General features: G+C 60.9%; 56 protein-coding genes, 1 tRNA gene and 4 pseudogenes (2 of these 61 only partly in view). 32 read left to right on the top strand and 29 right to left on the bottom strand.

From position 1 onward, the window contains the following. From TK06_RS13955 to TK06_RS13995, 9 genes and pseudogenes are all read left to right on the top strand, one after another. Positions 1–102: the end of an urea amidolyase associated protein UAAP2 gene (locus tag TK06_RS13955; protein ID WP_063322548.1), read on the top strand. 540 nt of this gene lie to the left of the window's left edge; 102 of the gene's 642 nt are visible here — the last part of the coding sequence; the start codon falls outside the window, past its left edge; its stop codon occupies positions 100–102. A gap of 226 nt (positions 103–328) precedes the next feature. Then, a complete protein-coding gene (gene uca, locus TK06_RS13960) occupies positions 329–4,009 on the top strand; it encodes an urea carboxylase (protein WP_063322549.1) in 3,681 nt (1,226 codons plus the stop codon). 22 nt (positions 4,010–4,031) lie between these two features. Beyond that, entirely contained in the window at positions 4,032–5,810 is a 1,779-nt protein-coding gene (atzF, locus tag TK06_RS13965) for an allophanate hydrolase (RefSeq protein WP_063322550.1), read from the top strand. Between the two features lie 344 nt (positions 5,811–6,154). Continuing rightward, a pseudogene (locus TK06_RS13970) lies at positions 6,155–6,772 on the top strand (GGDEF domain-containing protein); the annotation flags it as partial. Next, positions 6,765–6,983, top strand: coding sequence for a cysteine-rich CWC family protein (locus tag TK06_RS13975; protein ID WP_063322552.1), 219 nt, complete (start codon positions 6,765–6,767; stop codon positions 6,981–6,983). The pseudogene TK06_RS13970 and the gene TK06_RS13975, both read left to right, overlap by 8 nt. 35 nt (positions 6,984–7,018) lie before the next feature. Further along, the gene (locus TK06_RS13980) at positions 7,019–7,711 is read left to right on the top strand and encodes a pseudouridine synthase (RefSeq protein ID WP_063322553.1); all 693 of its coding nucleotides are present in this window, start codon (positions 7,019–7,021) and stop codon (positions 7,709–7,711) included. A gap of 308 nt (positions 7,712–8,019) precedes the next feature. Next, entirely contained in the window at positions 8,020–8,904 is an 885-nt protein-coding gene (locus TK06_RS13985; protein WP_063322554.1) for an alpha/beta fold hydrolase, read from the top strand. 162 nt (positions 8,905–9,066) lie between these two features. Then, positions 9,067–9,140: transfer RNA gene (locus TK06_RS13990), tRNA-Gly, on the top strand. 140 nt (positions 9,141–9,280) lie between these two features. Next, complete coding sequence (locus tag TK06_RS13995) at positions 9,281–9,862, top strand: hypothetical protein (RefSeq protein WP_063322555.1); 582 nt, start codon at positions 9,281–9,283, stop codon at positions 9,860–9,862. Positions 9,863–9,972: 110 nt separating this feature from the next. On the opposite strand, the gene TK06_RS14000 is transcribed toward TK06_RS13995, so the two are convergent. Continuing rightward, positions 9,973–10,158 (bottom strand): hypothetical protein, encoded by a 186-nt coding sequence (locus TK06_RS14000; protein WP_063322556.1) that lies wholly within the window; start codon positions 10,156–10,158, stop codon positions 9,973–9,975. 130 nt (positions 10,159–10,288) lie between these two features. Then, entirely contained in the window at positions 10,289–10,483 is a 195-nt protein-coding gene (locus TK06_RS14005; RefSeq protein WP_063322557.1) for a hypothetical protein, read from the bottom strand. A gap of 420 nt (positions 10,484–10,903) precedes the next feature. On the opposite strand from TK06_RS14005, the gene TK06_RS33035 reads away from it, so the two are divergent. Then, the gene (locus TK06_RS33035) at positions 10,904–11,182 is read left to right on the top strand and encodes a DUF3077 domain-containing protein (protein WP_238992631.1); all 279 of its coding nucleotides are present in this window, start codon (positions 10,904–10,906) and stop codon (positions 11,180–11,182) included. On the opposite strand, the gene TK06_RS14010 is transcribed toward TK06_RS33035, so the two are convergent. After that, entirely contained in the window at positions 11,064–11,546 is a 483-nt protein-coding gene (locus TK06_RS14010; RefSeq protein ID WP_063322558.1) for an Lrp/AsnC family transcriptional regulator, read from the bottom strand. The two genes, TK06_RS33035 and TK06_RS14010, sit on opposite strands and share 119 nt — an antisense overlap. A 145-nt stretch (positions 11,547–11,691) precedes the next feature. Here TK06_RS14010 and TK06_RS14015 point away from each other — a divergent pair, with 145 nt between their 5' ends. The 5 genes and pseudogenes from TK06_RS14015 (at position 11,692) to TK06_RS14025 (ending at position 13,802) form a co-directional block, all read left to right on the top strand. Continuing rightward, on the top strand, positions 11,692–12,321 hold the full coding sequence (locus tag TK06_RS14015; protein WP_063322559.1) for a LysE family translocator: 630 nt from the start codon (positions 11,692–11,694) through the stop codon (positions 12,319–12,321). Positions 12,322–12,414: 93 nt separating this feature from the next. Next, positions 12,415–12,546: pseudogene (locus TK06_RS30885) on the top strand (type II toxin-antitoxin system HigB family toxin); the annotation flags it as partial. After that, on the top strand, positions 12,546–12,905 hold the full coding sequence (locus tag TK06_RS14020; RefSeq protein WP_063325151.1) for a helix-turn-helix domain-containing protein: 360 nt from the start codon (positions 12,546–12,548) through the stop codon (positions 12,903–12,905). The pseudogene TK06_RS30885 and the gene TK06_RS14020, both read left to right, overlap by 1 nt. Positions 12,906–13,174: 269 nt before the next feature. Beyond that, positions 13,175–13,351: pseudogene (locus TK06_RS30890) on the top strand (type II toxin-antitoxin system HicA family toxin); the annotation flags it as partial. A gap of 40 nt (positions 13,352–13,391) precedes the next feature. Further along, entirely contained in the window at positions 13,392–13,802 is a 411-nt protein-coding gene (locus TK06_RS14025; RefSeq protein WP_063322560.1) for a type II toxin-antitoxin system HicB family antitoxin, read from the top strand. 120 nt (positions 13,803–13,922) lie between these two features. Here the strand turns inward: TK06_RS14025 and TK06_RS32745 are convergent, their stop codons facing one another. Next, positions 13,923–14,069 (bottom strand): hypothetical protein, encoded by a 147-nt coding sequence (locus TK06_RS32745; protein ID WP_170842355.1) that lies wholly within the window; start codon positions 14,067–14,069, stop codon positions 13,923–13,925. A 176-nt stretch (positions 14,070–14,245) separates the two neighbouring features. Between TK06_RS32745 and TK06_RS14030 the strand changes: the two genes are divergently transcribed. After that, positions 14,246–14,650 carry a low affinity iron permease family protein gene (locus TK06_RS14030; RefSeq protein WP_060738790.1) on the top strand — a complete coding sequence of 135 codons (405 nt, stop codon included), beginning with the start codon at positions 14,246–14,248 and terminating at the stop codon, positions 14,648–14,650. Positions 14,651–14,746: 96 nt separating this feature from the next. On the opposite strand, the gene TK06_RS14035 is transcribed toward TK06_RS14030, so the two are convergent. Next, complete coding sequence (locus TK06_RS14035) at positions 14,747–15,250, bottom strand: DUF4142 domain-containing protein (RefSeq protein WP_063322561.1); 504 nt, start codon at positions 15,248–15,250, stop codon at positions 14,747–14,749. Positions 15,251–15,575: 325 nt separating this feature from the next. After that, on the bottom strand, positions 15,576–16,925 hold the full coding sequence (locus TK06_RS14040; protein WP_063322562.1) for a sensor domain-containing protein: 1,350 nt from the start codon (positions 16,923–16,925) through the stop codon (positions 15,576–15,578). 247 nt (positions 16,926–17,172) lie between these two features. Between TK06_RS14040 and TK06_RS14045 the strand changes: the two genes are divergently transcribed. Beyond that, positions 17,173–17,412, top strand: coding sequence for a CopG family ribbon-helix-helix protein (locus tag TK06_RS14045; protein ID WP_063322563.1), 240 nt, complete (start codon positions 17,173–17,175; stop codon positions 17,410–17,412). Next, positions 17,402–17,686, top strand: coding sequence for a type II toxin-antitoxin system RelE/ParE family toxin (locus tag TK06_RS14050; protein ID WP_057449709.1), 285 nt, complete (start codon positions 17,402–17,404; stop codon positions 17,684–17,686). The genes TK06_RS14045 and TK06_RS14050 overlap by 11 nt, the downstream gene beginning before the upstream one ends. 29 nt (positions 17,687–17,715) lie before the next feature. On the opposite strand, the gene fos is transcribed toward TK06_RS14050, so the two are convergent. After that, positions 17,716–18,129, bottom strand: coding sequence for a fosfomycin resistance glutathione transferase (gene fos / locus TK06_RS14055; RefSeq protein WP_063322564.1), 414 nt, complete (start codon positions 18,127–18,129; stop codon positions 17,716–17,718). A 257-nt stretch (positions 18,130–18,386) separates the two neighbouring features. Between fos and TK06_RS14060 the strand changes: the two genes are divergently transcribed. Both TK06_RS14060 and TK06_RS14065 read left to right on the top strand, forming a co-directional pair. After that, positions 18,387–19,622, top strand: coding sequence for an aminotransferase class I/II-fold pyridoxal phosphate-dependent enzyme (locus TK06_RS14060; RefSeq protein ID WP_063322565.1), 1,236 nt, complete (start codon positions 18,387–18,389; stop codon positions 19,620–19,622). 13 nt (positions 19,623–19,635) lie between these two features. Continuing rightward, entirely contained in the window at positions 19,636–20,799 is a 1,164-nt protein-coding gene (locus TK06_RS14065; RefSeq protein WP_063322566.1) for an MFS transporter, read from the top strand. Between the two features lie 140 nt (positions 20,800–20,939). Here TK06_RS14065 and yiaY read toward each other — a convergent pair whose 3' ends face one another. Next, a complete protein-coding gene (gene yiaY / locus TK06_RS14070; RefSeq protein WP_063322567.1) occupies positions 20,940–22,088 on the bottom strand; it encodes an L-threonine dehydrogenase in 1,149 nt (382 codons plus the stop codon). Positions 22,089–22,228: 140 nt separating this feature from the next. Here yiaY and TK06_RS14075 point away from each other — a divergent pair, with 140 nt between their 5' ends. Continuing rightward, positions 22,229–23,248 carry a DUF4917 family protein gene (locus tag TK06_RS14075; RefSeq protein WP_063322568.1) on the top strand — a complete coding sequence of 340 codons (1,020 nt, stop codon included), beginning with the start codon at positions 22,229–22,231 and terminating at the stop codon, positions 23,246–23,248. 166 nt (positions 23,249–23,414) lie between these two features. Here TK06_RS14075 and TK06_RS14080 read toward each other — a convergent pair whose 3' ends face one another. The 6 genes and pseudogenes from TK06_RS14080 to TK06_RS14105 form a co-directional block, all read right to left on the bottom strand. Next, positions 23,415–23,759 carry a YegP family protein gene (locus TK06_RS14080; RefSeq protein WP_063322569.1) on the bottom strand — a complete coding sequence of 115 codons (345 nt, stop codon included), beginning with the start codon at positions 23,757–23,759 and terminating at the stop codon, positions 23,415–23,417. 81 nt (positions 23,760–23,840) lie between these two features. Then, positions 23,841–24,422 (bottom strand): DJ-1/PfpI family protein, encoded by a 582-nt coding sequence (locus TK06_RS14085; RefSeq protein ID WP_063322570.1) that lies wholly within the window; start codon positions 24,420–24,422, stop codon positions 23,841–23,843. A 129-nt stretch (positions 24,423–24,551) separates the two neighbouring features. Next, positions 24,552–25,769 (bottom strand): class I SAM-dependent methyltransferase, encoded by a 1,218-nt coding sequence (locus tag TK06_RS14090; protein ID WP_063322571.1) that lies wholly within the window; start codon positions 25,767–25,769, stop codon positions 24,552–24,554. A 294-nt stretch (positions 25,770–26,063) separates the two neighbouring features. Continuing rightward, positions 26,064–26,681: a TPM domain-containing protein gene (locus TK06_RS14095; RefSeq protein WP_063322572.1), complete on the bottom strand. Its 618-nt coding sequence runs from the start codon at positions 26,679–26,681 to the stop codon at positions 26,064–26,066. Between the two features lie 28 nt (positions 26,682–26,709). Continuing rightward, positions 26,710–27,464, bottom strand: a pseudogene (locus tag TK06_RS14100) (TPM domain-containing protein). A gap of 68 nt (positions 27,465–27,532) precedes the next feature. Beyond that, positions 27,533–28,141 (bottom strand): LemA family protein, encoded by a 609-nt coding sequence (locus TK06_RS14105; RefSeq protein ID WP_003198691.1) that lies wholly within the window; start codon positions 28,139–28,141, stop codon positions 27,533–27,535. 252 nt (positions 28,142–28,393) lie between these two features. Here TK06_RS14105 and bglX point away from each other — a divergent pair, with 252 nt between their 5' ends. Then, a complete protein-coding gene (gene bglX, locus TK06_RS14110) occupies positions 28,394–30,685 on the top strand; it encodes a beta-glucosidase BglX (RefSeq protein WP_063322573.1) in 2,292 nt (763 codons plus the stop codon). A 116-nt stretch (positions 30,686–30,801) separates the two neighbouring features. Here the strand turns inward: bglX and TK06_RS14115 are convergent, their stop codons facing one another. From TK06_RS14115 to TK06_RS14135, 5 genes are all read right to left on the bottom strand, one after another. Next, the gene (locus TK06_RS14115) at positions 30,802–31,959 is read right to left on the bottom strand and encodes a phospholipase D-like domain-containing protein (protein WP_063322574.1); all 1,158 of its coding nucleotides are present in this window, start codon (positions 31,957–31,959) and stop codon (positions 30,802–30,804) included. A 1-nt stretch (position 31,960) separates the two neighbouring features. Next, positions 31,961–32,551, bottom strand: coding sequence for a YceI family protein (locus TK06_RS14120; protein WP_063322575.1), 591 nt, complete (start codon positions 32,549–32,551; stop codon positions 31,961–31,963). A gap of 233 nt (positions 32,552–32,784) precedes the next feature. Further along, a complete protein-coding gene (locus TK06_RS14125; protein ID WP_063322576.1) occupies positions 32,785–33,096 on the bottom strand; it encodes a hypothetical protein in 312 nt (103 codons plus the stop codon). Beyond that, positions 33,093–34,184: a serine hydrolase domain-containing protein gene (locus TK06_RS14130; RefSeq protein ID WP_063322577.1), complete on the bottom strand. Its 1,092-nt coding sequence runs from the start codon at positions 34,182–34,184 to the stop codon at positions 33,093–33,095. Before TK06_RS14130 ends, TK06_RS14125 begins: the two co-directional genes overlap by 4 nt. A gap of 96 nt (positions 34,185–34,280) precedes the next feature. Continuing rightward, a complete protein-coding gene (locus TK06_RS14135; RefSeq protein ID WP_063322578.1) occupies positions 34,281–35,153 on the bottom strand; it encodes a hypothetical protein in 873 nt (290 codons plus the stop codon). 144 nt (positions 35,154–35,297) lie between these two features. Between TK06_RS14135 and olsB the strand changes: the two genes are divergently transcribed. Both olsB and TK06_RS14145 read left to right on the top strand, forming a co-directional pair. Beyond that, positions 35,298–36,053, top strand: a complete 756-nt coding sequence (gene olsB / locus TK06_RS14140) for an L-ornithine N(alpha)-acyltransferase (RefSeq protein ID WP_003198679.1) — start codon at positions 35,298–35,300, stop codon at positions 36,051–36,053. Then, on the top strand, positions 36,053–36,847 hold the full coding sequence (locus TK06_RS14145; protein WP_063322579.1) for a lysophospholipid acyltransferase family protein: 795 nt from the start codon (positions 36,053–36,055) through the stop codon (positions 36,845–36,847). The genes olsB and TK06_RS14145 overlap by 1 nt, the downstream gene beginning before the upstream one ends. Positions 36,848–36,899: 52 nt before the next feature. Here the strand turns inward: TK06_RS14145 and TK06_RS14150 are convergent, their stop codons facing one another. Continuing rightward, positions 36,900–37,484: an ACP phosphodiesterase gene (locus TK06_RS14150; protein ID WP_063322580.1), complete on the bottom strand. Its 585-nt coding sequence runs from the start codon at positions 37,482–37,484 to the stop codon at positions 36,900–36,902. 155 nt (positions 37,485–37,639) lie between these two features. Between TK06_RS14150 and TK06_RS14155 the strand changes: the two genes are divergently transcribed. The 4 genes from TK06_RS14155 to TK06_RS14170 all read left to right on the top strand — a co-directional run bounded on the left by TK06_RS14155 (position 37,640) and on the right by TK06_RS14170 (position 41,021). Beyond that, complete coding sequence (locus TK06_RS14155; protein WP_030138446.1) at positions 37,640–37,942, top strand: ArsR/SmtB family transcription factor; 303 nt, start codon at positions 37,640–37,642, stop codon at positions 37,940–37,942. Between the two features lie 17 nt (positions 37,943–37,959). Beyond that, complete coding sequence (locus TK06_RS14160; RefSeq protein ID WP_063322581.1) at positions 37,960–39,126, top strand: MFS transporter; 1,167 nt, start codon at positions 37,960–37,962, stop codon at positions 39,124–39,126. A gap of 35 nt (positions 39,127–39,161) precedes the next feature. Continuing rightward, on the top strand, positions 39,162–40,211 hold the full coding sequence (locus TK06_RS14165) for an alkene reductase (protein WP_063322582.1): 1,050 nt from the start codon (positions 39,162–39,164) through the stop codon (positions 40,209–40,211). Between the two features lie 183 nt (positions 40,212–40,394). Further along, on the top strand, positions 40,395–41,021 hold the full coding sequence (locus tag TK06_RS14170; RefSeq protein WP_063322583.1) for a hypothetical protein: 627 nt from the start codon (positions 40,395–40,397) through the stop codon (positions 41,019–41,021). A gap of 199 nt (positions 41,022–41,220) precedes the next feature. Here TK06_RS14170 and TK06_RS14175 read toward each other — a convergent pair whose 3' ends face one another. Then, positions 41,221–41,853, bottom strand: a complete 633-nt coding sequence (locus tag TK06_RS14175) for a TetR family transcriptional regulator (RefSeq protein WP_063322584.1) — start codon at positions 41,851–41,853, stop codon at positions 41,221–41,223. A gap of 261 nt (positions 41,854–42,114) precedes the next feature. On the opposite strand from TK06_RS14175, the gene TK06_RS14180 reads away from it, so the two are divergent. The 3 genes from TK06_RS14180 to adeC are packed head-to-tail and all read left to right on the top strand — an operon-like array spanning position 42,115 to position 47,894. Then, positions 42,115–43,272: an efflux RND transporter periplasmic adaptor subunit gene (locus TK06_RS14180; RefSeq protein ID WP_063322585.1), complete on the top strand. Its 1,158-nt coding sequence runs from the start codon at positions 42,115–42,117 to the stop codon at positions 43,270–43,272. A gap of 3 nt (positions 43,273–43,275) precedes the next feature. Next, positions 43,276–46,440 (top strand): efflux RND transporter permease subunit EmhB, encoded by a 3,165-nt coding sequence (gene emhB / locus TK06_RS14185; RefSeq protein WP_063322586.1) that lies wholly within the window; start codon positions 43,276–43,278, stop codon positions 46,438–46,440. Continuing rightward, complete coding sequence (adeC, locus tag TK06_RS14190; RefSeq protein ID WP_063322587.1) at positions 46,437–47,894, top strand: AdeC/AdeK/OprM family multidrug efflux complex outer membrane factor; 1,458 nt, start codon at positions 46,437–46,439, stop codon at positions 47,892–47,894. Before emhB ends, adeC begins: the two co-directional genes overlap by 4 nt. Positions 47,895–48,037: 143 nt before the next feature. Here adeC and TK06_RS14195 read toward each other — a convergent pair whose 3' ends face one another. The 3 genes from TK06_RS14195 to TK06_RS14205 all read right to left on the bottom strand — a co-directional run bounded on the left by TK06_RS14195 (position 48,038) and on the right by TK06_RS14205 (position 49,230). Continuing rightward, positions 48,038–48,325 carry a type II toxin-antitoxin system RelE family toxin gene (locus TK06_RS14195; protein WP_063322588.1) on the bottom strand — a complete coding sequence of 96 codons (288 nt, stop codon included), beginning with the start codon at positions 48,323–48,325 and terminating at the stop codon, positions 48,038–48,040. Positions 48,326–48,336: 11 nt separating this feature from the next. Continuing rightward, positions 48,337–48,627, bottom strand: a complete 291-nt coding sequence (locus TK06_RS14200; protein WP_063322589.1) for a type II toxin-antitoxin system Phd/YefM family antitoxin — start codon at positions 48,625–48,627, stop codon at positions 48,337–48,339. A 252-nt stretch (positions 48,628–48,879) separates the two neighbouring features. Continuing rightward, entirely contained in the window at positions 48,880–49,230 is a 351-nt protein-coding gene (locus TK06_RS14205; RefSeq protein WP_025212302.1) for a DUF6124 family protein, read from the bottom strand. A gap of 462 nt (positions 49,231–49,692) precedes the next feature. On the opposite strand from TK06_RS14205, the gene TK06_RS14210 reads away from it, so the two are divergent. Beyond that, positions 49,693–50,946 (top strand): OprD family porin, encoded by a 1,254-nt coding sequence (locus tag TK06_RS14210; protein ID WP_063322590.1) that lies wholly within the window; start codon positions 49,693–49,695, stop codon positions 50,944–50,946. A 206-nt stretch (positions 50,947–51,152) separates the two neighbouring features. On the opposite strand, the gene pcaC is transcribed toward TK06_RS14210, so the two are convergent. From pcaC to pcaG, 5 genes are all read right to left on the bottom strand, one after another. Beyond that, entirely contained in the window at positions 51,153–51,545 is a 393-nt protein-coding gene (gene pcaC / locus TK06_RS14215; RefSeq protein ID WP_063325152.1) for a 4-carboxymuconolactone decarboxylase, read from the bottom strand. Between the two features lie 10 nt (positions 51,546–51,555). Then, on the bottom strand, positions 51,556–52,356 hold the full coding sequence (gene pcaD, locus TK06_RS14220) for a 3-oxoadipate enol-lactonase (RefSeq protein ID WP_063322591.1): 801 nt from the start codon (positions 52,354–52,356) through the stop codon (positions 51,556–51,558). A 12-nt stretch (positions 52,357–52,368) separates the two neighbouring features. After that, positions 52,369–53,733 carry a 3-carboxy-cis,cis-muconate cycloisomerase gene (locus TK06_RS14225; protein WP_063322592.1) on the bottom strand — a complete coding sequence of 455 codons (1,365 nt, stop codon included), beginning with the start codon at positions 53,731–53,733 and terminating at the stop codon, positions 52,369–52,371. Positions 53,734–53,885: 152 nt separating this feature from the next. Further along, the gene (locus TK06_RS14230; protein WP_063322593.1) at positions 53,886–55,184 is read right to left on the bottom strand and encodes an MFS family transporter; all 1,299 of its coding nucleotides are present in this window, start codon (positions 55,182–55,184) and stop codon (positions 53,886–53,888) included. 329 nt (positions 55,185–55,513) lie between these two features. Then, positions 55,514–55,746 carry the 3' portion of a protocatechuate 3,4-dioxygenase subunit alpha gene (gene pcaG, locus TK06_RS14235; RefSeq protein ID WP_063322594.1) on the bottom strand. Its footprint extends 334 nt past the window's final position, so the window shows 233 of its 567 coding nt (coding positions 335–567); the start codon falls outside the window, past its right edge; the stop codon is at positions 55,514–55,516.

The raw sequence follows: 55,746 nt of genomic DNA on the forward strand, positions 1-55,746 counted from the left end.
GCCGAGATGGACGTGATCGTGTTGATCTCCAACTGCCCGCAACTGAACAACCCGTGCAACGCCTACAACCCCACGCCTGCGGAGCTTTTGATATGGAACTGAAACTCACCCGCCTGCGGCGCTGGCTGTTCGCGTTGTGCCAGAGCCGGTCGGGGCAGTGCATCAAATAACGCCCTGATCCCTTGTGGGAGCGAGCAAGCTCGCTCCCACAAGGGGCGCAGTGATGTTTGGAAATTTCGCCACCTGGGACGACCCCGGCGGCCATCGAAAACTGCGGGACGGCCCGCATCCCAATTCAGGCAGACCTGCATGCCTGAGGGGTAATGCCATGTTCGAAAAAATCCTGATTGCCAACCGTGGCGCCATCGCCTGCCGCATCTTGCGGACCCTGCGCGAACTGAAGGTCCAAGGTGTCGCGGTGTATTCCCAAGCCGACGCCGCCAGCTTGCATATCCTCCAGGCCGACGAAGCCCACTGCCTGGGCGAAGGCGCGGCGGCCGGTACTTACCTGGCGGTGGACAAGCTTTTGGCGATTGCCAAAGGCAGTGGCGCGACCGCGATCCATCCCGGCTACGGCTTTCTCTCGGAAAACGCAGCCTTCGCCGAAGCCTGCGAAGCGGCCGGTATTGCCTTCATCGGTCCGACGCCAGAGCAACTGCGTGTGTTTGGCCTCAAGCACACCGCCCGCGATCTAGCTCGGCAACACGGCGTGCCGCTGCTCGAAGGCACCGAACTGCTCGACAGCCTCGACGCCGCACTGTTGGCCGCAACCCGGATCGGTTATCCAGTGATGCTCAAAAGCACCGCCGGCGGCGGCGGAATCGGCATGCGCGTGTGTCGCAGCGCCGCTGAGCTGAGCGAATCCTTCGAAGCTGTGAAGCGCCTGGGCCAGAACAACTTCAGCGATGCCGGAGTGTTCATCGAGAAGTACATCGAACGCGCACGGCATCTGGAGGTACAGGTGTTCGGCGACGGCCAGGGCCAGGTGATCGCCCTGGGCGTGCGCGACTGCTCGGTGCAACGGCGCAACCAGAAAGTCCTCGAGGAAACCCCGGCGCCGAACCTGCCCGAGGGCATGGCCGACGAACTCTGCGCAGCGGCGATCCAACTGGCCCAGGCCGTGAACTACCGCAGCGCCGGCACTGTGGAGTTCGTGTTCGACAGCGACGCGGGGCGCTTCTATTTCCTGGAAGTGAACACCCGCCTGCAAGTGGAGCATGGCGTCACCGAGCAGGTCTGGGGCGTGGACCTGGTGCGCTGGATGGTGCAATTGGCGGCCGGTGATTTACCGCCACTGAACGAGCTGGGCCAAGGTTTGAAAGCCGAGGGCCACGCGATACAGGCGCGCCTGTATGCCGAGGACCCAGGCCGGGATTTCCAGCCAAGCCCAGGGCTGCTGACCGCCGTGAAATTTCCCCAGGCCGACGGCAAAGCACTGCGCATCGACACCTGGGTCGAGGCCGGTTGCCAGATCCCGCCCTACTTCGACCCGATGATCGCCAAGGTCATTCGCTGGGCGCCGACCCGCGAGCAAGCGCGCCTGGGCCTTTATCAAGCACTGGATGAAAGCCTGCTGTACGGCGTCGAGACCAACCGCCAATACCTGCAACAAATTCTCCTCGACACACCGTTTGCCAGCGGCCAGCCCTGGACCCGCTGCCTGGAGGCGTTGGTCTATCGAGCCAACACCGTCGAAGTGCTCAGCCCAGGCACCCAGACCAGCGTCCAGGACTATCCCGGCCGCCTCGGTTATTGGGCCGTGGGTGTACCGCCGTCAGGGCCGATGGACAGCCGTTCGTTGCGCCTGGGCAATCGCCTCTTGGGCAACGAAGAAGGTGCGGCGGCATTGGAAATCACCATGAACGGGCCGCTGCTGCGTTTTAACTGCGCCGCCCGAGTGACGGTGACCGGTGCGGTGATTGCCCTCACGCTCGACGGTGAAGCGGTGCCGATGAATACACCGTTGTCGATTGCTGCCGGCGCCACCCTCGCGATCGGCAATATCTCTGGCGCCGGGGCACGCAGTTACCTGTGCCTGCAAGGCGGCGTGCAAGTGCCGGATTACCTGGGCAGTAAAAGCACCTTCACCCTCGGCCAGTTTGGCGGCCACGGCGGACGAGCGTTGTGTACCGGCGACGTGTTGCACCTGACACCGCTGGATGAGCACACGACACTGCCGCCAACCAGCGCACCGATCCTGGAACTGCCGAGCGTGCGCCAGATCCGCGTGATCTACGGCCCCCACGGCGCGCCCGAATATTTCACCGAGCGCTACATCCAGACCTTCTTCGACACGGCCTGGGAAGTGCACTTCAACTCCAGCCGCACCGGCGTGCGCCTGATCGGGCCGAAACCCGAGTGGGTCCGCGCCGACGGCGGCGAGGCCGGGCTGCACCCTTCCAATATCCATGACAACCCCTACGCCATCGGCGCCGTGGACTTCACCGGCGACATGCCCGTCATCCTCGGCCCCGACGGCCCGAGCCTGGGCGGTTTCGTCTGCCCGGTGACGGTGATCGAAGCGGACCTCTGGCAGTTGGGGCAACTCAAGGCAGGGGACAAGGTGCGATTCGTGCCGGTGGATATATCGACCGCCCGCTCACTGGCGACACACATCCCTTGTGGCGAGGGAGCTTGCTCCCGCTCGAATGCGCAGCACTCGCCAGACAATGGTCCTACCGATAAAGAGTTGGGGCCGCTTCGCGACCCAGCGCGAGCAAGCTCGCTCGCCACAGGTTCTGGGTGCACACAGAAATGGGGGTCGCCTGTGGTATTGGATATCGGCCAGGACGATACCCGCCTGGTGGCAAGGCTATCTGGCGACACCCACCTGCTGCTGGAAATCGGCGCCCCCGAACTGGACCTGGTGCTGCGCTTTCGCGCCCACGCCTTGATGCAAGCGTTGGAACACAAACACCTGCCCGGCGTGATCGACCTGACGCCGGGCATTCGCTCGCTGCAAGTGCACTACCAACCCGAGCAATTACCCCTGGCCGATCTACTGTCCATCGTCGCCGGGGAATGGGACGCCGTGTGCGCCGCGCAAGACCTGCAAGTGCCGTCGCGCATCGTCCATCTGCCATTGTCCTGGGACGATCCGGCTTGCCAACTCGCCATCGAAAAATACATGACCACGGTGCGCAAGGACGCGCCCTGGTGCCCGAGCAACCTGGAGTTCATCCGGCGCATCAACGACCTGCCCAACCTCGATGAGGTGCAACGCACCGTGTTCGATGCCAGCTACCTGGTGATGGGTCTGGGGGACGTCTACCTCGGCGCGCCGGTCGCCACGCCGCTCGACCCGCGCCATCGCCTGGTAACCACCAAATACAACCCGGCCCGCACCTGGACCGCGGAAAACTCGGTAGGCATTGGCGGCGCCTATATGTGCGTGTACGGCATGGAAGGCCCGGGCGGCTATCAGTTCGTCGGGCGCACGTTGCAGATGTGGAATCGTTATCGGGACGTCGCCGCCTTCGACGGCAAGCCGTGGCTGCTGCGGTTTTTCGACCAGATCCGCTTCTACCCGGTCAGCGCCGATGAACTGCTGCGCATCCGTCGGGACTTCCCCCTGGGCCGCTTCGACCTGGCGATCGAGCACAGTCAGCTCAATCTCGCTGAATACCAGCGTTTCCTGGCGCAGGAGGCTGACAGCATCGCTGCGTTCCGTCACCAGCAACAACGCGCCTTCGAGGCCGAGCGCGAGCGTTGGATCGCCAGTGGCCAGGCGCACTTCGACAGTGAAGAGCCGGCCATCGCCCCGAGCGAGGATTCGCCGCTGACTGACGGTCAACTGAGTGTCGACAGCCACATCGCCGGTAACCTCTGGCAGGTCCAGGTGGAGGTTGGCGCTCGGGTCGCCGCTGGCGATGTGCTGGTCATCCTGGAGTCGATGAAGATGGAAATCCCGGTGCTGGCACCCGTGGCCGGCGTGGTACGCGAGGTGCGCGTGCAGCCCGGTTCGGCGGTGCGCGCCGGACAGCGCGTCGTGGTGCTGGAACGTGACTGAACTCAATCAAAGGATTAACCCCATGAACTTCTCTCTTCGCTTGGACGACCTGCGCAATGCCTACCGCAGCGGCGAACTGACGCCTCGGACATTGCTGTTGGAGCTGCGGGAAAAAGCCGCGGCGCTGAACCCGGACTATCACCTGTTCATCCACCTGCTGACGGCCGAGGAACTGGAACCCTACCTGGCCGCGCTGGAAGGCCGCGACCTGGAGAGCCTGCCGCTGTACGGCGTACCTTTTGCCATCAAGGACAACATCGACCTAGCCGGCATTCCCACCACTGCCGCCTGCCCTTCGTTTGCCTACGTACCGCCACGTTCGGCCACCATCGTCGAACAGTTGCTGGCACTGGGCGCGATCCCCCTGGGCAAGACCAACCTCGACCAATTCGCCACCGGGCTCAATGGCACTCGCTCGCCCTACGGCGCCTGCCGCAACAGCGTGCTGCCCGACTACCCGGCAGGCGGTTCGAGCGCCGGCTCATCGCTGGCCGTGGCCCTGGGCGTGGCGAGCTTTGCCTTGGGCACCGACACCGCCGGCTCCGGTCGGGTGCCCGCAGCGTTGAACAACCTGGTGGGATTGAAAGCCACCCTGGGGCTGATCTCCACGGCGGGCGTGGTCCCGGCCTGTCGCACGCTGGACTGCGTCACGACCTTCACGGCGACGGCCAAGGAAGCCAGCCAGCTGTTGGCGCTGACGGCCCATCCAGACCCTAGTGACGACTACAGCCGCCACAACCCGCAGTGGAACGACGGCTCTGCGTTCGGCGTGCCCCGGCGCTTTCGCTTCGGTGTGCCGCGCCAGCAAGACTTGGAGTTTTTCGGCTGTCCTGAAGGTCCGCAACTGTTTCTGGATGCCATCGAGCGACTCGAACGCCTGGGCGGCGAAGCCGTGGAACTGGACCTGTCGCCGTTCCTGGAAGCCGCACGGCTGCTTTATGAAGGCCCGTGGGTGGCCGAACGCTACAGCGTTGCCGGCCCATTGATGGAGCGCGAGCCCGACGCCGTACTGCCCGTCATCCGTGCCGTATTGGCGAAAGCGCCTACGGTGGATGGTGTACAAACCTTCCGTGCCCGCTACCGTTTGCAAACGCTCAAAGCCCAATGCGACCGGGCCATGGAGGCGCTTGATTGCGTACTCACACCGACCATCGGCCGACCGGTGACCCTCGCCGAACTGACCGCCGAACCGGTGCAGCGCAACTCGGAGCTGGGGTACTACACCAATTTCATGAACCTGCTGGACTACGCCGCCGTCGCCGTGCCCAGCGCATTCATGGCCAACGGCTTGCCTTGGGGCGTGACGCTGTTCGGTCGAGCGTTCACCGATCAATACCTCTTGAGCGTGGCCGATGCCTTGCAGCGTCAACAGGACACGGCTTTGCCAGCGCCCGCCAACCCGGCGCGCCACGACCGGGCGCGGCTGGTGGTGTGTGGTGCACACCTGGACGGGTTGGCGCTGAACTGGCAACTCAAGCAACGCGGCGCGCGACTGATCGAGGCCACCCAAAGCTCGCCGGACTACCGTCTCCATGCCTTGGCCGGCGGCCCGCCCCTGCGCCCCGGCATGCTTCGGGTCAGCGAGGGCGGCGTGGCGATCGAGGTGGAAGTCTGGGAGCTGCCGAGCAGCGAACTGGGTTCGTTCCTGACCGGCATCCCCGCACCGTTGGGGCTGGGCAAGGTGCAACTGGCCGATGGGCGCTGGGAAAGCGGATTCATTTGCGAGGCCTATGGTTTGGAGGGCGCGCAGGACATCAGCCATCTGGGGGGATGGCGGGCTTATCTAACTACCCTTGAGTAAACAGTGCCCTGTGGCGAGGGGATTTATCCCCGCTGGGCTGCGAAGCGGCCCCAATGCACTCTGTCTGATACACCGCGCTGTCAGGTATTGGGGCTGCTGCGCAGCCCAACGGGGATAAATCCCCTCGCCACAATCTTGCAAACCTGCAAATTCGACTGTCTTTTCCCACAAGGCCACTAAACTGACGTCATTGGGTCTGCGCCAAGGGAATCGCCATGTCGCTCCGTTCGCCGTTGTATTCCCAGCGCAAGCCGCTCCTGGCCGTGGTGGCGCTGCTGGGTACCGGATTCCTGATCATTGCCTTGCTGGGCTATTACGCAGCCCATGCCTCGGTACGCGATAACATCCTCAAGACACTGTATCTGAACCTGTTGATCGGCATACTCGTGACGCTGGCTGTCCTGGCAATCCTTTATCGGTTGATCAACAGCTACCAACAACGCATCGACGCCCAGGCCACCCTCGACAGCCTGACCGAACTGCCGAACCGCCGTGGCTTCGATCTGCTGGCCGTGCAAGCCCTCCATGAAGCCCAGCGCGAACCCAAACCCTTGACTGCGCTGCTGATGGAACTGGACGATTTCAAGCGGTTGGACACCACCCATGGTCATGTCGCCACCGATCAACTGCTGGCCGGGTTCGCCCGCGACCTGACACAAAACCTGCGGCATTCGGACATCGTGTGTCGCTGGAGCACTGAAGCCTTTGTCGTCCTGCTCAAGGACATCGATGGACAGACCGGTCTGAAAATCGCCGAGAAAATTCGTCAACGCATCGAAACACAACGCTACTTCTGCAGTGGCAAACAGCTGTTGGTGACCGTCAGCATCGGCCTCACCACCCTGCAAGACGAAGATGTCTTGCACACGCTGCTGTTGCGGACCGATCATGCGCTGCAACGCGCCCGGCAGACCGGGTGCAACCGAATCTGCGTGGAAATGCCTCATTCCAGTTATGAATAAACCCGATCTTTGCCCGGCCTGCGGCGGCGTCAACGACTGCACCCTGGCCAATCCGATAACCGTCGACCGGGCCTGCTGGTGTTATGGCGTGAGTATCGATCCGTCCGTGCTGGAGGCCTTACCGGCCGAACTGCGCGATCAATCCTGCCTGTGCCCGCGCTGCGCCCAGGTCCAAGACCAGTTGCAAGCCAAGCCCCGGCCGATCGCGTAAAATGCGCGCCCTCCGTTCTCCTGCCCGAATTGCCCATGCGTGTTGACCGCTTCCTCAGTAATCTGCCGCGCTTCAATCGCCAACAGGTTCGACTGTTGCTGGTGGAGCGTCGGGTGCGGATCGATGGGCAGATCGTCAGCGATCCCCATGCGCAAGTGCGGGAGTTCAGCCGTGTCGAGGTCGGCGACGACGTGCTGCAAGCGGGCCGACCGGCGCGCTACTTCATGCTGCACAAACCACCCGGCTGCGTGAGCGCCACTCGCGATCCGCAACACCCCACCGTCCTCGACTGGTTGGACGAGCCAGACAAGGACGACCTGCACATCGCCGGACGCCTGGACTTCAACACCACCGGCCTGATGCTGATCACCAACGATGGCAGCTGGTCGCGGCGCCTGACCCAGCCGCAGACCAAATTGCCCAAGGTCTACTACGTCGAAACCGAGCAAACCATCACCGCCGAATACGCCACCACCTTCGCCCACGGCTTGTACTTCGCCTTCGAAGACCTCACCACTCAGCCCGCTGAGCTGACGTTGCTGGGGCCGAAATCAGCGCGACTGAGCATCGTCGAAGGGCGCTATCACCAGGTCAAGCGCATGTTCGGCCACTTCGATAACAAGGTGCTGCGCCTGCACCGTGAACGCATGGGGCCACTGCTGCTGGACGCCAACCTCGAGCCCGGTCACTACCGCGCCTTGACACCTGAAGAGATCCGTCTGATTTGAGTCGATGACCGTCGGGCAGAAGTGTCGAACAATTTTCCGATAGGTACTTGCGCAACGGTCGCCCCCCTGCTTGAATCAAACCGTCGGCCGAAATGTGACCGATGAGTCACAACATACTTCCAAGAAACTTTTTGCCGGCTGGAACCCTCAGGTTCCGCCTTGTCCCGCCGGCGAACTGCCCGCCTATAACAACACCCGTCGACCTTTTTTGGATCGACATGGGCCTTATCTTCCAGGCGTATGCCTACCTGTCACATTGCCCGTGCAATCTCATTGCGCGCATACCCGCTTGCCAGGAGTCTTATGACATGAGGCCAGAAATCGCTGTGCTGGATATACAGGGTCAGTATCGGGTTTACACGGAGTTCTATCGCGCAGACGCCGCACAAAAGACCATCATCCTGGTCAACGGCTCAATGGCCACCACCGCGTCGTTTGCACAGACCGCCAAAAACCTCTACCCGCAATTCAATGTTGTGCTGTACGACCAACCCTACGCGGGCAAGTCCAAAGCCCACAACAGGCATGAGACCATGCTGACGAAAGAGGTCGAAGGCCAGATCCTCCTGGAACTGATCGACCACTTCGCCGCCGAGCACGTGCTGTCGTTTTCCTGGGGCGGCGCCGCCACGCTGACCGCCCTGGCCCAGCGCCCACGGCGCATCGAAAAAGCCGTGATCAGCTCGTTCTCACCGGTACTCAATGCGCCGATGCGTGACTACCTGGAGCGCGGCGTGGATTACCTGAGCAGCCTGGACGGCGACCGTGTCGGACACTTGGTCAACAGCACCATCGGCAAACACTTGCCGCCGTTGTTCAAGCGTTTCAACTATCGCCACGTCAGCAGCCTGGCCGAGCACGAATACGGGCAGATGCACTTCCACATCAGCGATGTGCTTCACAGCGACCAGTTGTGCTACGTCAACGCGGCGAAAAAAATCAACGTGCCGGTGCTGTTCCTGAACGGCGAATGGGACGAATACACCGCGGCCGACGACGCCAGGCTTTTTGCCGATCATGTGCAGTACAGCAGCTTCAGCACACTGCAAGCCACCGGGCACTTCCTGGACATGGAACACAAGGCCGCCTGCCGCGACAGCCGCAACGCCCTGTTGGACTTCCTGAAACCGGCCCACCACGAAAGTCGACCACGCTACAACTACGTGCAGGACTACCATGCACTGGCTATCTGAAACCGAGTCCTCGCGAGCAAGCCCCGCCCTACGCTTCTGGCAACGGGGCTTGCCCGCGAACGACCGCTCTGGTTTGAGGCTTGCGTAGACGGGTGACCTCACCGTACGTAAAGAAAAACTTCAAATCCTCGGCCACATCTGGTACAAAGTCAGCCGCTCTGAGCGGGTGTCGTATAATGGCATTACTCCAGCTTCCCAAGCTGATAACGAGGGTTCGATTCCCTTCACCCGCTCCAATCGAATTCTGGTCCTGCGCTGTGTGTTTTTTGGCGAAGGATAAAAAAACCGGCTCTTGGTGGCCGGTTTTTTTTGGTCTGGAATTTTGTGGGATTTGCGCCCTGAGGTTCACACCGAGTACCTATGAAGGAGAGCAAGGATGCACCTGATTGACTCATATCTGCCTACGTATCAGTTCAGTGAATTGCATACCGTGGACATCCCCGTAGACCCTTCCCGTGCCATGGCGGCAATCCTCGACCACCGCCCCGAAGACGACCGTTTCTTTCGGTATGCAATCAAGCTTCGCGAACTCCCCATGCGCCTGCTGGGTCGATCTCCGCATCCAGGCGCTGATCAACGCGCTTCATTCGGCATTGATAATTTCACATTGCTTCAGCGCAACGGCGACGTAGAGGTCGCTTACGGACTCGCCGGCAAGCTGTGGAAAGCTGACTACGGCCAAGTCGTTGTCGCGGATGCCGAAGCGTTCGAGCTATTCAATGAGCCGGGGAATGTGAAGCTGGTCATCAGTTTCAGCTGCCAGTTGCTGCGATCGGGGCTGACGAGGGTCACCACGCAGACACGGGTGCATTGCCTCGACGCGGATGCGTTGCGAAGTTTTACGTCGTATTGGTATTTGATTCGCCCGGTCAGCGGGCTTATCCGTCGGCGCATGCTGAAGGCTATTGCGAGGCGTTGCGCAGCAGGCGCTTTGAAGAGCAGTACGCCAAGAGCATGAATGAGCGCTCATGGCGAAAATTTCACCGCGCCCTCACCAAGAGGGGAACTGGTAGGCGGTAAGGGTGCTGACCAAACCGGACTGGGCTGTGCCGAAAAGTGGACAGAAAATCAAACATGCCTTGCGACAAAAGCGACGACGGCAAACAGGGTCAGGGCGAACGCGGCACCGATGCTGAACGGCAAAAACGTAACGCGGAATGTGGCCGGGGCCGGGCGTCTCATCTCTTCAGCTAACGCCTCTACCTCTTGATGCAATTGCTCGATGCTTGCTTGGTAACTACGAGGTGTAGGCATGTTTCTTTCTCCTCCGAGGTCGCGGGTCGTGCTGAGTCTGAACCATTTCGAGCAATGTGAGCCGTATGCTTGCAAAGCTCAAGTACCAGTAATGTAGGGTGGGTATTGGCGCATTGTGGCGAACCAGCGTTCAAATTTTAATCCCAAAACCCGCAACGGCGACAAGGGCAGTCGCAACCCCTGCCCCTACTGCGTATGGATACCAGAAGGCCTCGTGCTTCAGCTTCGTTTCCTCGGCCGTAAGTTTGCGAGTCTCAGCCAACAGCTTTCGGGTTTCGATCAATAGTTTATCGAGTTCTAAATTATCGCGGTCGTTCTGAAGCATTGATCATCCTTCCAAGGTTTGAGCCGCCGCATTAAGCGTCGTTTTCTGCGAAGCCGGAAAAATCTGTCGGACATCAATGGCTCGTTGCCAACCGTGTAGTCCGTCTGCGGAGCACTATTTCCTATCTGCGCAGTTGTGGATAGCGGGCGGCTCTCGCTTAATTTGTAGGCCGAATCCGAGAATTGCGTAGGGGGTGCGCATACTTTACTTTTCGGCGAGTTTCGCCTTGTTGCGCTTGTCCTTCGAGCCACTCTCCAGACGTCGCTGCAAATCAGCGATCGGGGCTTGGAAACCCGCGAGTCAAGCAACCGCGCTTCACGGGAGCTAGACAATGCGTACCTCGCAGCAAATCAAATCACTTTCAAACCAGCCAAAGCTCAGGCCCCGAACCTACTGTTTCTCGATCGACAGAGGCAGGCCATGAACGAAAACACTGAACTAAAAACCATCGACTACACCCCCTTCAACTATTCCGCTGATCGAGCGCTGTTCCGGGTCAACGGCGGATTCCCCATCCAAGAGGCACTGGAACGGGCGTCGGATCTTTGCTTTTTGTATCTTGGCCGCCCACTTGTGTCGTTCATTGCTCAGTCCCCGGCAGATGCCCCAACGGCAGCGCCCCCGGCGTCTTCACCGTATGAATCGCAAAATTGCTCCGGATATCACTCACACCCGGCAGTTTCAGCAGCCGCCCAGTGAGGAATCGGTCGTAGGCCCGCAGGTCTGGCACCACCACTTGCAATAGAAAATCCGATTCGCCTGATACCAGAAACGCCGAGATCACTTCCGGCAACGCCGTAACGGCCTGGCGAAACGCTTCGGCTTGTTCGTCGTTATGCCGTTCAACCTTGACCCCGACAAAAATCGTCAGCCCAAGGCCCACTTCGTCGCGATCCAGAATGGCTTGATAACCACGAATCACACCGGCGTCTTCGAGCATCCGCACGCGGCGCAGGCAGGGTGACGGGGACAAGCCAATTTCTTCGGCCAGTTGCACATTGCTCAGGCGACCATCGCGTTGCAGCGCGGCGAGGATTTTGCGGTCGAAGGCATCCAGTTTCATGAATTGGCATTTCCCGATTGAATAACACGAGCACATGGCAGGTTATGCCAATTTCCTGAGCTTTAGAAGCTGACTTCGCAACCACCTGCCCTGCCCTTCGGCCCTAGACTGGCACGACCGAATCGTCGATGAAGGGGGATGTGGCATGGCAGAGCTCTGGTTGTTCCTGATGGCCTTGATGGTGGTGTATGTGCTGCCTGGGCCGGACATGATCCTGCTGCTGCAAACCGGTGCCCGCCAGGGCAAGGGCGCGGCGCTGGCGACGGCGGTGGGCCTGGGCGTTGCCCGGGGATGTCATGTCGCGCTGGCTGCATTGGGGCTTTCGGCATTGTTCAAGACCGCGCCCTGGACCTTTGATGCGGTGCGCCTGGCCGGGGCGGCCTATTTGTTATGGATCGGTTTTCAATGCCTGCGGACCACGTTGTTGCCGAGTTTTGAAGGAGCCGGTGTCGAGGCCGGAAAACGGCGTTGGTACCAGGCGATTCGGCGCGGTCTGCTGACCAATCTGCTCAACCCCAAGGCATTGTTGTTTTGCTCGGTGTTATTGCCGCAGTTCATCGATCCGCAGGGCGGGCCGGTGCTGGGACAGTTTGCGACCCTGGGCGTGGTGTTGGTCAGCGTGGGTTTGTTGTTCGATAGCGCCTACGCGCTGGTAGGTGTCGCGCTTGGGCGCTGGCTTCAACGCTCGCCTTCGGCCCAGCGTGTTCAGCAATGGTTGTTTGGGAGTCTTTTGATTGGGTTTGCGGTGCGGCTGACGTTTGTGCAGCAGGCCTAGTGCCTGGATAAGCTGGTCGGACGGACACCTGGAGCGAGGCGAACTGGGCTGAAACCGGGGGCTGCTACGTAGCCCAGCGGGAGCAAGCTCCCTCGCCACGTGGCATTATTCGGCGGTAACAAATACCGAATCATTCTGGCGATCGACTATCAGCGCCAGCTCGGTTTTGTCCGGTTCGTCGGAACCCATGCTCAGTACGACCAAATCAATGCGGAGACCGTATGATGAACATCAAACCCATTCGCAACCAAGATGATCTGAATGCAGCCTTTGCGCGCATCGAGCAACTCTGGGGGGCTGACGTCGGTTCGGCTGAAGGCGATGAGCTGGAAATCCTTGCCTTGCTGATCGAAAAATATGAGGACGAGCACTACCCAATGCCGCCTTCCGATCCAATTGAGGCCATCAAATTCCGGATGGATCAGCAAGGCTTGACCGCGCGCGACTTGGAACCGTTCCTCGGTTCGAGCGGGCGTGTATCTGAAGTGCTGAACCGCAAACGCAAACTGAGTCTGGCGATGATTAAACGCCTTCACGATGGATTGCGAATCCCTTATGAGAGCCTTTTGGCGGACGTTGCCTAACACGTGACGGCATCGACCAACCCCACCAACATCTCAAATAGAATCGGTCCATCGTGACCGGTTTTTGAGGTCCTCGTTTTAGTCACTACCACCCTCATCACATCCCGAAATAACTCACTCCCTCTCCCCCGCAGTCCTTACCAGGCGCGGCTTCTACACTTCGGAACAACCCACTCACCCACCCACCAGTGTCGCTCCTGGTGGTTATAGTGTTGATCATTAAAATTCAGTAGGTATAGTACCCACCAAGCACACCACACGGAGGTGTTGTGAATAGCCGATTCTTGATAAGCCAAATCATTGCAGACGGTTGGTATCTGGTGCGGGTTCGGGGCAGTCATCATCACTTCAAGCACCCGACCAAACCGGGATTGGTCACGGTTCCTCATCCGAAGAAGGACCTGCTCAAGAAAACGGCCATCAGTATTTTGCAACAGGCGCTGCTTCAGCCGGCCCATTGCGCGACGTTCCCGGAGGACGATGAATATGCTTTACCCGATTGCGATTTTCATGGGCGATGACAAGCACGCCTGGGGGGTTGAAGTGCCGGATATCCCAGGGTGTTTTTCCGCAGGCGACGACCTCGACGAGGCCATGGCAATGGCGCGTGAGGCCATTGAGGGACATTTTGAAATTCTGGCTGAAGACGGCTCGCCGATTCCGCCGGCCAACACCGTTACCTTGCACGCCGCCAATCCGAAATATGCCGGCTGCACCTGGGCACTGGTGGACATTGATGTGACCAAGTACCTGGGCAAGGCGCAGAAGCTCAACATCACGTTGCCAGGCTATCTGCTGAATCGCATTGATGAATACGTGCTGCACCATCCTGAAGAGAAGAGCCGCTCCGGCTTCCTGGCTTCGGCAGCGCTGAAGGTGTTGCAACAAGGCCGGTGAGAAGCCACCACCACCTGTGGGAGCGAGCTTGCTCGCGATAGCGCCCTGTCAGCCAACATGGAAGCTGCTGATCTGACGCCATCGCGAGCAAGCTCGCTCCCACAGGACTCAGCCAGACGGCTATTTTTTCTCCGCCCCGGACTCCTGCATCTGCACCGAAGACTTGGTGCCGTCGGTGTTGTCCTTGGTCTCGTTATCCGAGTTGTCGAAACAGCCTTGCAGGGCGAACAAGCAGCAGGCAAGGCAAAAAGTGCGGGCGATATTCATGTTGTACTCCGATGCCGAGGGCTTTGAGCAGTGACCTGCGAGAGCGGCAATGGTTGCGACTGTCGTCGTGCCGGACGATGAACGTCGACGGATGCTGGCGACTGAAATGTAAGTAGAATTTTCACCGCCTCGTTGCTGTCACACCAGACAGGTGCATCCAATAAGGAAACACGGCAATGGCGTTCGCAAAAATCGCTCAAAAACTGGCCCTCTGGGCGGGGAGCCCCAAGACATTCCTGGGGGCCATCGTGTTGTTGGCACTGTGGGCAGCCAGCGGACCTTTCTTCGGTTTCAACGACACCTGGCAATTGATCATCAACACCTCGACCACCATCATCACCTTCCTCATGGTGTTCCTGATCCAGAATACGCAGAACCGCGATACGGACATCCTGCATCTCAAGGTCGACGAATTATTGCGGGCGACCAAGGATGCACAGAACGCAATGCTCGGCCTCGAGTCGCTGGACCTCAAGCAACTGGAAGCGCTGAGAAAGCACTACCAGGACATGGGCAAAGACGAGGCCAAGAGCCTTGACGGCTTGGAACAAAAAAACAAAATCGACCTGAACCAGTGCTGATGCCTGTGCACGCGTGCTGTCAGGCCTTTTTTCGGCGGGCAAAATCAACCGGGACGCTTGCGCCCCGGTCCTGAATGTCAAAGCAGATCCAGCAGATCAACGGCTGGCCTGCAGCGCCCTGGCCATTTCGAGATGGGTCTGCAACTTGGGCAGGGTTTCGTCGGCAAACGCCTTGATCTCCGGCACTTCGGTGGTCTGGGCCTGCTGCTGGATCTGCGCGATGGCCTCCTCGGTGGCCTTGACCTGGGTGGCGGCATACGCAGCCTCGAACGACTCGCCTTCCTTGACCTGCGGCATCAGGGCCTTGGCCTTGTCAGCCACCTCCTCCCGGGGGGCGACAGGCAAGTCGAGCTTCTTGGCGATCTTCGCCAAGTGTTGATTGGCCGTGGTGCGGTCGTTGATCACCATGATGGTGTAGTCCTTGACCTCCCTGGATTCGGCTTTTCCGTGGGCCATGCGACTTGTCTCGATGTCGGCCATGCCTTTGGCGGAAGCATCGTTGATGAATTCGGCAGGCGATTGGGCCCAGGCACTGTTGGCGCCCAGGCCCATCAACACGACAACACTGGTGGTGCGAAAAAAACTGGCCATACGGCTCATGATCGCGCCCTCCTCTGATGAAAGTTCTGGCGGTTTATCCACCGTTGAATCAGAACCAACCATGAATACAGCGAAACGTGCGACCCGGCTTTCGACGGTTTCTATCGACGCTCGTGATGGTGGTTCTCCCACTTCTGCGACCCGCTTCGGACACCTTCGTTCGATCATGAGCAATGTTTGCCAGATAAATACCGCTTGAACCGGGCATGGTCCGGCCCCCCCTATTCGTGGATGCAGGGCGCGCAGCCCCCTTCTTATATTCGAATTGGATACGGGTTGAAGGTTTGAGAAAGGTGCTCGTGCCACGACGAACGGTGGCGCGCTTTCAGATGCCGAACGCCCTGTGATTCTGGCGTTTGGCGGCATACATCGCCTCGTCGGCGTGGCGGAACAGGGCAACATCTTCAGTGCCATGGTCAGGGAAACAGGCCACGCCGATGCTCGGTTCGATGCTTAGGCAGTGCCCGTCCAGGCGCAGTGGCTGGGCCAATGCATGGCGGATTTTTTCCTGCACGCGTTGGGCATCCGCCAAGGCCTGGATGCTGTGCAGCAGCACCACGAACTCGTCCCCACCAATACGTGCCACGGTGTCGGTGTCGCGGATACAGCCCTTGAGACGATTGGCCACCGCTTGTAACAGCATGTCGCCAACCCCGTGGCCATAGGTGTCGTTGATCTGCTTGAAACGGTCCAGGTCGATGTACAGCAAGGCCATGCGCCCGGACGCCGCGCGAGCGGTCGCCAATGCACACTTGAACCGTTCACGGAGTAATTCGCGGTTGGGCACCTGGGTCAATTGATCGTACTGAGCCATGTGCTGCAATCGGGCGTGCAACTGCTTGCGCTCGATGGCGACGGTGATCTGTGCGCAGACGTATTGCAGCAGTTCCTTGTCCTGCTCGGTGTAGCGCACGTTGTCCGGCGCACTCTTGACGATCAGCGCGCCAATCGTACCGCTCTGCGAATTTAGCGGCACGCCCAGCCAACACGGCGCGTCCGGCCGCGCTACAAGGTCATCGAACCCCGGCGGCAAGTCGTTACAACCAGGCGTCAGCAGGATCGGCTGGCCGCTGCGAATCACCTCGGCGCACAAACGCCCAGTGACCGTGCCTGGCAACTCGGGCTGCCCTTCCCGATCATCGACGTGATAGGGGAAGTTCAGCTGCGAACATTGTTCGTCATACAGCGCCACCGAGAAATTCAGCGCCGGCAGCCACTCGCCAATAATCAGGTGGATGCGCTTGAACAGCGCCAACAGGTCTGCCGCGGCATGGGCCGCCTCGGAAATCGCATACAACGCCGCCTGTCGGGACTCGGCCTGCTTGCGTTCGGTGATGTCTCGGGCCACGGCAATGCGCAGTTGGTCCGCCGGCGACCAGCGCGCCGACCACAGGATGTGCACCACCCGCCCATCCTTGCGCACGTAGCGGTTCTCGAAATTGAGCTTGGGCTCGCCATCCATGATCTCCCGCGCCGCCTCAAGGGTCCGCTGGCGGTCGGCGGGATGCACCAGGTCGATCATTAGCTGGCCGATCAGTTCCTGCGGCGTGTAGCCAAAGATCTGTTCGCAGGCAGCGCTGACGAACACGAAACGCCCTTGGCCGTCGACGGCACACACGGCGTCCAGCAGAAGATCGATGTAGCTGGCCAGCGGCGCGGAACTTCGAGTGTCCATGGGGCTGGAGGTCATCCGGATAATGCAGCGGTGAGCGAAGCGGGTGATCGTCAGTTCGTGACGCCGATACAACGAGCGAGACCGATGCGCCCCTGTACCGATGAGGATAGCGCAGGGGATCAGACTGTAGAGGATGAGCCTCGATATCGGGGCGAACATTCACACAAACGATGGAGACCAACGGGACTGGCCACACTTCAAGGACGATGTAGTATGTTGTATTACAAACCACTACATCGAGATCGTCATGTCCATCATGTCATTGCGCTTGCCCGATGACGTCGCCGAAACCCTGGCGGTATTGGCCAAGGCTACCGGGCGCAGCAAATCATTCCTGGCCGTCGATGCGCTACGCGAATACCTAGCCCGTGAAGCCTGGCAGATCAAGGAAATCCAAGAAGCCTTGCATGAGGCAGATGCAGGTGACTTCGCGAGTCCCGAGGATGTCAGCACGATTGCCGAAAAATGGATGAACAATGCAGGTTGAGTGGCTGCGTACTGCCCTCAAGAATCTGGACGACGAAGCCGCTTATATTGCGCTGGACAATCCAAAAGCAGCAGCGCACTTCGTCAAGGCAATTCTCATGAGCGTCGAGCAACTTGCTCAATTCCCTGCGTCCGGTCGTGAAGGCCGCCTGGCTGGCACCCGTGAATGGGTTGTCCCCGACCGCCCATACCTGATTCCCTATCGCGTTCGCCACGGACGTGTGCAAATCCTGCGACTGTTCCATACGCGACGATTGCCGCCCAACGCCTGGTAGGTGCAGCCACTCGCTTCAACGCAGCCCCGTCACTCCGTAAAAAACGCCATACCGGCATACGGTGCCTGCCGACAAGCCTTCAACCGCGACGCCAGGTCGCCCACATGTACTTCAAGCTTGTGCCCGTCCGGGTCGAGAAAGTAGAACGAATCACCCTCGCTGCGGTTGTCGCGCCACGATGACACCTGGGCCGCGTTCAGCCGCGCCACCAGTGCCGGGAAATCCTCGGCAGTGATGCTGAAAGCGTAATGGGTGTAGTCCGCCGCCGGCTGGGGCCGGCGCAATGGGTCGAAAGCCAGGCACAACCACAAACCCGGCAGCGACAAATAGGCCCCGCGGTCCCACTTGGCTTCGAGACGCAACTGTAATAGCTCGCCATAAAAACCCACGCTGCGATCCAGGTCGGTGACGGCAAGGGTCAGATGATTGAGGCCTGAGAGCATCAGCAAACCACCTTCAGAAAAGAGTGATAACCCAGTGGGCGTGGGGCGAACCCAGGGTACTTCCAAGCTCCGACATCGCCGACGGATTCCCCGTCCAAGGCCCTAGGCAAAGTCCTACGCAGAACTCTCCAGTGACACTCAAACACGCCAGAAACAGCCGATTCAAAGCCCTGCACAACAATCTGTAAAGTCTGGAAACACACCGCTATCGAAACACCCCACGGACAGCACCATTCACCAAGGAATGTAATCGCACCATGAACCAGACCGCTCAAGCACCCCATCACTTCACCCACTACCGCAAGGTGATTTCCCTGGCAGACCAGAACTGGCAGGGCACCGAAGCCGGAAAGGTCTCAGGGCTGAATGTCGAGGTCAAGACACCCAATGTGCTGGTCGACCAATACGGTCGTACCTTTCATCATTTCTGTACCACGTCCTACCTGGGCCTGGACTATCACCCCGCATTGCTGGACGGCGCCATGACGGCCCTGTGGGAAACCGGGACCCTGCGGGTCGCCAACTCAAGGAATCGCTGCAAACTGGCGATCCTGGACCAGTACGAAACCCAATTGTCGGAGCTGTTTGGCGCCAGTTGCCTCAGTGCCCTGTCGTGCAGTGCGGCAAGCGCCGGAATCCTGCCGCTGCTGGCCAGCGGTGCATTCACCAACCATTGTTCGCCGGTCATGGTGTTTGACAAACACGCCCATTACTCGATGAACCACAGCAAGGCCGCCTGTGCCGATGAAACCCAGGTCGTCACGTGCCCGCACAACGACATGGACTTCATCGAAGACCTGTGCAAACGCCAGCGCTGCGTGGCGTACGTGGCCGACAGCGCCTACAGCATGGGCGGATTGGCGGACCTGGACAGCCTGATGTATCTCAAGCAACGCTATGGCCTGTTTCTTTATCTGGATGACTCCCACGCGCTGTCTGCGGTCGGGGAGTCCGGCGCAGGCCTGGTCCGTTCGCGCGTCCCGGCCGTGGATGAACGCACCCTGATCGTTGCGTCCTTGGCCAAGTCATTCGGGGCCAGTGGCGGGATGGTCATGTTTGGTAGCGAGCGGCACAAAGCGCTGGTGCAGCGTTACGGTGGGCCGAGCAATTGGTCCCAGAGCCTGAACGCAGCGGCCATCGGCGCCGGTATGGCGTCGATACGCCTGCACCGCAGTCGAGAATTCAGCGCCCTGCAGGAGCGTTTGCAAGCTAATATCCGCTTCTTCGACAGCCTCGTGCGCACTGAACAGCGCGGCAATCCCATGGCAATCCGCATGGTGCCCTGCGGTGAAGCGGCCCTGGCCAACAGCCTGGCCGTCGAACTGGCCGAACTGGGGTATTTCACTTCAGCGGTCTTTTTTCCCGTGGTGCCGCAAGGCAAAGCCGCCATTCGCATCACCCTGCGCGCCGACATGGAGCCGAACGTGATTCGCTCGTTTTGCGAAAAGATCACCGAACTGCTGCTGACCCACGGGCGTGACATCCGCCCTTGAGACAGGACGCTCGATGAAGAACCGTACAACCCTGATCGTCACTTGCACTACCGTTTTCCTGGCCCAACTGGGCATGAGCATCTACTTGCCGGCCCTGCCCGATATCGCCCGGGACCTGGGCGCCGATGCGTCCCGGGTTTCCTGGGGCTTGTCGGTGTACCTGATCGGCATGGCGCTGCCCATGTTGCTGTGGGGCAGCCTGAGCCAACGGCTGGGGCGCAAGCCGGTCTTGCTGGCGGCCTTGGGGTTGTACGGCTTGGGCAACCTGGCCCTGCCGCTGGGCACAACCGTGGAGGCGTTCCTGACGCTCAGGTTGATCCAGGGCATCGGTGCCAGCGGTATCTCGGTGATGGCGCGGGTACTGATTCGGGACAGTTTCAGCGGCGACCTGTTGGCCAAGGCACTGTCATGGATATCGATCGCCTTTGTGATTGCCCTCGGTATCGGCCAGTACCTGGGCTCGCTGATCCAGGCCGTTTTCGGCTGGGAGGCGATTTTCCAAGGCTTGGGCGCCGTCAGCCTGGCCATGGCAGCGGCGGTGTCCCGGGCCAGGTTCCCGGTGCTGGTGCAAACCGGCAACGGGCAATCGGCGTGGGGCATCTACGGGCACATCCTGCGACAACGCGCGTTCCTGCTGCCGGCCTTGGCCGGTGGGCTGGGTTACGGCGTGATCGTCGCCTTCAACACCGCCGCGCCACTGATCCTGCAGGAAAGCTTCCACTGGTCACCCATTGAATACGGCCTGCTGGGCTGGCCGGTCAGTGCGGCGTACTTGCTTGGGGCGTTGGTGGTGAATGCTTTTGTACTGCGTACCGGTCAACGGCGAATGATGGGCTGGGGCATTGCCCTGGTGCTGGGCGGGAGCATGAGCATGCTGGCAGGCAGCCTCACCTTGAGCAGTGTCGCGCTGCTCTTCTGGCTGCCGTATTGCTTCGCGGTGTTTGGCCAGTCGTTGATCTACCCCATCAGCCTGTCCCTGGCCAACGAAGGCTCACCGGTAGCCGGCGCTTACGCCATGGCGTTGAGTGGGTTCCTGCACCAATTGATGGCCTCGGTGATCGGTGCCATGGCCAGCCTGTTGTTGAGCCAACAGGCCTGGCCGCTGGCGGCGTTATGCGCACTGTTGGGGGCGGCGGCGATGCTCTGTGTGAAGTTCGTGCCACCCCGGGTCGCTTAGGCTTTGTACGAAAAGTGCCTGCGCGACGATCATGCTGCGTTGAAAACAGGCTCGGAATGCTCATTGACAACCAGTCAACTCCGCTTCCTCGCCTGTTTTCGCCTTGCCTGATCGCCGCTCGGCGACTTTTCATACAAAGCTTAGAACGCGCTGCGGAAAATCTCTTCGATCTGCCGCTGGTCCGCCGCCCGTGGGTTAGTCAGGCCGCAGGCGTCTTTCAAGGCGTTGGCGGCCAGCACCGGTACGTCGTTGAGGCGTACACCCAGGTCACGCAAACCGGCCGGAATGTCCACGTCAAGGGCCAGTTTGCGGATCGCCGCAATGGCGTCCCGGGCTCCCTCTTCCGGGCTGAAACCGCGTGTATCGGCGCCCATGGCATGGGCCACGTCGGTCAAGCGAACGGCGCATACCGAAGCATTGAAGCTCTGCACATGAGGCAACAGCACCGCGTTGCACACACCATGAGGCAGGTCGTAGAAGCCACCCAACTGGTGCGCCATCGCGTGCACGAAACCCAGCGATGCATTGTTGAACGCCATCCCCGCGAGAAACTGCGCGTAGGCCATGTTCTCCCGCGCGGTCAGGTCATTGCCGTCACGCACGGCCAGGCGCAGGTTGTTGCTGATCAGGGTGATGGCCTTCAGGGCACAGGCATCGGTGATGGGGGTGGCGGCGGTGGAGACATAAGCCTCGATCGCGTGAGTCAGTGCATCCATGCCGGTGGCGGCTGTCAGGCCCTTGGGCATCGCCACCATCAGCGCCGGGTCGTTCACCGACATCAATGGGGTGACATTGCGATCGACAATCGCCATTTTCACGTGGCGTGTCTCGTCGGTGATGATGCAAAAACGGGTCATTTCGCTGGCGGTGCCCGCCGTGGTGTTGATGGCGATCAGCGGCAGCTGGGGCTTGCTCGAACGGTCGACGCCTTCATAGTCACGAATCTGCCCGCCGTTGGTGGCACACAGGGCAATGCCCTTGGCGCAGTCGTGGGGCGAACCGCCACCCAGCGACACGACGAAATCACACTGGCTCTCCTTCAGCAGCCCCAGCCCGAGCTCGACGTTGGCGATGCTTGGGTTGGGCTTGGCGCCGTCGAAAATGACCGAGTCGACGTCCTGTATCGCCAACAATTCGGCCACCTTGGTGGCGACGCCGGCCTTGGCCAGCCCCACGTCGGTGACGATCAGGGCTTTGCGAAAGCCGTAGTTGCGGATAGCGGTCATCGCTTCATCGAGGCAGCCCAGCCCCATGATGTTCACGGCGGGAATGAAAAAAGTGCTGCTCATGGGGTCACGCTCCTGGTTGAGGCCGGATCGGCAGGGCCTACAGAATGACCGACTAGTCATGACGCATCTTGATCTGGCTCAAGACTGGGTCGTGATAAAGTCGCGCCCTGCCTTTGCCACGTTTTGAGATGATCCTTGCGATGACCGATTTCCAGGAATACGACACCCGGCTCGAAGACTGGGAGGCCTTGCGCGCCGACACCGCCTTCAGCGGCCTGTTGGTGGGCAATGGGGCCAGCCGCGCAGTGTGGGATGATTTCGGCTATGACTCGCTGTTCGAAAACGCCCGCACCGTCGAGGAGAAACCCCTGAGCCCGTCGGAGCTGAGCGTGTTCGATGCGATGCAGACGCGCAGTTTCGAGCAGGTCCTCGCTGCGCTTAAAACCACCAGTCGGGTCAACAAGGCCCTGGCTGTCAGCTCCGCCGCGCCGCGCAATCGCTATTACGCGATCAAGGAAGCACTGATCAACACTGTGCATGCGGTGCACATCCCATGGCGCCTGGTGCAACCCTCGACCCTGGCGACGCTCAACCAGGAGCTGAGCCGCTACCGCACGGTGTTCACCACCAACTACGACCTGCTCAACCATTGGGCGATCCAGCAGGCGCCCGAGAACATCAGCGACCTGTTCTTCGGCGATGATCACCATTTCGACCTGAGCCAGGCGACCACCGACAAACCACGCCTGTTGTACCTGCACGGCGGCCTGCACCTGGTGCGCAACCAGGACGGCACGGCGCGCAAGCTCACCTCCACCGAAGGCACCTTGCTGGGCAGTTTCGCCATCAACAACACGATCAAGACCCTCGACGACGTGCCGTTGTTCGTCAACGAAGGCCCAAGCCAGGACAAACTCAAGACCATCCGCAGCAGCGATTACCTGTCGTTCTGCTACGACCAGTTGCTGCAGCACGGCGACAACCTGTGCCTGTTCGGCCATGCCCTGGGCGAGCAGGACAAGCACATCGTGCAAGCCCTGCGCCTGGCCGCACCGAAGACCGTGGCGATTTCGATCTATCCCCGTAGCCAGGCGTTCATCCAGCATCAGAAGCGGCATTACGCCAAGGTGTTCCAGGGGCTGGAGGTGCAATTGCGCTTCTTCGATGCAAAGAGCCACCCGCTGGGCGATCCGAAGCTGTCGGTGCCGGTGGAGGTTTAGCCAGTGCTGGCATGACCTGTAAACCCGACTTCAGTGAATGACCGTGGCGAGGGAGCTTGCTCCCGCTGGACTGCGAAGCAGTCCCATCGTGCAAATGACGGCTGCTTCGCAGCCGAGCGGGAGCAAGCTCCCTCGCCACGGGAAGCTCGCTGCCACAGGGATGAATTCAGAGCGCCGCCACGGTCTTGTCCTTGATCACCGTCGTCGGTCCGTTGGCCTTGACGCTGGCAATGCCTTTGTCCCGGGCCGCGTCCGATGAATAAGCTTCACTGCTGCCAATCACTTCATGGTTGGCCGCCTTGAGGTTGAAGTACGGATGGCCGTCCTTGGTGTTCTTGAGTTCATAGCGCTCGGCCAACGGACTGTTTTTCTGCACCGAAGCAATGCCACCCTCGACACCGCTGCGGGTGGTGTACAGCTCACTGGTCAGAATCGTTTCAGCGTTGGCCGCCTTGAGTACAAACCGAAACTGGCCGCTGCTGCTTTTGCTGATTTCGTACCATCCGGACATGATTTTTCTCCTGGCAATGAAGACATGCTCCGAGAGTAAAGACCCGCCGCGCTTGCCCTGCCAGTCCGCTGTGCAGCATTACTACAATGTGATGGCCGTGCCCAGCAGCGTCAGGAAACCCGCCAGCCAGCTCGGGTGCGCAGGCCAGGCCGGTGCAGTGGCGAGATTGCCCTGGACATGGCCTTGGGTCACGGGAATGTCGATATAGGTCCCGCCCGCCAGTCGGACTTCCGGAGCACACGCCGGATAGGCGCTGCATTCACGCCCTTCGAGAATGCCCGCCGCCGCCAGCAATTGCGCACCGTGGCACACCGCGGCAATCGGCTTGCCCGCCAGATCGAAATCGCGCACCAGTTGCAGGACGGTTTCATTCAGGCGCAGGTATTCCGGCGCTCGTCCCCCCGGCACCAACAGCGCGTCGTAGTCGGCGGCCTGGACGTTGGCGAAGTCATGGTTGAGGGCAAACAAGTGCCCCGGTTTTTCACTGTAGGTCTGGTCGCCTTCGAAATCGTGGATCGCCGTGCGCACCGTCTGCCCGGCGTTTTTGTCCGGGCACACGGCGTGCACGGTGTGGCCAATCATCTGCAGGGCCTGGAACGGCACCATGACTTCATAATCTTCGACGTAATCGCCGACCAGCATGAGGATTTTCTTGGCGGCCATGGGAAGGGCTCCTTTGGGGGGCTGCGTAAGTGGTTAACGCATTAAAGGTAGCCCGCTACGTCGGTAGATGAGGGATAAGCGCTGATTACCTGACGGGATGCACCTCGCTCCCACAGGATGTCAGTGATGTCAGACGAGATAGCCATCCGCCCGCAGCAGCGTTTCGAGGCAATGCTCGGTAACGTGGTAGAAAGCCTCGAGCTCCTGGATCTTGGCCAGCAGCTCGGTGGGGTCCGCCGGTTCGGCGCGTTTGACCGCGAGGATCATCTTGTTCTTGTTGGTGTGCTCAAGGGAGATGAACTCGAAGACCTTGGTCTCGTAGCCGCACGCTTCCAGGAACAGCGCCCGCAAGCTGTCGGTGACCATTTCCGCCTGCTGGCCAAGGTGCAGGCCATATTGCAGCATTGGCTTGAGCAAGGCCGGGCTCTGGATCTGCAGGCGAATCTGCTTGTGGCAGCACGGCGAGCACATGATGATCGAGGCGCCCGAGCGAATGCCCATGTGGATCGCGTAGTCGGTGGCGATGTCGCAGGCATGCAAGGCGATCATCACGTCCACCGCGCTCGGCGCCACGCTGCGCACGTCGCCGTGCTGGAAGCTCAGGCCCGGGTGTTCCAGGCGCGCGGCAGCTTCGTTGCACAGCTTGACCATGTCTTCGCGCAGCTCGACACCGGTCACCACGCCTTCGGCCTGCAAGGTGTTGCGCAGGTAATCGTGGATGGCGAACGTCAGGTAGCCTTTGCCCGAACCGAAATCCGAGACCCGCACCGGTTTGTCCAGGGCCAGCGGCGACGACGTCAGCGCATGGCTGAAGACCTCGATGAACTTGTTGATCTGCTTCCACTTGCGCGACATCGCCGGAATCAGCTCGTGCTTGTGGTTGGTCACGCCCAGGTCGGCCAAAAATGGTCGGTTCAGGTCGAGGAAGCGATTTTTCTCACGGTTGTGCTCGGCAGATGGCACTTCCCGCAGTTGCTGGGGCTTGCTCTTGAACAACGAGCTCTTGCCCTTCTTGCTGTACTCCAGCTGCGCCTCGTCGGTGACCGCCAGCAAATGTGCGTTCTTGAACGATGCCGGCAACAGCCCGGCAATGGTTTCCACCCCTTCGGCTACAGGGAAATTCTTGGTGATATCGCGAGTCTTGTAGCGGTAGACGAAGGACAGGCACGGCTGGTCCTTGACCGTCAGTTGCTTGATGATCAGCCGTTGGAGGTCCGCTTCGTCCCCTACGTACTTGGCCAGCACCAGTTTGATGAACGCATTCTGTTCGAGACTGGTTTTCAGCAACTCGATGAACTGGGCATGGTGATCCGGCGCGTGATGGGCGGGGGTTGCAGTGGCGGACATGAACAAACGGCCTCGGGGCGGGCGAATCGGAGAATGGCGGGTATTTTAGGGGGGATGGGGTGCGAGGGCACGGAGAATTTCCCGGACGGTGCGAATTCGGCTAATGCCCCCTCCGCGATGACCAACGTTGTTGCAAGCAGCGGGGTTCATGTGGCGAGGGAGCTTGCTCCCGCTCGGCTGCGAAGCAGTCGCCTGGAAAAGTTGATGTCCGACAGAGAACCGATGGGGACCGCTTCGCGGTCCAACGGGAGCAAGCTCCCTCGCCACACAAGCGCTCTTGCCATGACCGAAGTTTTAGCCCAGCACCACCAACCTATTCGGCAGTTCATTGCGCTCCTGGGTCACCGGCACGTGCTCCTTGAGCAATTCGCCGCAAGCTTCGATGCAGGTCACGAAACCCTGCAACGTCTGCCCCTGGCGAACCTGCTGGGTGAACGCTGCGACGATGGCATCCCAGCATGTGTTGTCCAGGCGCTTGGAAATGCCTTCATCCACCAGGATTTCCACGTACCGCTCAGCCTCGCAGACAAAGATCAGCATCCCCGTGCTGCCCACTGTGTGATGCAGGTTCTGCTCGAGGAATTGCCGGCGCGCCAGGTTGGAGGCCCGCCAGTGACGCACGGAACGGGGGATCAGATGCGTGGTGATCCTGGGGATGCGAAACATCAGGCACAACACAATGAAACTGACCCATTGCACCAGCAACAGGCTGTGCATCGTCAGCCAGCCGGAAAGGTAATGGACCACGCCGGGCACCACCAGGGCCAGCAGGCTGGCCCATAACAGCGGGATATAGGCGTAGTCGTCGGCGCGGGCGGCCAGCACCGTGACCAGTTCAGCGTCGGTATGCCGCTCGACCCGGGCGATGGCCTCGGCGACCTTGCGTTGTTCGTGTTCAGTCAGTAATGCCATGGTTAGAAATGCCTGCTCATTATTATTGTCACCAGCCGCCCGACGAACCGCCGCCCCGAAACTGCCACCGCCACCACTGAAGCCCCCGCCGCCCCCGCCGCCGAAGCCTCCACCGGATCCGCCCGAACGGCTGGAGCCACCACTTCCGGTCGGCAGGATACCGAGCATCTGGCAGACCAATATCGTCAAAATAAACAGTATCACCAGGAAGATGAACAGCCCGGGATGGCGCTCGACAAAATCGCCCTGCTCCTGCTGCCCGTCCGCACTGTACGCCGGCGCCGGCTCGTCCAGCGGGCTGCCGCCCAGCACCACCAGCATCGCCGCGACGCCGTCGCTGATGCCTTTGTTGAAGTTGCCAGTCTTGAAAGCCGGGGTGATCACCTGGTTGATGATCACCGAACTCTGCGCGTCGGTCAGGCGATCCTCCAGGCCGTAGCCCACCTCGATGCGCAGTTTACGGTCATCCCGGGCGACGATCAGCAGTGCGCCGTTGTTTTTATCCTTCTGCCCGATGCCCCAGTGGCGCCCCAGTTGATAACCGAAGTCTTCGATGCTGCTGCCTTGCAAGTCCGCCAGCGTGACCACCACCACCTGTTCGCCGGTGGCCTGTTCATGGGCCTTGAGCTGCGCTTCCAGTTGCGCGCTCACCGACGGTTCGAGCATCTGGGCGGCGTCCACCACGCGCCCGGTCAATGCCGGAAACTTCAGCTCGGCCTGGGCCGTGATGGCAAACGCCCAGAGCAACAGCACAAAGGCGCAGCTGCGAGCGGCTAGCTTCAAGCCGTAAGCAAAAGCAGTGCGCAGTACCTGTGCTTGCGGCTTGTAGCTTGAAGCGTGTAGCTGCTCCATCAAAACTTCACTTCCGGCGCTTTCTCGGCATTGGGGCTGGTGGCCTCGAAGGTTTCGCGGATCGGCAGGTCGCTGTACATCACGCTGTGCCACAGGCGCCCCGGGAATGTGCGGATTTCGGTGTTGTACTTCTGCACGGCCAGGATGAAGTCGCGGCGGGCCACGGCGATGCGGTTCTCGGTGCCTTCGAGCTGCGATTGCAACGCCAGGAAATTCTGGTTGGCCTTGAGGTCCGGGTAACGCTCGGACACCACCATCAGCCGGCTCAACGCGCCGGTCAACTGGTCCTGGGCCTGCTGGAACTGCTTGAGTTTTTCCGGGTTGTCCAGGGTGCTGGCGTCGACCTGGATCGACGTGGCCTTGGCCCGCGCTTCAATCACCGCAGTCAGGGTTTCCTGCTCGTGCTGGGCGTAGCCCTTGACGGTTTCCACCAGGTTGGGAATCAGGTCGGCGCGGCGCTGGTACTGGTTCTGCACCTGGCCCCAGGCGGCCTTGGCCTGTTCGTCCAGGGTCGGGATGTTATTGATGCCGCAACCGGCCAGCAACGTGGTGAGCAGCATCAGGGCCAGCATCGGCAAGCTGCGAAGGTGGTTCAGTCGTGGATTCATCGGGTGGAGCTCTCCCTTGCATGACATTGGAAAAACACGGCCACCTATCTCACCGGCACCTGGGGCATAATCTGCCGCCGCACTGGATTGAAACGGGTCGATGGGCTAAAAGATGCGCAGTGCGAAACTAAGTTCAGCCCAATGGGTTCGAAAGTGTGCTGCATTTAACTGAACAACAATAGCCGCTCCTTATATTTTGGCCGACCGGCGTGGCCTGATCACCGCCCTTTTAGGCTTGCGAGAAAACTATTCATGAAGAAGCTGTGTTTGCTGGGCCTGTTTGTCAGTCTGGCCAGTCAATCCGTATTAGCCGACAACCTGCCAGCCCCCATAGAGAACAAGGATGCGTTCATCAGCAACCTGATGAAGCAGATGACCCTCGAAGAGAAGATCGGCCAATTGCGTCTGATCAGCATCGGCCCGGAAATGCCTCGGGAGATGATCCGCAAGGAAATCGCGGCCGGCAACATCGGTGGCACGTTCAACTCCATCACTCGCGATGAAAACCGTCCGATGCAGGACGCGGCCATGCGCAGCCGGTTGAAGATCCCGATGTTCTTCGCCTATGACGTGATCCACGGCCACCGCACGATTTTCCCGATCCCCCTGGCCTTGGCCTCGAGCTGGGACATGGACGCCATCTACCGCTCCGGGCGCGTTGCAGCCCAGGAAGCCGCGGCCGACAGCCTGGACATTACCTTCGCGCCGATGGTCGACATTTCCCGCGACCCGCGCTGGGGCCGGACCTCCGAAGGCTTTGGCGAAGACACCTACCTGGTGTCGCGCATCGCCGGGGTGATGGTCAAGGCTTTCCAGGGCAACGGCGCCAACGCGGCCGACAGCATCATGGCCAGCGTCAAGCACTTCGCCCTGTACGGCGCGGTGGAAGGCGGCCGGGACTACAACACCGTGGACATGAGTCCGCTGAAAATGTACCAGGACTACCTGCCACCCTACCGCGCCGCCATCGACGCGGGTGCCGGTGGGGTGATGGTCGCGCTGAACTCCATCAACGGCGTGCCGGCGACCGCCAACACCTGGCTGATGAACGACCTGCTGCGCAAGGAGTGGGGGTTCAAGGGCCTGGCGGTCAGTGACCACGGCGCCATTTTCGAACTGATCAAGCACGGCGTCGCCAAGGACGGTCGCGAAGCGGCAAAACTGGCGATCAAGGCCGGCATCGACATGAGCATGAACGACTCGCTCTATGGCAAGGAACTGCCAGGGTTGCTCAAGGCCGGTGAAATCGAGCAGAGCGACATCGATAACGCCGTACGGGAAGTGCTCGCGGCCAAATACGACATGGGCCTGTTCAAGGATCCGTACCTGCGCATCGGCAAGGCCGAGGATGACCCGGCCGATACCTACGCCGAGAGCCGCATGCACCGCGCCGACGCCCGTGACGTGGCGCGCCGCAGCCTGGTCCTGCTGGAAAACCGCAACCAGACGCTGCCCCTGAAGAAGACCGCGAAGATCGCCCTGGTCGGTCCGCTGGCCAAGGCACCGATCGATATGATGGGCAGTTGGGCCGCTGCCGGGCGTCCTGCGCAATCGGTCACCCTGTTCGATGGCATGACCCGCGCCCTGGGCGCTGACTCGAAGCTGATCTACGCCCGTGGCGCCAACATCACCGGCGACAAGAAGGTGCTCGACTACCTGAACTTCCTCAACTTCGATGCCCCGGAAGTGGTAGACGACCCGCGTCCGGCCCAGGTGCTGATCGACGAAGCGGTAAAAGCCGCCAAGGATGCCGATGTGGTGGTGGCCGCCGTAGGCGAGTCCCGTGGCATGTCCCATGAATCGTCGAGCCGTACCGAGCTGAACATTCCTGCCAGCCAACGCGAGCTGATCAAGGCCCTGAAGGCCACCGGCAAGCCGCTGGTGCTGGTGCTGATGAATGGCCGTCCGCTGTCGTTGCTGGAAGAAAAGCAGCAGGCCGATGCGATCCTGGAAACCTGGTTCAGCGGCACCGAAGGTGGCAACGCCATCGCTGATGTGCTGTTCGGTGACTACAACCCATCGGGCAAACTGCCCATCACCTTCCCACGCTCGGTGGGGCAGATTCCGACCTACTACAACCATTTGAGCATCGGCCGGCCATTCACGCCGGGCAAGCCGGGCAACTACACCTCGCAGTATTTCGATGACACCACCGGCCCGCTCTATCCGTTCGGCTACGGCCTGAGCTACACCGAGTTCAGCCTGTCGGACATGGCCCTGTCGTCGACCACGCTGAACAAGACAGGCAAGCTCGATGCCAGCGTGACATTGGAAAACACCGGCAAGCGTGACGGCGAAACGGTGGTGCAGCTGTACATCCAGGACGTGACCGGCTCGATCATTCGCCCGGTGAAGGAACTGAAGAACTTCCGCAAGGTGATGCTCAAGGCCGGCGAGAAGAAAGTCATCCACTTCACCATCACCGAGGACGACCTGAAATTCTTCAACGCCCAACTCAAGTACGCGGCTGAACCGGGCAAGTTCAACGTACAGATCGGCCTGGATTCCCAGGACGTGAAGCAGCAGAGTTTTGAGTTGCTCTGACCTTCAGAACAGGAGCGAGCTTGCTCGTGATGGCGTCAGATCAGCCGCATCGACATTGGCTGACACTCCGCTATCGCGAGTAAGCTCGCTCCCACAGTTGTATCTGGGGGGTCGGGCTAGCCGCGTCGATCCAAAAGGTTCACCACCACCCGATCCACCAAGCCCCACACCCGCTGCTTGAAGCGCTTCCACAGCGGCCGACGCTGCCAGGCGTCGAGGCTGACTTGCAGGCTCTGGGCGAAGTCCCGCTCGAAACTGGCGGCCACTGCACCGCTGAGCCTGGAGTCCAAGGCTTCGAGGTTGGCTTCCAGGTTGAAGCGCAGGTTCCAGTGATCGAAGTTGCAGGAGCCGATGCTGACCCAGTCGTCCACCAGCACCATCTTCAGGTGCAGAAAACACGGCTGGTATTCAAAAATCTGCACGCCGGCCTTGAGCAGTCGCGGGTAGTAACGGTGCCCGGCGTAGCGCACGGACGGGTGATCGGTGCGTGGGCCGGTCAGCAGCAGGCGCACGTCAATGCCGCGGGCGGCGGCCTTGCGCAAGGAGCGGCGCACGTTCCAGGTCGGCAGGAAATACGGCGTCGCCATCCAGATGCGCTTCTGGCCGCTGTTCAATGCCCGCGACAGCGATTGCAGGATGTCGCGATGCTGGCGGGCGTCGGCATACGCCACCCGCCCCATGCCCTCGCCCACCGGCGGTACGCGCGGCAGGCGCGGCAAGCCGAAGTTGGACGCCGGTTTCCAGGCTCGCCGATGGCGGTTGGCGAGCCACTGGCGGTCGAACAGCAACTGCCAGTCGAGCACCAGCGGGCCGACGATTTCCACCATCACTTCGTGCCACTCACTGCGGTCGTCGAGGGGGTTCCAGAATTCATCGGTCACCCCGGTGCCACCGACCACAGCCAGGCGTTGGTCCACCAACAGCAGCTTGCGGTGATCCCGGTAAAGGTTGCGCACCCAGCGGCGCCAGCTCAGGCGATTGTAGAAACGTAACTCCACCCCAGCCTCGGTCAGACGCTTGCGCAAGGCCAGGGTGAACGCCAGGCTGCCATAGTCATCGAACAGGCACCGCACGCGAACGCCACGCTCGGCGGCCTGCACCAGCGCCTGAACCATCGCCTCGGCGCAAGCGCCCGCTTCCACCAGATAGAGCTCCAGCTCGACCTGTTCCTGGGCTCGAGCGATTTCCACCAGCATGCGCGGGAAGAACTGCGGACCATCGATCAACAGCTCGAAGCGATTGCCTTCACGCCAGGGAAAAACCGCGCCGCTCATGTCAGCGCGCCGTGAAAATCAGCACCGCATTCACCGGCACCGAGAGGCTAATGGCCGACAACCCGGCCAGGTTTCGCAGCTTTTCCAGCCCCGGCGCCAGATCGAAATCCGCCGCGTTGAGCACCACCGGTTCCAGGGTCACCACTTGGAAGCGGCGCTCATCCAAGCGCGTCGCCAGCAGTTCGACGTTGTATTCGTGCTGCTTGCCGTGCAGGTTCACCGTCAGCGGCAGGCGCAATTCCAACTGCGCACCGTTGGCCAGGTCCTGGATCGGTGCCAGGTCGATCTTGGCGGTGACAGTGGCGTCGGCAAATTGCTTGATCTCGAACAGCTCGGCCCGCATGCGCTCATCGCGCAGGGGAATGCCGCTGTTGATGGATTCCAGCTCCACTTCCAGGCGTGCCAAGCCCTCGGGCTGGACCTGACCGTGCAGCACCAGGAATCGCTGGACCTCGGAGACGTTGCCATTTTTACTGCTGATAAACGACAGCCGCGACGACTCGCCGTCCAGGTACCAGTCGGCCTGGGCTGGCAACGCGGCGCCGGCCAGCAGCAAGCTGACGGCAGCGTGAGGGAAAAACCGCTTGAACATACACACTCGCAGGGCACATAAACTTGTGGCGAACCTTAACCGCGCCGAGGGCGCTTGCAAACTGTCTGTTTCAACAACTGTCCTGCTCGCCACATACCTCCGTGGCGAGGGAGCTTGCTCCCGCTGGTCTGCGAAGCAGCCCCAACATCGCGACAGGTTAAAGCTTTGCGAGCGCTGCGCACTCGAGCGGGAGCAAGCTCCCTCGCCACAACAGCGGTCGTTGCAGGCCCATCTCAAGGCTCCAACCGACACCCCATCCGCGCGCCCACCCACCGCGCACTGTGGCTACGTCCCAACCCGCTGACGGTAATGCGTTTCGCTTCAGCGGTTTCGAGAAAGTCGCTGATGGGCACCGCCTGCTTCACATAGCCACGGCAATAGTCCGCCGGTTGCTCCATCACATAGCGGCACGAGCAGTATTCCTTGGCGGTGTAGGCACTGATGATGTCGGGGAAGGCCCGCAATGCCACCCGCTCCAGCCAGACCCAACCGAGCAGGACAATGAGTAGCACCGACAGCAAGGTAAGCAAGATCTTGCGCTTCATGGCTGCCCTCTCCCGACAAACGCCGCCATGGCGCGCTTGAGCAGTTCGTTATGGCGATAGCTGCCGTCGCGGTCGTCGCCGTAGCGCACGATCACCAGTTTGGCGCTGGGGATGACGTACAGCGCCTGGCCCCAATGACCCAGCGCGGCAAAGGTATCCGGCGGCGCATCGGGCCAAGGATGGATGGCCGGATCGGTGGCGCGGTTGAGCCACCAATGCCCGCCGGGTACGGCTTCGTCCTGGCCGGCCTGGAAGTGGGCGAAAGGTTCGCGATTGAAGGCGACCCATTCTTTGGGAATCAGTTGCCGTTCGCCCCAGCGACCGTCCCGTTGCATCAGCAACCCGACACGCGCCAGGTCCCGCGCCGTGAGGTAGGCATAGGACGAACCGACGAACGTGCCGCTGGCGTCGGTTTCCCAGGTGGCATGGCGGATGCCCAGGGGCTCGAACAAGGCCGTCCAAGGGTAGTCGGGGTAGCGCGCCGGGCCGACGATGGTTTTCAAGGCCGCCGCCAGCACGTTGCTGTCACCGCTGGAATAACGGAACGCCCGCCCCGGCGGGCTGGCGCTTTCATGCTGCGCAGTGAACGCCGCCATGTCACGACGCCCCCGGGTATACAGCATGGCCACCACCGAGGAGTTGAGCGGCGCGTATTCATAGTCTTCCTGCCAATCCAGGCCCGAGGCCCAGTGGAAAAGATCGGCCAGGGTCAGGCCCGGGTGCCGGCTCAGTGGCGGGTAGTACTTGGCTGCCGGATCATCCAGGGCAAAGCGCTTTTCCCTGTAGGCCACGCCAAACACCGTCGCCATCAGGCTCTTGCTGATGGACCAGGTCAGGTGCGCCGTCTTGGCAGTGGTCGGTCCGGCGTAGCGTTCGTAGACCAGCCGACCGTCCTGGATCACCAGCAGCGCATCGGTGCGGACGCCTTCGCGGCTCGCATCGTCCCGGGGTGGGAAGGCGTATTGTTCCAAGGCTTCGATGGCCGACCCGCTCGGGGTCGGATCACTTGGCCATTGCTCACCGGGCCAGTCTTCGGCGTGGGCGCTCAGGGTGAGCAGCAGCGGGATCAGGAACCAGCCTTTGGACATGCTTTGGGCTCGCAGGGTTGAACCTTCAGAGCCTATGCAGACTTGATGACAATTTGAGTTTGTGTGCTCCCACCGGGCGGGTGGTCGTTTGGAGGGCTAGCCCAACGCCTTGGCCAACCGCTTGGCCCGCGCCCCTGCCGCAATCTCCATCACGCCTTTATCCCGCGTCCACATCTCGCGCCACGCCGCAGGCCCGGCGGCCAGGGCAGCGTTGAGTTCGCCATCGAGCCCTTGGAACTGCGCGAACAACCCGCCCAGCAGCACATGCCCGGCCACACTGGAAGGGTTATGCCGACTCACCTCCGCGCAGCCGGCGAGCAACGCCAGCAGGCGCAATTGCAACGCCTGGGGCCAGGCACATTCCTGCCCGACGCCATACAACCAGGCGGTCATCGCACTGAGCACATAAAGGTCTTCCAGGGTGCGGAACGGTTTGACGTAGGCGTCCCAGCCATCACCGGCCAGCAACTCGCACAGCGCGCCGTCGAGCAGCACGCGGCCATGGCTGATGTCCGGCATCAGGGCAATGGCGGGCAGCTTTTCCAGGGTTACGCCGGGCTCGCCCGCATAGGCCACGGCCAGATTCAGCCGTGGCGTTTCACCGGGCGCTTCGCAGCGAGCGGCAATCAACAGCCACTCGGCGGCGTCGCCGGCGGTGACGAAATCCTTGCGTCCACTCAGGCGCAAGTCGTCGAGACGGGTGTGCATGTCCGCCGGGCGCAGGCTGCGCTGTTCGGTGGCACACAAGGCGCCGAGGCTCTGGGGCGCACTGGGCCAAAGCACCCGCAGCGCCGCCTGATACCCCACCAGGAACGCCAGCCCCGGTGTCGCCATCAACCGCGCCCCGGTTACGGCCAGCTCGAACGGCGTCACCGGTCCCAGGCGTTGCAACAACGCTGAATAACCTTCGGCCAGGTCCGGATGGGCGGGCAGGCGCTCGCCACGTTCGATCAGGGTTTGCCAGGGCATAAGAGGCTCCTCGAGGGCTGTCATATAAGCATCACCAAAGCTTCATGGCGATGACACCAGGGCTACATAGCCTGACTTTGCACAACATGGCTGCATAAAGAAAGTCGATTGGCTGCAACTGAACAGCCCGCACGGAGATTCGCTATGACCCAGATCGCCCGCATCAGCGACACCGGCAATGAACGCCGCCTGCAAGCCGAACGCCTGATCGGCGCCCAAGCCTTGCAAGAAGCACAGGCCCTGCGTTTCAACGTCTTCAGCGGCGAATTCAACGCCAAGCTCAAGGGCGCGGAAATGGGTCTGGACATGGATGACTATGATGTTCACTGCGCCCACATCGGCGTACGCGACCTGAACACCGGCCGCCTCGTGGCCACCACGCGCCTGCTCGACCACCAGGCAGCCAGCAGCCTGGGCCGATTCTACAGCGAAGAAGAATTCAGCCTTCACGGCCTGGTCCATCTCAAGGGCCCGATCCTGGAAATCGGCCGTACCTGCGTCGACCCGGCCTACCGCAACGGTGGCACCATCGCGGTGCTCTGGGGCGAACTGGCCGAAGTCCTGAACGAAGGCGGCTACAGCTACCTGATGGGCTGCGCGAGCATTCCGATGCAGGACGGCGGTATCCAGGCCCAGGCGATCATGCAGCGCCTGCGCGAACGCTACCTGTGCACCGAACACCTGCAAGCCGTGCCGAAAAAACCGCTGCCGACCCTGGACGTGCCCTCCAACGTCATCGCTGAAATGCCGCCACTGCTCAAGGCCTACATGCGCCTGGGCGCGAAGATTTGTGGCGAACCGTGCTGGGACGAGGATTTCCAGGTGGCCGACGTGTTCATCCTGCTCAAGCGCGACGAGCTGTGCCCGCGCTACGCTCGCCACTTCAAGGCAGCGGTCTGATGAGCCGGCTGCGGGTGTACGCGCGAATCGCGCGAGTATTGCTGGTAGTGGCGCTGGGCCTGAGCATGGCCAGCGTGTTCGGCCTGTTCGAACGTGCAGGAATCGCCAACTCGATGGTCCGTCGCCAGCGCTGGTCGCGGTTCTTCATGGCACGGTTGAGCCGCGCCCTGCCCTTTTCAGTCACCGTCCACGGTCAACTGCCGCAACAGCCGATGCTGTGGGTCAGCAACCACGTGTCCTGGACCGACATCCCGTTGCTGGGCATGCTCACGCCGCTGTCGTTCCTGTCCAAGGCCGAAGTGCGCACCTGGCCGGTGGCCGGATGGCTGGCAGCCAAGGCCGGCAGCCTGTTTATCCGACGCGGTTCGGGTGACAGCCAGTTGATCCGCAAGCAAATGAGCCGTCACCTGGAACAGGCCCATCCGCTGCTGATGTTCCCGGAAGGCACCACCACCGATGGCCGCTCCTTGCGCACGTTCCACGGGCGCTTGCTGTCCGCCGCCATTGACGCCGATGTGGCGTTGCAACCGGTGGCGATCCGTTACCTGCGCAACGGTGAACCGGATTCACTGGCGCCGTTCATTGGCGATGATGATCTGCTGTCGCACTTGATGCGTTTGTTTGCCAATGATAGGGGTGAGGTGGAAATCCATCTGCTGGAACCGATTGCCTGCCACGGCCAGGAACGCGCAGCGCTGGCATTCCAGGCGCAGCAGGCGGTACACAAGGCGCTGTTCGGGGCGCTTCCAGAGAAACAGCAAGCGCCGATGCGACCTGCTGCGATTGCGGCCTGATCCGGATCTCTGCGCAGCCCCCCTGTGGGAGCGAGCAAGCTCGCTCCCACAATTAGATCTGCGGCGTGGTTTGATTCAGCGCAAAATCCTGCAACTGCGGATAGAACAGCCGGAAATCTTCGCTCAGCGGCTCATAGAGCTCCATCAACTCCCTCATCGCCCCGGCCAGTTCCTCGGGCCGGGACAGGCGTCGGGAAATGCCGCGCAGCACCTGCCCCAACACTTCGAATTCCCGATAAGACCCCAGCCAGTCATCCGCCGCCATGTACGGCGCGATCTGTGCCAGGCGCCCCGGCAGCTGCGGTTCGGTGCCGAGTACCTGGTACACCCGGGCAGTGAAATCCACCAGCGGCCCTTCGCCGTACAACGCCCAGTCCCGGGCCAGGCAGTGGTCGAAAAACACGTCCAGCACGATCCCGGCATAGCGCCGTCGCACCGTGGAAAAACGCGACAGGGCAATGTCCACCAGGGGATGGCGATCGGTGTACATGTCGATGCGCCGATGCAGGGCAATCGCCGCTTCGATCCGTGGGTCGTAGAGCCCTTGCAGCGGGCCTTTGACGAAGTCGCCGTAGAGGCTGCCGAGCAGTTGTTCCCGGCCAGGGCCGCCGAGGTGAAGGTGCGCGAGATAGTTCATGGCCCGCAGCTTAGCACCGCTGAGTCCATATCGTTATAACCCGATATAGCGATTTGTTCGGCATTCAGATCAAATCCATATTTGTATATCGCGAAATAACGATTTAAGGTTCGCTCCATCGCGATATAGCGTTTTACTCATCACGAGCTGCCACCATGCCCCTTGACCTCGACGAAATAATAAAAGCCCTGGCACACCCAGTACGGCGAGACATCCTCAACTGGCTCAAAGACCCCAAGGTCCAGTTCCCCGAGCAGTTGCACAACCACGAATTCGGCATTTGCGCCGGACAGATCGACCAGCGTTGCGGCCTGTCGCAATCCACGGTGTCTGCGCACTTGGCGGTGTTGCAACGGGCGGGGCTGATCACCAGCCAGAAAGTCGGCCAATGGCACTTCTTCAAGCGCAACGAGGAAGTGATCCAGCAGTTCCTCAAGCAAATGAGCCAAGAGCTCTGACCCGACAAGGACCCATCATGCCCCTCTCACTCCTGATCCTGGCCCTGAGCGCCTTCGCCATCGGCACCACCGAGTTCGTCATCATGGGCCTGTTGCCCGATGTGGCGGCCGACCTGGGCGTGTCGATTCCTGGCGCCGGCTGGCTGGTGACCGGCTACGCCCTGGGCGTGGCCATCGGTGCGCCGTTCATGGCCCTGGCCACCGCCCGGTTGCCGCGCAAGGCCGCCCTGGTGGTGTTGATGGGAATTTTCATCATCGGCAACCTGCTCTGCGCCATCGCCAGCGACTACAACGTGCTGATGTTTGCCCGGGTCGTCACGGCCCTGTGCCACGGCGCGTTCTTCGGTATCGGTTCGGTGGTGGCCGCCGGTCTGGTGGCACCCAACAAGCGTGCTTCGGCCGTGGCCCTGATGTTCACCGGCCTGACCCTGGCCAACGTGCTCGGCGTACCGCTGGGCACCGCATTGGGCCAGGAAGCCGGCTGGCGTTCGACCTTCTGGGCAGTGACTGTCATTGGCGTAATTGCGCTGATCGGCCTGATCCGCTTTCTGCCGGCCAAGCGCGATGAAGAAAAACTCGACATGCGCTCGGAACTGGTCGCGCTCAAGGGCGCAGGCCTATGGCTGTCCCTGAGCATGACGGCGCTGTTCTCCGCCTCGGTGTTTACCCTGTTCACCTATGTCGCCCCGCTGTTGGGTGAAGTGACCGGCGTATCGCCCCGCGGCGTGACCTGGACCCTGGTGCTGATCGGCCTGGGCCTGACCCTGGGCAACATCATCGGCGGCAAGCTGGCAGACAAGAGCCTGGCGAACACGCTGATGGGCGTCTTCCTCACCATGGCCGTGGTGTCCACCGTATTGAGCTGGACCAGCGTGGCGCTGATCCCCAGCGAAATCACCCTGTTCCTCTGGGCCACCGCCTGCTTCGCCGCCGTACCGGCCCTGCAGGTCAACGTGGTGACCTTTGGCAAGGCTGCGCCGAACCTGGTTTCCACGTTGAACATCGGCGCCTTCAACATCGGCAACGCCTTGGGCGCCTGGGTCGGCGGCAGCGTCATCGACCACGGCCTGGGCCTGACCTCCGTGCCCCTGGCCGCCGGCGCGCTGGCCGTGCTGGCGCTGCTGGTCACCCTCATCACCTTCCGCCAGGGCGGCAATGCCGAGCTGGCTCCAGCCACTCACTGACTTCTAACCCCTTCCACTTTCGAGGTTTGTATTTCATGGCGACTATTTTCGACCCCATCAAACTCGGCGACATCGAGTTGAAAAACCGCATCATCATGGCCCCGCTCACCCGCTGCCGCGCCGACGCGGGCCGCGTGCCCAACGCGCTGATGGCCGAGTACTACGTGCAACGCGCCTCCGCCGGCCTGATCCTCAGCGAAGCGACCTCGGTCACGCCGATGGGCGTGGGCTACCCGGACACCCCGGGCATCTGGTCCAACGACCAGGTGCGCGGCTGGTCCAACGTCACCAAGGCGATCCACGGCGCCGGCGGCAAGATCTTCCTGCAACTGTGGCACGTGGGCCGGATCTCGCACCCGTCGTACCTGAACGGCGAAACCCCGGTGGCACCGAGCGCTATCCAGCCCAAAGGCCACGTGAGCCTGGTGCGTCCGCTGGCCGACTACCCAACGCCGCGCGCGCTGGAAACCGCTGAAATCGCCGACATCGTCGATGCCTACCGCGTAGGTGCCGAGAATGCCAAGGCCGCCGGCTTCGACGGTGTGGAAATCCACGGTGCCAACGGCTACCTGCTCGACCAGTTCCTGCAAAGCAGCACCAACCAGCGCACCGACCAATACGGCGGTTCCCTGGAAAATCGTGCCCGCCTGCTGCTGGAAGTGACCGACGCGGCCATCGAAGTCTGGGGCGCCGGCCGGGTGGGTGTGCACCTGGCACCACGCGCCGATTCCCATGACATGGGCGACGAAAATCGCCTGGAAACCTTCAGCTACGTGGCCCGGGAACTGGGCAAGCGTGGCATCGCCTTTATCTGCTCCCGTGAGAAGGAAGGCGACGACAGCATCGGCCCGCAACTCAAGCAAGCTTTCGGCGGCCCGTACATCGCCAATGAACGCTTCACCAAGGACAGCGCCAATGCCTGGCTGGCCGAGGGCAAGGCCGATGCCGTTGCCTTCGGAGTGCCGTTCATTGCCAACCCGGACCTGCCGGCGCGCTTGAAAGCCGATGCCCCACTGAACGAGCCTCATCCCGAAACGTTTTATGGAAAAGGTCCGGTGGGATACATCGATTACCCCGTACTTTGATCGTGTAACTGAAATAACAGAGCCCTGCCTCGAAAGAGCAGGGCTTTTTTATGTATTTAAATATTCGGTCAACTATCTAAACTTCCTAAAGCCCAGGACAATGTTCATATTAAGTCTGACGACAATGCCAAACAGCGCCGTCGATCAAACTTTAATACGCCTCATTTGAAAAGGAATTCAAGCATGACGAAGACCCTTGGGTACAGCCACCAGGACAACAATGGGTTTTACGAAAAAACACTCGCGCAGTTCAACTACGCACCGCTGGATGTTTTGTACAAATACATTGAGTCGCTGAACACGCAAGAACACTCGGAGATCCTCGACGCCCTGATGAAACAAGCAAGGCTGAACGATGGTGCCAACCAGCAGGTTCAAGCCTGGCAGCAGGAGCGCATTCGCCCAAACCGCACTCGCCTCATTGTAAAAGTCATCAACCATACCGAGCGGGCGTTTCCCGTGGGTGAAAACGATATCAACCTGGACGACGATGAACGAGATTTCTTGAGCATTCGTCCTTGGGACATCCTGGCCTTCAAGCTCGACTTCATATATTCCAGACAACTGGGCAGCCGCAGCAAGGACATGTACAAGAACGTCATGATGTTTGGCGACGACGACGCTGCCTTCCTCTTCAACTTCGGGTTGCGAGTCAATACGACATTCGGTGTGATTTCATCGACATTGACGCCTGTCCGGACAAACAGGGTGATCTCTGTCGGCGCGACACCCATCAAGTGCTCGACCCGAATCACTCACTCGGCAAATGAAGAACCCTACGGTTTCACCGTGGAGATCACGCTGACTTGAAGATGCGGCCCCGGCAGGTTCGTCTGGCGGGGTATCCAGCGGGCCTTTCGAATGGACTTTTTATGGTCTTTCACAAGTACGAAACAAATCACCTACAAAATTTGCCACCGATTGCCTATCAACCACGGTTGTGTCGGTTTATAAAAGCACCTTTGGATCTCAGGTATTGACATAAACTGACAAAATTACTCATTTTGTTTCATTTGCGCAGGCTGGGGCTCAGGCGCAGCATATCCAGCCCGATGTCTACCCAGCGCTCAGCCTCAGCCGCCAGCGCGAAGCTGTCGGGCGCCAGTAGCCATTGGTAGAGGATGCCGTCGATGTAGCCGTGGATGGCAATCGCCGCCCTTTCGGGATCCAGGTCATCCGGCAACTGACCGCGCTTCATCGCATTGCTCAACGACAGCACGATACGCACGTTGCAGTCGAGACTGACCTGGCGCCGCTGCTGGCGTAAATCGCACATTTCATCGGTGAATTCGCACTTATGGAACAGAATTTCATTAATGCGTCGGGTCTTCGGGTCCAGGGCAACTTGCTGAAACAATTGCACCAGCAGCTTGCGAGTACAGCCCAGCGGGTCAAGTTCCTCTTCATTCTCACTGGCGCGGGCCAGGTCATCGAGCGGCTCATGCAAGGTGTCGAGCATGGCCTGGAGCAGGTCCGCCTTGTTGCTGAAATGCCAATAGATGGCGCCACGCGTCACACCGGCCAGGGTTGCGATATCGGCCAGCGTCGTGCGAGCCACGCCCCGCTCGAAGAAGGCTTTTTCGGCCGCTTCGAGAATCTGGCTGCGAGTCTCCAGGGCTTCCTCTTTGGTACGACGGACCATGGCAGTAAACACCTCAATCAGGATGCATCAACAATGCGTAAGGATCAGCTAGATGTGAGGCGGCGTTTCTCGATGCGCGTCCCCGACCTCCGAATGCCTTTGTCAGGCTTTTGTAAATACGGATGGTACGCAATTTGGCTGTTTACAAACAACCATGTACGTAAGTATATTTCTTAGCATCCTACTAATTGCTTATCTTGCTCTTTTTCCACCTTCCACCTTTCGAGTGCGCCAGTTGCGCGCCTGGACCCGAGGATTTCCATGCAATTCAAGCCAGCTGTTACTGCCCTGGTCACTGCCATCGCCCTGGCATCGCTGCTCAGCGGATGCAAAAAGGAAGAGGCTGCACCTGCTCCTCCGCCTCCTCAGGTCGGCGTTGTAACCCTCAAGACCCAGCCCTTCACCCTGACGTCGGAGCTTCCGGGGCGCACCAGCGCGTTCCGCGTCGCGGAAGTACGGCCACAGGTCAACGGCATCATTCTCAAGCGCCTGTTCAAGGAAGGTGCTGACGTCAAGGCCGGCCAGCAGCTCTACCAGATCGATCCGGCCGTGTACGAAGCGACCCTGAAAAGCGCCGAGGCCAACCTGCGGTCCACCAAGTCGATCGCCGATCGCTACAAGCAATTGGTGGACGAACAGGCCGTCAGCCGGCAGGAATACGACACCGCCGTGGCCAACCGCCTGGAGTCGGAAGCCAATCTGCAAACTGCCCAGATCAATGTGCGCTACACCAAAGTCTACGCGCCCATCTCTGGCCGCATCGGCCGTTCCTCGGTCACCGAAGGCGCGCTGGTGAGCAATGGTCAGACCGACGCCCTGGCAACCATCCAGCAACTGGACCCGATCTACGTCGACGTGACGCAGAGTTCGGTCGAGTTGCTGCAACTGCGCCGAGAGCTGGAAAGCGGCCGTCTGCAAAAGGCCGGCGATAACGCCGCCATGGTCAAGCTGACCCTGGAAGATGGCAGCCTGTACCCACACGAGGGCAAGCTGGAATTTTCCGAAGTGTCGGTTGACCAGACCACCGGTTCGGTGACCTTGCGCGCCGTGTTCCCCAACCCTGACCACACCCTGCTGCCGGGCATGTTCGTCCACGCCCAATTGCAGGCCGGTGTGAACAGCGCAGCCATCCTGGCACCACAGCAAGGCGTGACCCGTGACCTCAAGGGTACGCCGACCGCTTTGGTCGTTGGTGCAGACAACAAGGTCGAACTGCGTCAACTCAAGGCCAGCCGCACCGTCGGCAGCCAATGGCTGATCGAAGACGGGCTCAAGGCCGGCGATCGCGTGATCACCGAAGGGTTGCAGTTCGTACGCCCTGGCGTGGAAGTCAAAGCCACCGAAGCCACTAACATCGATACCAAGAACCCGGCCCCCGCACAGGCAGCTGATAAAGCCGCCGGCGGCAAAGGGGAGTAAACCATGTCGAAATTCTTTATCGACCGTCCGATTTTCGCCTGGGTGATCGCCCTGGTGATCATGCTGGTCGGGGCTCTATCGATCCTCAAGTTGCCGATCAACCAGTACCCGAGCATTGCGCCGCCGGCCATTGCGATCCAGGTGACCTACCCGGGCGCATCCGCGCAAACCGTGCAGGACACCGTGGTGCAGGTGATCGAGCAGCAGCTCAACGGCATCGACAACCTTCGTTATGTATCGTCGGAAAGTAACTCCGACGGCAGCATGACCATCACTGCCACTTTCGAGCAAGGCACCAACTCCGATACCGCGCAGGTCCAGGTCCAGAACAAACTGAACCTGGCCACCCCGCTGCTGCCGCAAGAAGTGCAGCAACAGGGCATCCGCGTGACCAAGTCAGTGAGAAACTTCCTGATGGTCATCGGCGTGGTGTCGCGCGACGGCAGCATGACCCGGGAAGACCTGTCCAACTACATCGTGTCCAACATGCAGGACCCGATCTCGCGTACCGCTGGTGTCGGTGACTTCCAGGTCTTCGGCGCCCAATACGCGATGCGGATCTGGCTCGACCCGGCCAAGCTGAACAATTTCAACCTGACCCCGGTGGATGTGAGCACGGCGATTACCGCGCAGAACGTCCAGATCGCCTCCGGCCAGCTCGGCGGCCTGCCGGCCATGCCCGGCCAGCAACTGAACGCCACTATTATCGGCAAGACCCGCTTGCAGACCGCCGAGCAGTTCAAGGCAATCCTGCTCAAGGTCAACCCGGACGGCTCGCAAGTGCGTGTCGGCGACGTGGCCGATGTTGCCTTGGGCGGTGAGAACTACAGCATCAACGCCCAGTTCAATGGCGCCCCGGCTTCCGGCCTGGCAGTGCGGCTGGCGACTGGCGCCAACGCCCTCGACACGGCCAAGGCCCTGCGCAAGACCGTCGACGACCTCAAGCCGTTCTTCCCGCAAGGCCTGGAAGTGGTGTTCCCCTACGACACCACGCCAGTGGTGAGCGAATCGATCAAGGGTGTGGTTGAAACCCTGGTCGAGGCGATCGTCTTGGTGTTCCTGGTAATGTTCCTGTTCCTGCAGAACTTCCGCGCCACCATCATCACCACGATGACCGTGCCGGTGGTACTGCTCGGTACCTTCGGGATCCTCGCGGCATTCGGTTTCAGCATCAACACCCTGACCATGTTCGGCATGGTGCTGGCCATCGGCTTGCTGGTGGACGACGCCATCGTCGTGGTGGAAAACGTCGAACGGGTGATGAGCGAAGAAGGCCTGTCGCCCAAGGAAGCCACCAAGAAATCCATGGGGCAGATCCAGGGCGCCCTGGTGGGTATCGCCCTGGTACTCTCGGCGGTACTGCTGCCGATGGCGTTCTTCGGCGGCTCCACCGGTGTGATCTACAAGCAGTTCTCCATCACCATCGTCTCGGCCATGGCCCTGTCGGTACTGGTGGCACTGATTTTCACCCCGGCCCTGTGCGCCACCATGCTCAAGCCAATCCCCAAAGGTGAGCACGGCACGCCGAAACGCGGCTTCTTCGGCTGGTTCAACCGTACCTTCGACCGAGGCGTCAGAAGCTACGAACGGGGCGTGGGCAACATGCTCAAGCACAAGGCCCCGTACCTGCTGGCCTACATCATCATCGTGGTAGGCATGGTCTGGCTGTTCACCCGCATCCCGACGGCGTTCCTGCCGGAAGAAGACCAAGGCGTGCTGTTTGCCCAGGTACAGACACCGGCCGGTTCCAGCGCCGAACGTACCCAGGTGGTAGTGGACAAGATGCGTGAGTTCCTGCTGCGTCCGAGCAAGGATGGCGGCGAAGGTGATGGCGTAGCCTCGGTGTTCACCGTGACCGGCTTCAACTTCGCCGGTCGTGGCCAGAGCTCCGGCCTGGCATTCATCATGCTCAAGCCCTGGGAAGAGCGTAACGCTGATAACACCGTGTTCAAGATCGCGGGCCGCGCCCAGCAACACTTCTTCACTTTCCGCGACGCAATGGTGTTCGCCTTCGCACCGCCAGCGGTGATGGAACTGGGTAACGCCACCGGTTTCGACGTATTCCTGCAGGATCGCGCCGGTATCGGCCATGAAAAACTGATGGAAGCCCGCAACCAGTTCCTGGGCATGGCCTCCCAGAGCAAGATATTGGCCCAGGTACGTCCGAACGGCCTGAACGACGAACCGCAATACCAGTTGGAAATCGATGACGAGAAGGCCAGTGCGCTGGGCATCACGCTCTCGGAGATCAACAACACCCTGTCGATTGCACTGGGCAGTAATTATGTGAACGACTTCATCGACCGTGGCCGGGTGAAGCGGGTGTATGTCCAGGGCCAGCCGAACTCGCGCATGAGCCCCGAGGACCTGAAGAAGTGGTACGTGCGTAACAGCGCCGGGACCATGGTGCCGTTCTCTGCGTTCGCCAAGGGCGAGTGGGTCTACGGCTCGCCGAAACTGGCGCGTTACAACGGCGTGGAAGCGATGGAGATCCTCGGTACCCCGGCACCGGGTTATTCCACCGGTGAAGCCATGGCCGAAGTCGAAACCATCGCCAAGAAGCTGCCGGCCGGTGTTGGTATTTCCTGGACGGGCCTGTCCTATGAGGAACGCCTGTCGGGTTCCCAGGCACCAGCGTTGTACGCCTTGTCGCTGCTGATGGTGTTCTTGTGCCTGGCAGCGTTGTATGAAAGTTGGTCGATTCCGATCGCGGTCATGCTCGTGGTCCCACTGGGCATCATCGGTGCCCTGATGGCGACCAGCCTGCGCGGCCTGTCCAACGACGTGTACTTCCAGGTGGGCTTGTTGACAACCATTGGCTTGGCGGCGAAAAACGCCATCCTGATCGTCGAGTTTGCCAAGGAACTTCACGAGCAGGGCCGCACGCTGATGGAAGCCGCCATCGAAGCCTGTAGGATGCGTCTGAGACCGATCATCATGACGTCCCTGGCGTTCATCCTCGGCGTGGTCCCACTGGCGATTTCCACTGGTGCAGGTTCGGGCAGCCAGCACGCCATCGGTACCGGTGTGATCGGCGGTATGTTGACCGCCACCATCCTGGCGATCTTCTGGGTGCCATTGTTCTTCGTGACCGTGTCGTCGATAGGCCGTCGAAAAAATACCGACGAGCACGACACTCCTGAAACTTCCAAAGAGGCTGGCCAATGAGCAAGTCGCTACTCTCCCTGACCATCGCCGCCGTCGTGCTCAGCGGTTGCTCGCTGATCCCCGACTATCAGCGGCCCGAAGCACCGGTCGCGGCGCAATACCCGCAAGGGCCGGCCTACGAGGCGGCCAATGCGCCCGGCCAGGCCGCCGCCGAGCAAGGCTGGAAACAGTTTTTCCATGACCCGGCGTTGCAACAGCTGATCCAGGTCGCCTTGGAAAACAACCGCGACCTGCGTGTCGCGGCGCTGAACATCGATGCCTATGCCGCCCAATACCGTATCCAGCGCGCGGACCTGTTCCCGGCCGTCTCGGCCACCGGTTCCGGCAGCCGCCAGCGGGTACCGGCACGGGCTTCGCAAACCGGTGAAGCGGCGATCAGCAGTTCGTATTCGGCAACCTTGGGCATCAGCGCCTATGAACTGGACCTGTTCGGTCGGGTTCGCAGCCTGAGCGAGCAAGCGCTGCAAAGCTACTTCGCCACCGAAGAAGCCCGTCGCAGCACCCAGATCAGCCTGGTGGCCAACGTCGCCAATGCCTACCTGACCTGGCAAGCCGACAAGGAACTGCTCAAGCTGACCCAGGACACCCTCGGGGCCTACGAACAAAGCTTCAAGCTGACCTCGCGCAGCGCCGAAGTCGGCGTGGCCTCGGCCCTGGACCTGAGCCAGGCGCGCACCGCCGTGGAAAACGCCCGCGTGCAACTGGCCCGTTACACTCGCCAGGTCGCACAGGACGAAAACAGCCTGACCCTGCTGCTGGGCACTGGCCTGCCGGCCAACCTGAACTCGCAACCGCTGAGCGATGATCTGCTCAGCGAAGTGCCGGCCGGGCTGCCGTCGGACCTGCTGCAACGTCGTCCGGATATCCTCCAGGCCGAACGCAACCTGCTGGCTGCCAACGCCAATATCGGCGCCGCGCGGGCTGCGTTCTTCCCGAGCATCAGCCTGACGGCCAACGCCGGCACCCTGAGCCCGGACCTGTCCGGCCTGTTCAAGGGTGGTTCGGGCACCTGGACCTTCGCTCCGCAAATCAACCTGCCGATCTTCAACGCCGGCAGCCTGCGTGCAAGCCTGGACTACGCCAAGATCCAGAAAGACATCAACGTCGCGCAGTACGAGAAGTCGATTCAGACGGCGTTCCAGGAAGTCTCCGACGGCCTGGCCGCGCGCCAGACCTACAACGAACAGTTGCAGGCCCAGACCGACTTCGTCGCCGCCAACCAGGACTACTACCGCCTGGCCGAGCGTCGCTACCGCATCGGCGTCGACAGCAACCTGACCTTCCTCGACGCCCAACGCCAGTTGTTCAGCGCGCAACAGTCGCTGATCACTGACCGTCTTGCGCAACTGACCAGCGAGGTCAATTTGTACAAGGCATTGGGCGGTGGCTGGAATGCCGAGACCGGCAAGAACGAACCGGTGAAAGAAGAAGCGCCGAAGATGAAATTGTTCTGATAGATGTTTGAACGCTGAACATGAAGCCCACCGAAAGGTGGGCTTTTTTGTTTTAGGGATCCACCTCTGGCGAGGGGATTCATCTCAGCTCAAGTGCAAAGCACTCGCACAACTTGTGCCCCCAGGGAAATCCAGAGGGTTGCTTAGAGACGACGCTGCGCTGCGTCGTAAACTTCCTTGTCTCGCCGAGCACCGACTGCCACGATCAACACCTGAATGGCTTTCCCATCGACTCTATAAACGATACGCGTATCGCCCGTTCGAATTCTTCGACATCCGGCCAGGCTGGCTCTGAGCGGCTGACCGGTTTTGTCCGGCTCTCCCCTGACAATCCGCTCTTCAATGACATCAAGGATACGGTTCGCCGCTGCCGCCCCCAACTGATCCAGATCGTCCTGAACCTCCGGATGGTAGATAACCCCCCAAACCATTCCCCCCTCCTTCAGTCGTTTTTGGCGTACCGCGCTCGCATAGCTTCATGACTAATGGCCTTGGCCTCATCGAAATCAAGCAGCCGCTCGCGGGCTGTCGCTTCGACGCGAAGGTTTTCCAGTTCATCAAGCATTTCCTGATAGGCATCGACATTAATAATCACGGCTGCCGGCTCATTGTCCTTGAAAATAACCAGTCTTTCGGTTGCGCGACTCGAGACGTCCTTGAGCTTCGCGCTGAAGTTCCTGACCATTGCGGTAACGGATACCGCCTGATCAGCCCGTTCCAATAGCGCTGCCATAACCAACCTCCTAGCACATCAAGTTACATATATTTATACATATCTTTATGCGTAAAGTGTTGCGCTTCAAGAAGCATAAATCAAGTTGAAAAAACAGCTCCCGACCGGTTGCACCTCTACACTCCCCACACAAAAGCCCCTGCGGCTGCCAGGCACCGTTTTTTTGACTAGTGGCACACAACAACCCTGTGGCGAGGGGATTCATCCCCGTTGGGCTGCGAAGCAGCCCCAATCACAATAAGGCTCAACCTGCTAACGCGGGTCGACGATATCCAGCGCACGATTAGCCAACAGTTCACTCAGCTCGATCATCTGCGCCACGCCGAGCGCGACATGCCGCCGCGAGCCCTCCAACTCGAACGCCAGGTCACTGACCATGGCATTGGCCGAGGCAAGGGTTTCGCTGAGATTGGCCAGGAGACACTCCGTGTCGATGGTATCGATGACGGTGAAGACTTGTGTTGAGGTTTTGGGTTTGGGATCAGGGTGGGTGCCCAGATGGTAATCGAGTGCCCGGTCTGCGGCCTCTTGGAGCTTTTCTGGATCGGGGTCGTTGTAGGGGAAGGTGCTCTCTGATGGCGAAGAAGGATGATGTTTTTTCATAACGGCGCTCCTGCATCAATTGGAGCCCGAGACGTGGGCCCGGGCGCTAGCGCCTAACGAAGTCGACGGGCTTGCAGTCCCGGTCGCTGGATTGGCAGCGACCCAAACAAGCTAGAGATTCCGCTTCCGAGCAGCAACCTTAAAACCTCGTCGGAAAATTCGCCGCGTCTGTCAGGCCGCCATCGCGACCAAGCTCACTCCCACAGGAATCGCATCCGCCGAAGCAATGTTTTGCTGTTCGATAATCGCCCAAAACCCGCAAACGGCGATTGAACCGATCCCGGGCCGCCCTTCACCATCCCTCGCACAAAACCAATAACAACAGGTTCGACGCCATGCCCATCCGCCCCGCCGCACCCGGCTGATCCTCAATAGCCTCACGCCACTGGTTCCACCGTTCCGCCTGCAGCCCAAGGTTGTGGCAACGACCCGCTTCGTCCACAAAAAATAGAGACAACGCCCATGAAGCCCACACAGCACTTGTTCCCCAGCCTCATTGCCGTCGCCCTGACCAGCACCGCCCTGCCCATCCTGGCCGCGGAATCAGGGTTTGTCGAAGATGCCAAGGCCACGCTGAACCTGCGCAACTTCTACTTCAACCGCAACTTCACCAACCCGAACAATGCCCAAGGCAAAGCCGAGGAATGGACCCAGAGTTTCATCCTCGACGCCAAGTCCGGTTTCACCCAGGGCGTGGTCGGTTTCGGCGTGGACATACTGGGGATGTACTCGGTCAAGCTCGACGGCGGCCGTGGCACCGCAGGTACACAACTGCTCCCAGTGCATGACGACGGCCGCCCCGCCGATGACTTCGGTCGCCTGGGCGTGGCCCTGAAGGCCAAGGTATCGAAGACCGAACTGAAGGTCGGCGAATGGATGCCGGTGTTGCCGATCCTGCGCTCCGACGACGGTCGCTCCCTGCCGCAAACCTTTCGTGGCGGCCAGGTGACCTCCACCGAAATCAGCGGCCTCACGCTGTACGGTGGTCAGTTCCGCGCCAACAGCCCGCGCAACGACGCGAGCATGGAAGACATGTCGATGAACGGCCGCGGCGCGTTCACCTCCGACCGTTTCAACTTCGCTGGCGGTGAATACGCCTTCAACGAAAAACGCACCCAGGTCGGCGTGTGGTACGCGGAACTGTCCGACATCTACCAGCAACAATATTTCAACCTGACCCACAGCCAGCCCATCGGCGACTGGACCCTGGGCGCCAACCTCGGCTACTTCACCGGCAAGGAAAACGGCAGTGCGTTGGCCGGCGACCTGGACAACAAAACCGCGTTCGCCATGCTCTCGGCCAAGTACGGTGGCAACACCTTTTATGTCGGCCTGCAGAAAGTCGGCGGCGATGATGCCTGGATGCGCGTCAACGGCACCAGCGGCGGCACCCTGGCCAACGACAGCTACAACTCCAGCTACGACAACGCCAAGGAAAAATCCTGGCAAGTACGCCACGACTTCAACTTCGCCGCCGTCGGCGTGCCGGGCCTGACGTTGATGAACCGCTACATCAGCGGTGACAACGTGCACACCGCCACGGTCGACGACGGCAAGGAATGGGGTCGGGAAAGTGAGCTGGCCTACACCGTGCAGAGCGGCGCGTTGAAGAGCCTCAACGTGAAGTGGCGTAACTCGACGATGCGCCGGGATTACAGTACCAATGAGTTCGATGAGAACCGGTTGATCATCAGTTATCCGCTCAGCCTGCTGTAAAAGCCAAACATGGGTGGAGGCTGTACCACCGTCATCGCGAGCAGGCTAGCTTCCACAGGGAATCGGTGCCGAGCACAAAATCAGCGCTCACTGAAGATCCAGTGTAGGAGCTTGCTCGCGATGGCGTCATCACATTCAACATCCCCCATCAATTGAACCACCGCTATCGCGAGCCAGCTCGCTCCCACAGGAAATGAGGTAACCCCTTAAGCCCGGGATTCGACGCCCAGTTCGTCCCACACCGACTCGGCCAGATGGAACGTGGCGTTGGCCGCCGGGATGCCGCAGTAGATGGCGCTCTGCATGATCACTTCCTTGATCTCGCTGCGGCTCACGCCATTGTTGGCGGCGGCGCGCAGGTGCAGCTTGAGTTCTTCGGCGCGGTTCATGCCGATCAACATGGCAATGGTAATCAGGCTGCGGGTATGGCGCGGCAGGCCCGGACGGGTCCAGATGTCGCCCCAGGCGTGGCGGGTGATCATCTCCTGGAACTCGCTGTTGAACTCGGTCAGGGCATTGAGGCTGCGATCGACGTGGGCATCGCCCAGCACCGCGCGGCGTACTTGCATGCCTTCGTCGTAACGTTGTTTCTCGTCCACAAAAAACTCCTCAGGCACGGCCAGAATCAAGCAGGAAATCCAGCACCCGCGCGCTGAAGGCGGCGCCGGCCTGGACGTTGGACAGGTGCGCGGCGTAGAACTCGGCGTACTCGGCCCCGCGGACCCGCTCCTGGATAAAGTGCCCACCCGACGGCGGTGTCACGGCATCTTCAGTGCCGGCGATCACCAGCAGCGGTACGCGAATCGACGACAACTGCTCGCGAAAATCGGCATCACGCACCGCGGCACAGTTGGCCGCATAACCCTGAGGCGAAGTGGCGGCGAGCATGTCAGTGATTTTTTTTGCCGTCGCAGGCTGCGCTTCAGCAAAGTCGGGGGTAAACCAACGGGCAATCGAGGCATCGCGCAACGCTACCATCGCCGCCTTGCCGTCGCGCAGTACGGTTTCGATGCGCGGGTTCCACACCGACGGATCGCCGATCTTGGCCGCGGTGTTGCACACCACCAGTTTGTACAGGCGCTCGCCGGCGTTGATGCCCAGCCATTGGCCGATCAACCCGCCCATGGACAAGCCACAGAAATGCACCTTATCGATGTTCAACTGATCGAGCATCGCCAGCACGTCGCGGCCCAGTTGCTCGATGCTGTACGGCCCTTCGGTGACCAGCGACTGGCCATGGCCGCGCGTGTCGAAGCGCAGCACGCGAAAGTGTTCACTGAAGGCCGCGACCTGCTCGTCCCACATGTGCAGATCAGTGCCCAGGGAATTGGAGAGCACCAGCACAGGGGCGTCTTGCGGCCCATCAAAACGATAGTTCAGATCGCCCTCGGCGAGTTTGACGAATCCCACAACAATCTCCTTTCAGGCGTTCAAGGCAAGGTGTTCGGCCACGGCCCGGGCGACCCAGGTCTGTGCTTGTCCGAGGTAGTGCGCCGGGTCGAGCAGATGATCAAGCTCGGTCGCGGATAGCTGCGCAGTGACCTGAGGTTCATCCCCCAGCACATCACGCAAATGCCGTTGTTCGGCCACGGCGCGCTTGCAGCATTGCTCCAGCAGATGGTGCGCCGCGTCGCGTCCCACACGCTGGGCCAGGACGATGCTCACTGCTTCGGCCAGCACCAGCCCCTGGGTCAGTTCCAGGTTGCGGGCCATGCGCGCCGCGTCCACTTCCAACCCTTCGGCCAGCAGCCGCGCCTGCTGCAAGGCACCGGACACCAGGCAGCAGATCTCCGGCAGGGTTTCCCATTCGGCGTGCCATAGGCCCAGGCTGCGCTCGTGTTCCTGGGGCATGGCGCTGAACAGCGTCGACAACAAGCCAGGCACTCGCGTCGCCGCGCCGATCAGCACTGCCGCGCCCACCGGGTTGCGCTTGTGCGGCATGGTGGACGACCCCCCCTTGCCCGGCGCCGAGGGCTCGAACGCTTCGCCGGCCTCGGTCTGCATCAACAGGCTGATATCACGGCCGAGTTTGCCCAGGCTACCGGCGATCAGGCCCAGCACTGAACCGAATTCCACCAGGCGATCGCGCTGGGTGTGCCACGGCTGCTCGGGCAGGTTCAGTTGCAATTCGGCGGCCAAGGCTTCGGCGATGGGCAAGGCGTGTTCACCCAAGGCCGCGAGGGTGCCGGAAGCACCGCCGAACTGCAGCACCAGCAAGCGCGGCTTGAGTTCTTTCAAACGTTGGCGACTGCGGGTGATCGCTCCCAGCCAACCAGCGATCTTCATGCCCAGGGTCACCGGCGTGGCGTGCTGCAGCCAGGTGCGTCCGGCCAGCGGCGTGGCGGCGTAGTGTTCGGCTTGTCGGGCCAGGGTGGCGGCCAACTGCGCCAGCTCGCCTTCGATCAGCCCCAAGGCCAGGCGCAGTTGCAGCACCAGCCCGCTGTCCATCACGTCCTGGCTGGTGGCGCCTAGGTGCACGTAGCGCTCGGCTTCGGCGTCCTCGACGGCGATGCGCTTACCCAACGCCTTGACCAACGGGATTGCCGAATTGCCAGCGCTGGCGATCGCTTCGCTCAACGCCGAAAAATCATACAGCGCGGCACGACAGGCCTTTTCGATCGGCGCAACGGCACTTTGCGGAATCACCCCGACCCGCGCCTCGGCCCGGGCCAAGGCGGCTTCGACGTCAAGCATGGCCTGGACCCGCCCCGCATCGCAGAACACCTCGCGCATGTCGCGGGCGGTGAAATAGGCATCGAATAGCTGATTGCCCGGTCGTTCGCTCATAAACAGTCCTTGGGAAGGTAGATGTCCCGTGGCGAGGGAGCTTGCTCCCGCTTGAGTGCGAAGCGCTCACAAGAGAGGGCTGCTACGCAGCCCAGCGGGAGCAAGCTCCCTCGCCACAATGACTCAAACAAACCTCAAATGATCAGGTGGGTTCAAAGGTCGTGGTGCAAATACGCCGGCTGCTTGGGCAGGCGCAGGCTGAACAGGAACGCCACCACCATCATCACCGTGACATACCAATAAAAAGCGTTTTCCATGCCCTGGGCTTTCAGGCTCAGGGCAACGTACTCCGCCGAGCCGCCAAAAATCGCATTGGCCACCGCGTAAGCCAACCCTACTCCCAGCGCCCGCACTTCAGGTGGAAACATTTCCGCTTTCACCAGGCCGCTGATGGAGGTGTAGAAGCTGACGATCGCCAGCGCCAACGTGATCAGGACAAACGCCAGGAACGGGCTGCTGATGCTTTTCAGGGTCAGCAGGATCGGCACGGTGCACAACGCCCCCAGGCCACCGAACCAGAGCATGGAGTTACGCCGGCCGATCTTGTCCGCCAGCATGCCGAACAGCGGCTGCATGCACATGTACAGGAACAGCGCGCCGGTCATGATGTAGCTGGCGGTCTTGGCGTGCAGGCCGGCGGTGTTCACCAGGTATTTCTGCATGTAGGTGGTGAAGGTGTAGAAAATCAGCGAGCCGCCGGCGGTGTAGCCCAGCACGGTGATGAACGCGGCCTTGTGGTCGCGAAACAGCGCCATGATGCTGCCAGCGTCCTTGTTCTCGCGCATTTCCTTGCTACTGGTTTCCTTCAGGGAGCGCCGCAGGAACAGGGAAATCAATGCAGCCACGGCCCCCACCACAAATGGAATCCGCCAGCCATAAGCGCGCAGTTCGTCTTCGTTGAGAAACTGCTGCAGGATCACCACCAACGACACCGCCAGCAGTTGCCCGCCGATCAGCGTCACGTATTGGAACGAAGCAAAAAAACCGCGCTGCCCCTTGAGGGCGACTTCGCTCATGTAGGTGGCGGTGGTGCCGTATTCGCCGCCCACCGACAGGCCTTGCAACAAGCGCGCGAACAACAGCAGCAGCGGCGCCCAGACGCCGATGTCCTTGTAGGTGGGCAGGCAGGCGATGAGCAATGAGCCGAAGCACATCATCAGCACCGAGATCATCATCGAATTCTTACGTCCGTGACGGTCCGCCACCCGGCCGAAAATCCAACCGCCGATGGGCCGCATCAGGAACCCGGCGGCGAACACACCGGCCGTGTTGACCAGTTGCACCGTGGGGTTGTCCGAGGGGAAGAACGCCGGGGCGAAATAAATTGCGCAGAACGCATAGACATAGAAGTCAAACCATTCGACCAGGTTGCCGGATGAAGCACCGACGATGGCGAAGATACGCTTGCTGCGTTCTTCGCCGGTGTAGTGGCTGATGATTGGGGTGGCCATGGATTATTCACTCGTTGGGGACTGACGAAGTCTAGACACACTTAGTAACAGTCCCGTTCCAAAAACGGTCTTTCAAGCAGTAGCGCCTGTAGCGCCGCCATCGCGAGCAAGCTCGCTCCCACAGGGTTCATGCTATTGCTGTGGTCCTGTAAGTTCATACGCTTCCGGGCTGGGTTCATATCCCCTGTGGCGAGGGAGCTTGCTCCCGCTCGGCTGCGAAGCAGACGTCAACCTGGCAACGGGGTCATCCTGATGTACCGGGTCGCCGGCTTTGGGCTTGCTGCGCAAGCCAGCGGGAGCAAGCTCCCTCGCCACAGGAAAATCATGAGTCAGTAATCGAAGAACACCGTCTCGGCCTCCGTGCCCTGAAGGATCACGTTCCACTGGTACACGCCCGACGCATCAGGCTTGGCCACGATTGTGCCGCGACGTTCTTCGGGCACGCAGGCCAGCAGAGGGTCGGTTTCGTTGGCCTGTTCGCCGTCGAAATAGATGCGCGTCAGCAAGTGCTTGACCAACCCGCGAGCGAACACCAGCACCACCAAGTGCGGTGCCTGGGTTG

Source organism: Pseudomonas fluorescens (assembly GCF_001623525.1).
Taxonomy (GTDB): domain Bacteria; phylum Pseudomonadota; class Gammaproteobacteria; order Pseudomonadales; family Pseudomonadaceae; genus Aquipseudomonas; species Aquipseudomonas fluorescens_Q.

Bases quoted from the DNA above. Each gene is read 5' to 3' on its own strand.
- TK06_RS14090 (WP_063322571.1), bottom strand. From the start codon at position 25,769: ATGTCCGCCACTGCAACCCCCGCCCATCACGCGCCGGATCACCATGCC.
- TK06_RS13975 (WP_063322552.1), top strand. From the start codon at position 6,765: ATGAATAAACCCGATCTTTGCCCGGCCTGCGGCGGCGTCAACGACTGC.
- TK06_RS14130 (WP_063322577.1), bottom strand. From the start codon at position 34,184: ATGTCCAAAGGCTGGTTCCTGATCCCGCTGCTGCTCACCCTGAGCGCC.
- bglX (WP_063322573.1), top strand. From the start codon at position 28,394: ATGAAGAAGCTGTGTTTGCTGGGCCTGTTTGTCAGTCTGGCCAGTCAA.
- TK06_RS14135 (WP_063322578.1), bottom strand. From the start codon at position 35,153: ATGCCCTGGCAAACCCTGATCGAACGTGGCGAGCGCCTGCCCGCCCAT.
- TK06_RS14120 (WP_063322575.1), bottom strand. From the start codon at position 32,551: ATGTTCAAGCGGTTTTTCCCTCACGCTGCCGTCAGCTTGCTGCTGGCC.
- TK06_RS14225 (WP_063322592.1), bottom strand. From the start codon at position 53,733: ATGAGCGAACGACCGGGCAATCAGCTATTCGATGCCTATTTCACCGCC.
- TK06_RS14200 (WP_063322589.1), bottom strand. From the start codon at position 48,627: ATGGCAGCGCTATTGGAACGGGCTGATCAGGCGGTATCCGTTACCGCA.
- TK06_RS32745 (WP_170842355.1), bottom strand. From the start codon at position 14,069: ATGAATATCGCCCGCACTTTTTGCCTTGCCTGCTGCTTGTTCGCCCTG.
- TK06_RS14000 (WP_063322556.1), bottom strand. From the start codon at position 10,158: ATGCCTACACCTCGTAGTTACCAAGCAAGCATCGAGCAATTGCATCAA.
- TK06_RS14015 (WP_063322559.1), top strand. From the start codon at position 11,692: ATGGCAGAGCTCTGGTTGTTCCTGATGGCCTTGATGGTGGTGTATGTG.
- TK06_RS14145 (WP_063322579.1), top strand. From the start codon at position 36,053: ATGAGCCGGCTGCGGGTGTACGCGCGAATCGCGCGAGTATTGCTGGTA.
- TK06_RS14230 (WP_063322593.1), bottom strand. From the start codon at position 55,184: ATGGCCACCCCAATCATCAGCCACTACACCGGCGAAGAACGCAGCAAG.
- TK06_RS14180 (WP_063322585.1), top strand. From the start codon at position 42,115: ATGCAATTCAAGCCAGCTGTTACTGCCCTGGTCACTGCCATCGCCCTG.
- TK06_RS14075 (WP_063322568.1), top strand. From the start codon at position 22,229: ATGACCGATTTCCAGGAATACGACACCCGGCTCGAAGACTGGGAGGCC.
- uca (WP_063322549.1), top strand. From the start codon at position 329: ATGTTCGAAAAAATCCTGATTGCCAACCGTGGCGCCATCGCCTGCCGC.
- TK06_RS14050 (WP_057449709.1), top strand. From the start codon at position 17,402: ATGCAGGTTGAGTGGCTGCGTACTGCCCTCAAGAATCTGGACGACGAA.
- TK06_RS14035 (WP_063322561.1), bottom strand. From the start codon at position 15,250: ATGAGCCGTATGGCCAGTTTTTTTCGCACCACCAGTGTTGTCGTGTTG.
- TK06_RS14025 (WP_063322560.1), top strand. From the start codon at position 13,392: ATGCTTTACCCGATTGCGATTTTCATGGGCGATGACAAGCACGCCTGG.
- TK06_RS14010 (WP_063322558.1), bottom strand. From the start codon at position 11,546: ATGAAACTGGATGCCTTCGACCGCAAAATCCTCGCCGCGCTGCAACGC.
- TK06_RS14045 (WP_063322563.1), top strand. From the start codon at position 17,173: ATGTCCATCATGTCATTGCGCTTGCCCGATGACGTCGCCGAAACCCTG.
- fos (WP_063322564.1), bottom strand. From the start codon at position 18,129: ATGCTCTCAGGCCTCAATCATCTGACCCTTGCCGTCACCGACCTGGAT.
- TK06_RS14165 (WP_063322582.1), top strand. From the start codon at position 39,162: ATGGCGACTATTTTCGACCCCATCAAACTCGGCGACATCGAGTTGAAA.
- TK06_RS14155 (WP_030138446.1), top strand. From the start codon at position 37,640: ATGCCCCTTGACCTCGACGAAATAATAAAAGCCCTGGCACACCCAGTA.
- TK06_RS14030 (WP_060738790.1), top strand. From the start codon at position 14,246: ATGGCGTTCGCAAAAATCGCTCAAAAACTGGCCCTCTGGGCGGGGAGC.
- emhB (WP_063322586.1), top strand. From the start codon at position 43,276: ATGTCGAAATTCTTTATCGACCGTCCGATTTTCGCCTGGGTGATCGCC.
- TK06_RS14160 (WP_063322581.1), top strand. From the start codon at position 37,960: ATGCCCCTCTCACTCCTGATCCTGGCCCTGAGCGCCTTCGCCATCGGC.
- TK06_RS14170 (WP_063322583.1), top strand. From the start codon at position 40,395: ATGACGAAGACCCTTGGGTACAGCCACCAGGACAACAATGGGTTTTAC.
- TK06_RS14060 (WP_063322565.1), top strand. From the start codon at position 18,387: ATGAACCAGACCGCTCAAGCACCCCATCACTTCACCCACTACCGCAAG.
- TK06_RS14205 (WP_025212302.1), bottom strand. From the start codon at position 49,230: ATGAAAAAACATCATCCTTCTTCGCCATCAGAGAGCACCTTCCCCTAC.
- TK06_RS13995 (WP_063322555.1), top strand. From the start codon at position 9,281: ATGCACCTGATTGACTCATATCTGCCTACGTATCAGTTCAGTGAATTG.
- yiaY (WP_063322567.1), bottom strand. From the start codon at position 22,088: ATGAGCAGCACTTTTTTCATTCCCGCCGTGAACATCATGGGGCTGGGC.
- TK06_RS13985 (WP_063322554.1), top strand. From the start codon at position 8,020: ATGAGGCCAGAAATCGCTGTGCTGGATATACAGGGTCAGTATCGGGTT.
- TK06_RS14210 (WP_063322590.1), top strand. From the start codon at position 49,693: ATGAAGCCCACACAGCACTTGTTCCCCAGCCTCATTGCCGTCGCCCTG.
- TK06_RS14065 (WP_063322566.1), top strand. From the start codon at position 19,636: ATGAAGAACCGTACAACCCTGATCGTCACTTGCACTACCGTTTTCCTG.
- TK06_RS14175 (WP_063322584.1), bottom strand. From the start codon at position 41,853: ATGGTCCGTCGTACCAAAGAGGAAGCCCTGGAGACTCGCAGCCAGATT.
- TK06_RS33035 (WP_238992631.1), top strand. From the start codon at position 10,904: ATGAACGAAAACACTGAACTAAAAACCATCGACTACACCCCCTTCAAC.
- TK06_RS14150 (WP_063322580.1), bottom strand. From the start codon at position 37,484: ATGAACTATCTCGCGCACCTTCACCTCGGCGGCCCTGGCCGGGAACAA.
- TK06_RS14080 (WP_063322569.1), bottom strand. From the start codon at position 23,759: ATGTCCGGATGGTACGAAATCAGCAAAAGCAGCAGCGGCCAGTTTCGG.
- olsB (WP_003198679.1), top strand. From the start codon at position 35,298: ATGACCCAGATCGCCCGCATCAGCGACACCGGCAATGAACGCCGCCTG.
- TK06_RS14095 (WP_063322572.1), bottom strand. From the start codon at position 26,681: ATGGCATTACTGACTGAACACGAACAACGCAAGGTCGCCGAGGCCATC.
- adeC (WP_063322587.1), top strand. From the start codon at position 46,437: ATGAGCAAGTCGCTACTCTCCCTGACCATCGCCGCCGTCGTGCTCAGC.
- TK06_RS14005 (WP_063322557.1), bottom strand. From the start codon at position 10,483: ATGCTTCAGAACGACCGCGATAATTTAGAACTCGATAAACTATTGATC.
- TK06_RS14105 (WP_003198691.1), bottom strand. From the start codon at position 28,141: ATGAATCCACGACTGAACCACCTTCGCAGCTTGCCGATGCTGGCCCTG.
- atzF (WP_063322550.1), top strand. From the start codon at position 4,032: ATGAACTTCTCTCTTCGCTTGGACGACCTGCGCAATGCCTACCGCAGC.
- TK06_RS14195 (WP_063322588.1), bottom strand. From the start codon at position 48,325: ATGGTTTGGGGGGTTATCTACCATCCGGAGGTTCAGGACGATCTGGAT.
- TK06_RS13980 (WP_063322553.1), top strand. From the start codon at position 7,019: ATGCGTGTTGACCGCTTCCTCAGTAATCTGCCGCGCTTCAATCGCCAA.
- TK06_RS14085 (WP_063322570.1), bottom strand. From the start codon at position 24,422: ATGGCCGCCAAGAAAATCCTCATGCTGGTCGGCGATTACGTCGAAGAT.
- TK06_RS14020 (WP_063325151.1), top strand. From the start codon at position 12,546: ATGAACATCAAACCCATTCGCAACCAAGATGATCTGAATGCAGCCTTT.
- TK06_RS14040 (WP_063322562.1), bottom strand. From the start codon at position 16,925: ATGGACACTCGAAGTTCCGCGCCGCTGGCCAGCTACATCGATCTTCTG.
- TK06_RS14115 (WP_063322574.1), bottom strand. From the start codon at position 31,959: ATGAGCGGCGCGGTTTTTCCCTGGCGTGAAGGCAATCGCTTCGAGCTG.
- TK06_RS14125 (WP_063322576.1), bottom strand. From the start codon at position 33,096: ATGAAGCGCAAGATCTTGCTTACCTTGCTGTCGGTGCTACTCATTGTC.